The organism is Brockia lithotrophica, from assembly GCF_003633725.1.
GTDB classification, from domain to species: domain Bacteria; phylum Bacillota; class Bacilli; order Thermicanales; family DSM-22653; genus Brockia; species Brockia lithotrophica.
Genome location: NZ_RBIJ01000004.1, coordinates 115343 through 173013 on the forward strand (window position 1 = coordinate 115343; position 57671 = coordinate 173013).

The following is a 57671-nucleotide window of genomic DNA, read 5'->3' on the forward strand; positions in this document are numbered from 1 at the left end:
ACCAAGATCCCGATCATCGTCTTCAACCTCCTCACGCCGGGCAACATCCGCCGCATCCTCCTCGGCGAGGAGATCGGAACGTTCATCGGAGGGGACGGAGATGTCCGAAGAAGTTCTTAAAGACGCCGAAGCGCGCATGGAAAAGGCGATCGAGGTCCTCCGTTCGGAGCTGAGCACCGTCCGCGCGGGACGCGCGACGCCGGCCCTCCTGGAAAAGGTGACCGTTGACTACTACGGCGTACCCACGCCAATCCAGCAGCTCGCGACGATCACCGTCGCGGATGCCCGCCTCCTCGTCGTCCAGCCGTGGGACCGTTCCACCCTCGCGGCCATCGAGCGGGCGATTCAGAAGGCGGAGCTCGGCTTGAACCCGCAAAACGACGGCCAGGTGATCCGCATCGTCGTCCCCCCGCTCACGGAAGAGCGGCGCAGAGAGCTCACGAAGCTCGTTCGCCGCTTTGGCGAAGATGCCCGCGTGGCCATCCGCAACGTGCGTCGCGACGCCATCGAAGAGCTCCGCCGGCGCGAGAAGGAAGGGCTTCTCTCCGAAGACGAATCGCGCCGCCTGCAGGAACGCGTGCAGAAGCTCACGGACCAGATGGTAGGGCGCGTGGACGCCCTCTTGGAGCAAAAGGAAAAAGAACTCCTCGAGATCTGACTTGGGATTGGTGCCGCGGGACCCACTCGGCCCGCCCCCCGGCCGAACCGGGTCGGGGGGTGTCCTCTATTTGGGCGCGGTTTGGGTAGAGCTCGTGCGGGACGGAGGCGACGGAGATGTGGCCGTTCGGGCGTGGGCGTGCGCGCAAGCGGGAAGAGCTCCCTTCGGTCGATCGCCTGCCGCAGCACGTGGCGATCATCATGGACGGGAACGGGCGCTGGGCACAGGCACGCGGACTCCCGCGGATTGCGGGGCACGAGGCGGGCATGCGTGCCGTTCGCCGAACGGTGCGCGCCGCCGACGAATTCGGCATCCGCGTGCTCACCCTTTACGCCTTTTCTACGGAAAACTGGCGCCGTCCGCGGGAAGAGGTCGAATTCCTCCTCTCCCTCCCCACGCGGTTTCTCGAAAGCGACCTTCCGGAACTCAAAGAACGCAACGTCTCCGTTCGCGTGATGGGCTTTCTCGACGAACTTCCGCCCCACACGCGCGCAGCAGTGGAGCAGGCTGTGGCGGAAACCGAGGGCAATACGGGGCTTGTGCTGAACTTCGCCCTGAACTACGGCTCCCGCCGCGAGATCGTGTACGCGCTGCAAAGGATTCTGTACGCCGTGCGAGACGGAACGCTCGCGTGGTCGGACGTGGAAGCGCTTCGCGAGGAAGACATCTCTCGCTTTTTGTTGAGCGCCGACTTGCCCGATCCCGACCTCATCATTCGCACGGGCGGTGAGATGCGGCTTTCGAACTTTCTCCTCTGGCAGGCGGCCTACGCAGAACTCTGGTTTACCCCGCGGTTTTGGCCGGATTTCACGCGGGAGGACTTCCTCGAGGGGCTCCGCGCGTACGCGGAGCGGGAGCGGCGCTTCGGAGCGTTGGGAGACGGGGGTAGGCGGTAGCGGCTTTCGGTGTAGGGAGGGGAGCGCATGGCTTCGCGGGTTGTCACCGCGCTCGTGGGCGGGTTCCTCGTCGTTTCGCTCATCGTCTTGGGTGGGCCTGCCTTCTCATTTCTCTTGCTCGTGATTTCGACGGCGGTCTTTCTCGAGTTCGCCGCTATGTACGAACGACGTTTCCTGACTCCTTTGAACGTCCTCGGGGTCCTCTTTACCTGGGGGCTCGTCTTCGGCTACGCGTTTTCGACGAGGTTTTCCCTCCACACCCGCGACCTCAAAGACCTCCTCTGGCTCGCCGCCTTCCTCCTTCTCTTCTTTTACGTCCTCTACCGCGAGGAGGTTTCCCTCCAAAGGCTCACCTACGTCTTCTTGGGCGTCGTGTACATCGGCCTCGGGTTCCACTACTTTTACCTCTTGCGCGTGCTTCCCGGAACGGCCGCCTACACCCTGTTCGTCGCCTTCGTCGTCTGGGCCACGGACATCGGTGCCTTTCTCGCCGGGCGGCTCTTCGGGCGCCACAAACTCCTCCCCAACGTGAGCCCGAAAAAGACGTGGGAGGGTTCCTTGGGTGGCTTCCTCCTCGGCGTTCTCGCCGCCCTCCTTTCCGCCGGCGGCTTCCGCCTGCCGCTCTCCTTCGGGCAGGTCTTTCTCCTGGGGGGGATCCTTTCGTTTGCCGGGCAGGTCGGGGACCTCATCGAATCGGCGATCAAGCGGGCCTTTCAGGTCAAAGACTCTGGCCACCTCCTCCCGGGACACGGGGGGTTCTTCGACCGCTTCGACAGCATGATCGTCGCCTACCCGATTGCGTACTTCTTTTTCCGCTTTCTCGGCCTCCTCTGAGCCGTTCGCTCCGCTCGAATCGTCCCCGTGCCCTCGTGAGAGGAGATCCCGTCCGCCGGAACAAGGGCACACCTGCGGCGGAGTTCCCCATGCCTTTTGCTTTCGGAGGGAAGTTTCCGCCCACTGGGGAACGAACGAAAGGGAGATGGAGATGCGACGCGTGGTCATCCTCGGCTCCACGGGGTCTATCGGCGTGCAGACGCTCCAAGTCCTGGCGGAGTTTCCGGAATCGTTCGAAGTCGTCGGATTGGCTGCGGCGCGAAGCGCGGGTCGGCTTGCCGAACAGGTGTGCGCGTTTGGTCCGCGGGCGGTGGCCGTGCTCGACGGGGAGACGGCGGAGGCGCTCGCCGCGGAGCTCGCGGCCCGGAGGTGTTCTCCCCGGCCGGAAATCCTCGTAGGGGAAGAGGGGTACGTGTCCCTGGCCGAGCACCCGGATGCGGACGTCGTCGTCTCCGCCCTCGTGGGGTTTTCTGGTGCCATCCCGACGCTTGCCGCGGCGGAGGCCGGGAAGACGATCGCCCTCGCCAACAAGGAGGCCCTCGTCGCCACGGGGGAACTCCTCCTCGCAGCGCTTTCCCGCGGCGGGGGGCGGATCGTACCCGTGGACAGCGAGCACTCCGCCGTGTACCAGGCCCTCGCGGGCGAACCGCGCGCGGGCATCCGGCGCCTCATCCTCACCGCTTCCGGCGGCGCCTTTCGCCACCTCTCGCGCGAAGAGCTCGTCCGTGTCACGGCGGCCGACGCCTTGCGCCACCCGAACTGGGCCATGGGCCCTAAGGTGACGATCGACTCGGCGACGATGATGAACAAGGCGCTCGAGGTGATCGAGGCGCACTTCCTCTTCGACGTGCCCTACGAGGCGATCGACGTCCTCCTCCACGATGAAAGCATCGTGCACGCTATGGTAGAATTTCAAGACGGGAACGTGAAGGCCGTCCTGAGCGTCCCCGACATGCGCTTTCCCATTCAGTACGCCCTCTTTGCCCCGGAGCGCCCCGCAAACTCCTTCCCCCGCCTCGACCTCGCGCGCGTGGGCACCCTGCACTTCCGGGCGGCGAGCTGCGAACGCTACCCCGCCCTGTGCCTGGGGTACCGTGCGGGCAAGGCGGGTGGGACGTACCCGGCGGTGTTGAGCGCGGCAAACGAGGTGGCCGTGCAGGCGCTTCTCGAAGGGCGGCTTGGGTTTCACGCCGTCGAAGACCTCCTCGCCGCCGTGCTCGACGCCCACGTTCCCGTTGCGCATCCGACCCTTACCGAACTCCGGGAGGCGGACCGCTGGGCGCGGGAGGAGGCGGCGCGGCGCATCGCGCGGGCGTACTCGGGGTGATCGCAGGGAAAACGATCGAACGGGAGTGAACTCGGTGCCCGAACCGTTGTCCGGGATTTACGTAGCGCTGGCGATCGCCGGCGTGTTCACGCTTCTCGTCTTCGTGCACGAGTTCGGCCACTACACGTTTGCGAAGCGGGCGGGGATCTTGATCCGCGAGTTCGCCATCGGCTTTGGCCCGCGGCTCATTTCGTGGAAGCGGGGAGAAACCACGTGGAGCATCCGCCTCTTCCCCCTCGGGGGCTACGTCCGCATGGCCGGCGAAGAGGCCGAAGAGGGCGAAATCCCCGAAGGAACGCGCATCTACCTCGTCGAGGGATCCGACGGCCGCATCGCCCGCATCGTCCTCCCCGAGGCCCTCGAACGCCGGAAGGAGGCGGAGACCTGGATCCGCGGCGCGAGGGAGGCGGAGGTGCGTGCCTCCCGCCTCGTAGACCGCTTAGAGCTCGTGGTTGCCGATCCTTCCGGCGGAGTGGAAGTTCTGTATGCCCGCCCCGACTTGGAAATCGTCACCGCAGAGGGTCCCGTGCAGTTTGCCCCCCGGGATCGCCTCTTCGGGAGCAAGACGATCGGCCAGCGGCTTGCCGTGCTGGCCGCCGGCCCCGTCTTTAACATCCTCTTGGCCCTCCTCCTCTTCTTCGTGTACTTTCTCGTGCGCGGCGTGCCCAGCGAAGACCCTGTCGTAGGTGGGGTACTTCCCGATTCCCCCGCCCAACAGGCGGGCATCGTTCCCGGGGAGCGCATCGTCGCCGTGGGGGACGTACCCGTGCGTACGTGGGACGAACTCGGCCCGGCCGTCTCCCTGTACGCCGGAAAACCGGTGGAGGTCACGCTGGAGAAGGACGGCGTGCGCCGTACGGTCACGCTTACGCCGGAAGTGAGGTTCATCGTCGAGCGTGTACCGGCGGGAAAGGAGCTCAAACCGGGGGACAGAATCCTGGCGATCGACGGCAGGCGCTTTGCGAGCCTTTCGGAGCTCGACGCCTACCTCCAGGCGCACCGAGGGGAACGGATCGTCGTCACCGTTGAACGTCCAGAAGGCGAAGAGCTTCGCCCTGTGGACGTACCTTACGACCTCGCCGCGGGCGAGCTCGGAGTTACCGTCAAGGGTCAGCTGGGCGTCCAGCAGGCGATCCTCCACACTCCCGTCCTCGCGCTCATCCGCGCACCGGAAGAACTTTGGCGGTGGACGGCGATGATCTTCGGCGCCCTGGGGCACCTCTTCGTCGCCCAGAACCCGCTTGCGGAAATCGGGGGACCTGTGCTCATCATGTCCACTACGGGGGAGATGGCGAAGCGCGGGGTAGAGGCGCTCCTCTTTTGGACCGCCCTCCTCAGCCTCAACCTCGGGATCTTCAACCTGATCCCCATCCCCGCCCTCGACGGGGCCCGGATCCTCTTTCTCGGGGTGGAATGGGTGCGGGGACGTCCCCTCGATCCGGCCAAGGAAAACCTCATCCACCTCATCGGCTTTGCCTTTCTCCTCCTCTTCATCCTCGTCGTCACGTGGAAGGACGTCCAGATGCTCTTGGGCGGTTGATCGGGAGCTATACTTTTTCGGCCGGATCTTGCGCGTTTGGGATCGGTCGCCGCACTGCGGAAAGGGGGAGGACGGAGTGTACCGCCGGACGGAGACCAAACCCGTATGGGTAGGAGGCGTGCGCATCGGCGGGCAAGACCGCGTCGTGATTCAGTCCATGACGACGACGGATACGCGGGACGTTCGCGCCACCTTGGCACAGATTCGCCGCCTTGCGGACGCGGGTTGTGAACTCGTGCGCCTTGCCGTCCTCGACGAGGCGGCCGCGGAAGCGCTTCGGGAGATCGTTCGCGAATCGCCTCTCCCCGTCGTCGCCGACATCCACTTCGACTACCGCCTGGCCCTCAAGGCGATCGACGCAGGGGTGCACAAGATCCGCCTCAACCCGGGGAACATCGGCGGGCGCGAGCGCGTGCGTGTCGTCGTCGCCGCAGCCCGCGAGCGGCGCGTTCCCATTCGCATCGGGGTGAACTCGGGTTCCGTAGAGCGCGAGTTGCTCGAAAAGTACGGCTCGCCCACCGCCGAGGCGATGGTGGAGAGCGCCCTGCGGCACGTGGAGATCCTCGAAGAGGAAGGGTTTACGGACATCGTGATTTCCCTGAAGTCTTCGGACGTCCCGACGATGGTCGCCGCCTACCGGAAGATGGCCGAACTTCGGCCGTATCCCCTTCACGTGGGGGTGACCGAGGCGGGGACGTTCTTTGCCGGGGGCATAAAGAGCGCCGTCGGAATCGGCGCCGTCCTTTTGGAAGGTCTGGGGGATACGATTCGCGTCTCTCTCGCGGCTCCTCCGGAAGAGGAAATTCGGGTGGCCAAGGCGATCCTCAAAAGCGTTGGCCTTCCCGCGGGAGAACCCGTCGTCATCGCCTGTCCGGCGTGCGGCCGGGCGCAGATCGACCAGATCTCCCTCGCGAACCGCGTCGAGGAAGCTGTACGCCACCTCAAGGTGCCGATCAAAATCGCCGTGATGGGCTGTGCGGTAAACGGTCCGGGGGAAGCGCGGGAGGCCGACGTCGGCGTGGCGGGCGGACGAGGGGAAGGGCTCATCTTCCGTAAGGGCCGCGTGATCCGCAAAGTTCCCGAGGCGCAACTCTTTGACGCCCTGATGGAAGAAGTCGAGCGCCTGGCGGCCGAGTGGGAGCGCGAAAATGCGCCCGCGTCCCGGCCGCTGCCGTAAGGCGCAAGGACGTTCTCCGAAGGGGGACGAAGCACCCGGATTCCCGCGGAAGAAGAGGTGAAAGCATGCGCCAATCTGCGCTTTACGCCCCGACGCTGCGCGAAGATCCCAAAGAAGCCGAAGTCACGAGCCACCGACTCCTCCTTCGGGGCGGGTATGTGCGGCAGGTGGCAAGCGGGGTGTACGCCTACCTTCCCCTCGCCTACCGCGTACTGCAAAAGATCTCGCGGATCATCGAGGAAGAAATGGATCGTGCCGGAGCCCAGGAGATCCTCCTCCCCGTGATTCAGCCGAAAGAGGTGTGGGAGGCCTCCGGACGTTGGGAGACGTTCGGGCCACTCATGTTTCGCGCCGAGGACCGCCACGGCCGTCCGTTCGCCCTCGGCCCCACGCACGAAGAGCTCATCACCGCCCTCGTGCGCGACGAGGTGCGAAGTTACAAGCGCCTCCCGCTTAGGCTCTACCAGATCCAGACCAAGTTTCGCGACGAGTACCGGCCGCGCTTCGGGCTTTTGCGCGGGCGGGAATTCCTCATGAAGGACGCCTATTCCTTCGACCGCGACGAGGAGGGGCTCGAGGAGAGCTACTGGGCGATGTACCGCGCGTACGAGCGCATCTTTCGCCGCCTCGGCGTGGAGGCGCGGGCGGTGCTCGCGGACACGGGGGCCATGGGCGGCTCCGAGAGCCACGAGTTCATGATCCTCGCGGACATCGGCGAGGACACGATCGCCTACTGCCCGCAGTGTGACTACGCCGCCAACGTCGAGCGGGCGGAGGTCGTCGTCCGCGAAGAGGCGCCGCCGGAAGAACCTATGGAACCCCTCCGGCGCGTCCGCACGCCGGGGGCGCGGACGGTGGCCGAGCAGGCGGCGGCCCTCGGCCTGCCTCCGGAAAAGATCATCAAAAACGTGGTCTACGTCGCCGACGGGGAGGTCGTCGTCGTCCTCGTGCGGGGCGACCACGAGGCAAACGAGGCTAAGGTGCGCCGCGTCCTCGGGGCAGAGACGCTCGAAATGGCCGACGAGGAGACGATCCGCCGCACGTTCGGGGCGGGCCCCGGCTTCGTGGGGCCCATCGGGGTGGTCGGCGTTCGGTTCTTCGCGGATCACGCCGTACGCGCGTTGCGCAACGCCTCTACGGGAGCGAACCGCGACGACGAACACTTCCTCGGCGTAAACCCCGGCCGCGACTTCGAACCCGAGGGGTACTACGACCTCAGGACCGTGCGGGAGGGCGACGTCTGCCCCAAGTGCGGTGCCCCCCTCCGTTTCGCCCGCGGAATCGAGGTCGGGCATGTGTTCAAGCTCGGGACGAAGTACAGCGAGGCCCTGGGGGCTACGTACCTCGACGAGGAGGGGCGCGAGCGCCCGATCGTCATGGGAAGCTACGGGATCGGCGTTTCCCGCCTCGTTCAGGCGATCGTCGAACAGAGCCACGACGAAGACGGGATCATCTGGCCGCTGAGCGTCGCTCCCTATGAAGTACACCTCCTCGTGACGAACATGGCCGAGCCGGAGCTTCGGGAGGCGGGGGAACGCCTCTACGAGGAGCTCACGCGCCGGGGCGTCGAGGTTCTCTACGACGACCGTCCGGACCGCGCCGGCGTGAAGTTCAAGGACGCCGACCTCTTGGGCATCCCCTACCACGTCGTCGTAGGAGCGCGCACGCGGGAAGAAGGCCTCGTAGAGTGGAAGGAGCGCCGGACGCGCGCCGTCGACCCCATTCCCCTCGCGGAGGCGGCGGAGGTGATCGCCGCCCGCATCGCCGAAGCGCGGCGCGCCTTTTCCGCCTAGGACTCGGGTGAGCGTGCGGCGCGCGGCGCAGCTGCGTTTCCGCGGAGGGGATGAACGGAATGGACGAGCGGTTGTTTCGCCTTCTCCGGGAGTTCACCCCGGAATTCGCAGACGAAGGGCCTTCGGAAGACCTCCTACGCCTCTTGGCGCAGGCGGAGCTCAGGCGCCTCGAAGTCGTACGCCGCAAACGGCTTTGGCGTCTGCGCCTCGTCGTGCCCGCCTTTCCGCCCGTGGCCCCCTACCTCACGTGGGGCCGGACGTTTGCCGCACGCCTTCGGGATCGGGCCGGGCTTCGCCTCGACCTGCACCCCGAGTACCTGAAGCCCTTCGATCCCGCGTCCTTCGTCGCGGAGGTCGCCCGCGAGCTTCGGGAATGGGCGGCGGCTACCGAAGACCTCGCGGCGTACGCCGACGGGTTTCGCCTCGCGTTCGACGGGCGTGCGGGCGTGCTCGTCGTGCACTTTTCCACGGCGGCAGGTCTCCCTTCGGAAGCCGGGATCGAAGAACTCGCCGCCTACGTCCGCTGGCTCTTCGGCCTTCCCGTCCGCAAAGTCCTCCCTGTAGACGACGGGTCGCAGGCGGGAGACGCTCCAACGCACGGAGGGGGCGACCTCTTCTCGGCGGGTGGCGAGGGAGGGGAGCGCTGTGTGCGCCCTGTCCGCAAGCGCCCTTCGGAAGCAAACCACGGCGTGCCCCTCTTGGCTATCGAAGAGCTGACGGAGGACATGCCGCGCGTGGCCGTGGAGGGCACGATCTTTGCCGTGGAGACGCGGCCCGTGAAGTCCGGCGGGACGCGCTACGTCTTTAAGATCACGGACGGAACGGACAGCATTGCCGTGAAGGTCTTTCCCCGGGACGAGGCGGAGGAAGAGCGCTTCCAAAACCTCGGTCCAGGAGCCGCCATCCGCGCCGAAGGCAACGTCCACTACGACACGTACGACCAGGACTTCGTCCTGAGCGCGCGTAAGGTCGAGGCGATCGAACGTCCCAAACGCCTGGACCTCGCCCCCGTCCGCCGCGTGGAACTCCACCTGCACACGGCGATGAGCGCCATGGACGCGCCGCTCAAGGTCGCCGACGCCGTCCGCCGCGCCGCCGAGTGGGGGCACGGCGCCCTGGCGATCACAGATCACGCCGTCGTACAGGCTTTCCCTGAAGCGTACGAGCTGGGAAAGGCCCTAGGCGTAAAGGTGATCTACGGCCTGGAGGCCTACCTCGTAGACGACGCCGTGCCGATCGTCCACGATCCCGAGCCGCGGGATCTCCTCGAGGACACGTACGTCGTCTTTGACGTAGAGACCACGGGGCTTTCCAGCGAGTTCGACGCGCTCATCGAGATCGCCGCCGTGAAGTTTCGAGGCGGGGAAGTCGTGGAGACCTTTCGGACCTTCGTCGATCCGAAACGCCCCCTTCCTCCGAAGATCGTCGCCCTTACGGGAATCCGGGATGAAGACCTCGTGGGGGCACCTTCGGAACGGGAGGCCGTACACGCCTTTCTGGAGTTCGCACAAGACGCGACGCTCGTCGCCCACAACGCCCGCTTCGACGTGGGTTTCCTCCAGGCGGCCCTCAGGCGCATGGGACTCCCGCCGCTCAAGCGCCCCGTCGTCGACTCCCTCGAGCTCGCCCGCCTCCTTTTGCCCAACCACCGCAACCACCGCTTGGACACGCTCGCCGAAACCTACGGCGTCGCCCTCGAGCGGCACCACCGCGCACTCGACGATGCGGCGGCTACGGCGCAGGTCTTTTGGCGGCTCGTCGAGCAGGTCGTAGAGGAACGGGGGGTTCGGACGCAGGACGCCCTGGCCCGCCTGGCCAACGCCCGCGGTGCCGGAGCTTCGCGCGCCCGGCCGTACCACGCCACGCTCCTTGCGACGAGCGAAGAGGGCTTGCGCAACCTCTACCGGCTCGTCACCTTGAGCCATACGGAGTACTTCTACCGGGTGCCGCGCATTCCCAAGAGCGTCTTAGAGGCGCATCGCGAAGGCCTCCTCGTGGGAAGTGGCTGCGAGGAAGGCGAGGTGTTCGAAGCGGCGCTGAACAAAGGGCCCGACGTCCTCCGCGGGATTCTCGAGTTTTACGACTACGTGGAGCTCTTGCCGCCCGACCTCTACCTCGCGCAGGTGGAAGACCTCACGGAGGATCGCCTGCGGGAAGTATTCTCTAAACTCCTCACCCTCGCCCGGGAGCTCGGGAAACCGGTCGTCGCCGTGGGGAACGTCCACCATTTGGAGCCGGAGGACATCGTCTTCCGCAAGGTCCTCCTCGTAAACCAAAACGGGATCCCCACCAAAGATCCGGAGAGGATCGGTTCCGCGTACTACCGCACGACCGAGGAGATGCTGGACGCCTTTCGCCCGTACGTGGGGGAGCTCGCGGAGGAAATCGTCATCCACGCCCCGCGCCGCATCGCCGAATCGATCCCCGAGCTTCGTCCGTACCCGGAAGGGCTTCACACTCCGGATCTCCCTGGTGCGGAAGAAGAGCTTCGGGAACTTGCCTACCGCGAGGCGCGCCGCCGCTACGGGGACCCGTTGCCCGAACTCGTCGCCGCCCGCCTCGAACGCGAGCTTACGAGCATCGTCCGCGGCGGGTATGCCGTCGTGTACATGAGCGCCCAACGCGTGGTCCAGAAGTCCCTTGCCGACGGCTACCTCGTCGGATCGCGGGGCTCCGTGGGCTCGTCCCTCGTCGCCCACCTCATCGGAATTACGGAGGTCAACCCCCTTCCCCCACACAAGGTCTGCCCGCGCTGCCACTACTTCGAACTCGTACCGCCGGGGAAGGTGGGTTCCGGCTTCGACCTCCCGCCGGAGGCTTGTCCGCGCTGCGGAGCGCCGCTTCACCGGGACGGGCACGATATCCCGTTTGAAACCTTCATGGGGTTCGAAGGAGACAAGGTCCCGGACATCGACCTGAACTTTTCTGGAGAGTACCAGGCCCAAGCCCACCGCTATGTGGAAGAACTCTTCGGTCCCGCGTACGTCTTTCGCGCGGGGACGATTTCCACCGTCGCCGAGCGTACGGCCTTTTCCTTTGCCCGCACGTACGGGGAAAAGACGGGGCGCAGGTTGCGCAAGGCGGAGCTCGAGCGCCTCGCCCAAGGAATCATCGGCGTGAAACGCACGACCGGACAACACCCCGGGGGCCTCATCATCGTGCCGCGCACGCGGGACGTCCACGAGTTCACCCCGGTGCAGCACCCGGCCGACGACCCGAGTTCCGGAGTGCGGACGACGCACTTCGACTACAACGCGCTGAGCGATCACCTCCTCAAACTGGACATCCTCGGCCACGACGACCCGACGATCCTCCGGATGCTCCAGGACTTCACGGGCGTCGATCCCCGAAGTGTCCCTGTCACGGATCCGGAGGTCCTCGCCCTCTTTCGCGGGACCGAAGTCCTCGGGCCGGACGTGGCCCTCGAGGTGATCGACGTCCGCACGGGGACGCTGGGAATTCCCGAGTTCGGTACGCCGTTCGTCCGGCAAATGCTCGAGGAAACCCGGCCTGCGAGCTTCGCGGAACTCGTACAGATCTCTGGGTTGAGCCACGGGACGGACGTCTGGCTCGGCAACGCTCGCGACGTGATTCAGAGCGGGGAAGCGACACTGCGGGACGTCATCGGCTGCCGCGACGACGTCCTCGTCGACCTCACCCACAAGGGCATCCTGCCCCAGCGCGCCTTCAAGATCATGGAACAGGTGCGCAAGGGGAAGGGCCTCACGCCCGACGACGAGGCGCTCATGCGCGAGCACGGGGTTCCCGAGTGGTACATTCGCTCCTGCAACAAGATCAAGTACCTCTTCCCCAAGGCCCACGCCGTGGCGTACGTCCTCATGGCCTTGCGCATCGCCTACTTCAAGGTCTACTACCCTGCGGCCTTCTACGCCGCAATCCTCACGACGCACGCCGCCGACCTCGATCTTCCCCTGGCCTTGCAAGGGCGCGACGTCGTCCGCCAGAGGATTCTCGACCTCAAGGCCAAGGGGAACGACCTCACGGCGAAAGAGCGAAGCGCCCTCACTGCCCTCGAGCTCGTCTACGAGATGCTCGGGCGGGGAATCGGCCTTTTGCCGGTCGACCTCGAGCATTCCGACGCCCGCAGGTTTCTCCCCCTGGAAGACAAGCTCCTTCCTCCCCTTACGGCGGTCCCCGGGCTCGGCCTCGCCCAAGCGGAAAAGGTCGTCCGCGCCCGCTCGGAGCGGCCGTTTTCCTCGCTCGCCGACCTCAAGGAACGGACGGGGCTCTCCCGGAACGTCGTCGACGCCCTCGCGCAGCTCGGCTCGCTCGATTTACTTCCGGAGACGGATCAGCTCACCCTCTTCTGACGCTTGTCTTCCGACCTCCTCCCGTCGCGCTCCCGTGCTTCCCCCTCGCGGACAGGCGTGGTACACTGAGGGTGAAGTGTGTGAAATCGCTTTCCGGGAGGGAGAGGCGGGTTGACACGCAATGCCACGACCATTCACTTTACGGACGAACTCGTGAAGGAGGTCGACGAACGCGGCCCGCGCAACCTCGTCGTCGACCGCGACCTGAGCCGACTGTACATGCTCTACAAGCGGGCTCTCGCGAACCTCAAGCTCACCTTAAACGACGCCCGCTTCATCTACGAGGCGATACGGGGGATGTCCTTCGAAGTTCCGCGCGTGCACACGTCCGCCCTCCTCGCCGCAAGCATTAAGGGGGCGATCCTCGAGCGCGGGCTCGACAAGGCCTTCGGCATCGACGGGAATGCCTTCGTCGAGCGGGTGCGCCGCTGGGACGAAATCGCCTCCCTCGCGGTCATCGACGCCGTAGAGCGCCTGTCGTACGGGAAGGCCTTCGAAGGGGTAGACGAAGAGGAAGCTTTGCGCGAGGCCTTTCAGATTCGCGGGTAAGCGCAGGCCGAACGTGAAGGGATTTCGCGGCGGAGGCCCTATCCCGAGCGGGCGGATGGACGGGGGACGGGGGAGCCTTTTTCGGGCTTTCCCCTTGTTTCCCTGCCTTTCCTTCGCGTACAATATACAACCAATAAGGCCCCGGACCAAAGCGGGGGCGCGTTTACACTCGGGGAAAACGGGATAGGGAGGTATACGTCCGTGAGCGGTCTCGCCCTCGTCATCCTAGCTGCCGGAATTTTCGCCCTCGCCTACCGCTTTTACGGCGCCTTTCTCGCGGCAAAGGTGCTCGCCTTCGACGAGAACCGCACGACGCCGGCGTACCGCTTCGAAAACGGCGTGGACTACGTGCCGACGAACAAGTGGATCGTCTTCGGGCACCACTTCGCCGCCATTGCCGGTGCCGGTCCCCTCATTGGGCCCGTTCTTGCCGCCCAGTTCGGATACCTCCCCGGGTTTCTCTGGATCGTCATGGGATCGGTCCTCGCGGGCGGTGTCCACGACCTCGTCGTCCTCTTCGCCTCCATGCGGCACGACGCGAAGTCCATCATCGACATCACGCACAAGGAAGTCGGCCGCCTCTCCGGCGTGACGACGGCCATCGCCGTCCTCCTCATCCTCGTGATTGCCATGGCGGGCCTTGCGCTCGTCGTCGTGAACTCCCTCTACCACAGCGTCTGGGGGACGTTCACCGTTGGCATGACGATCCCCATCGCCCTCCTTATGGGGGCCTACGTGCGCTGGCTTCGTCCGGGCAAGATCTGGGAGATGACCGTCCTCGGCGTAATCCTCCTCGTCCTCGCCGTGTGGGCAGGTCCTTACGTGGCCAACTCCTCCATTGCCCACTGGTTCAACTTCACCCGCGAGCAGCTCACCGTCATCCTCGCGACCTACGGATTCGTTGCGGCGGTGCTGCCCGTCTGGCTTCTCCTCGTCCCGCGGGACTACCTGAGCACGTTTATGAAGCTCGGCGTGATGGTGGCCCTCGCCGTGGGCGTGATCCTCGTGAACCCGACGATCCACATGCCCGCGGTGACGGAGTTCGTGAACGGCGGCGGGCCCATCGTCCCCGGAAAGGTTTGGCCCTACCTCTTTATCACGATCGCCTGCGGCGCTCTTTCCGGCTTCCACGCCCTCATCGCCTCCGGAACGACGCCCAAGATGATCCGCAACGAAAAGGACATGTTGCCTATCGCCTACGGCGCCATGCTCGCCGAGGGATTCGTGGCGGTCATGGCCCTCATCGCCGCGACGAGCCTCCTTCCCGAGGACTACTTCGCGATCAACGTCCCCCCGCAGGTTTTTGAAAAGCTGGGCATGCACGTCCAGGAACTCCCCGTCCTCTCCCAGATGGTCGGTGAAGAGCTCGCCGGACGCACGGGCGGTGGGGTCTCTCTCGCCGTAGGGATGGCCTACATCTTCGAAAAGATCCCCTTCCTGAGCGGGCTTATGTCCTACCTCTACCACTTCATCATCATGTTCGAGGCGCTCTTCATCCTCACGACGATCGACGCCGGTACGCGCGTCGGCCGCTACCTCCTCCAGGAAGCGGGCGGACTCATTTGGAAGCCGCTCCGGGACCACAACTGGTGGCCGGGGATCCTCCTTACGAGCTTCCTCATCTCCTTCTCCTGGGGCTACCTGGTGTACGGCGGGAGCATCACGACGATCTGGCCGCTCTTCGGCACGTCCAACCAGCTCCTCGGCGCCATCGCCCTCGCCTTGGGGACGACGGTGCTCATCAAGAAGCGAAAGCTCCAGTACCTGTGGATCACCTTTGTGCCCTTCGTCTTTGTCGCCACCACCACGCTGTACGCCGCATACCTCAACATCGTCACGAACTTCCTGCCCAAGGGAAACTACCTCCTCGTGGGGTTGTCGCTCCTCATCATCCTCCTCGCCGTGACGATTCTCGTGGATTCCTTTATCAAGTGGATTCGTTGGATTCGCGGGATCTTGCGGCGGGAGCCGGCGCTCATGCAGGCGACCGTGTTCGACTGATCTCGGCCGCCGGTGTGTTTTTCGGCTTACCCTCGAGGGCCAGGCGACGGGGATAAGGGGGGATGCGCGGTGCGCGTGAGCGAAGCGGCCCAACGCCTCATCCGCGAAAAGGGCGGGAGCGTCTACGTGCGCAAGTACGAAATCTTGAATGGGTGCGTCGTCCCCAACTACGAACCCGTTCTGGCTTTCGGAGAGCCGCCGGCGGAGGAACGGGAGCACTACACCCTCTACACCGTCGGCGACGTCAAGGTATACGTGCACCAAAACGTGCTCCTCACCCCGGAGCTTCTCTTGGACACGCGGCGGATTCTCGGGAGAGATCGCCTCGTGCTCCGCGGGTGGAAGGTGTTTTAGCCGTTCGCGGCCGGGACGCATCTGAGCGGCGACGGCGGCGGTTCCACCTTGCGGGGCATCGGGGGATGTGGTATAGTGACGCTGGAGTCGTCGGAGAGAACGCGGAAGAGTGGGGCTTCCCACTCTTCTTTTTTGCGAGGGGAAGGCCTTGCGCGACGATCGACTGCGGAGTTCCGAAGAACGTGAACGGGAATTGGAGCACCTCGTGGAATCCATCGTCGGAGATATGGGGTACGTCCTCGTGGACGTGGCCGAAGTGCGCGAACGCGCCAACCTCGTCGTGCGCGTCGCCGTTGACCGGCCGGAGGGCGGCATCACCCTGGGAGAAATCGAACGCATAAGCCTCGCTTTGGGCGACGCCTTGGACGTTGCTTCCCTGTACGACCACCCGTACCTCTTGGACGTCACCTCTCCCGGACTCGACCGCGAACTGCGCACGGACCGCGAGTTTCGTTGGGCGGAAGGCAAGCCGATACGCCTGATCACGCGGGAACCGCTGGAAGGCGCAAACGTCTGGGAGGGAATCCTTCGCGTGGGGGCCGACCCCCTCGTGGTCGAGGTGGAGGGTCGGCAGGTGGAGATCCCGAGGCGGCTCGTGAAGCGGGCGCGTCTGAACATCCCGTTGTGACGTGGGTCCGGGGTAAGCCGGGATTGGCGAAGCTCTCGGCCCACGTTTGGTTCACGGACGGACTTCGTCTACACGGTAGGGCGTGTACAAGAGGGGGATTGGGGATGCCCGGGATCAACGTGGACTTTTTAGAAGCGCTGGATATGCTCGAGCGGGAGAAGGGGATTTCGCGCGAGGCCCTGCTCGACGCCGTCCGTCAGGCGCTCGTCGCCGCGTACAAAAAGCACTACCACGGGAACCCCAACGTACGCGTGGACATCGACGAACGGTCGGGCACCTTGCGCGTCGTGGCGCTCAAGCGCGTCGTAGAAACCGTCGAGGACCCGTCGACGGAAATCTCCCTCGAAGAGGCGCGGCGCATCGATCCTTCGGTTTCGCCGGAGGATATGCTCGAAGTGGAGGTCACGCCGCAGAACTTCGGGCGCGTGGCGGCCCAGACGGCGAAGCACGTGGTGACCCAACGCCTTCGGGAGGCGGAGCGCGAGATCCTCTACGAGATGTACGCACCGCGGGTGGGGGAACTCTTCACGGGTACGGTGCGCCGGGAGGACGCCAGGTACGTCTACGTCGACCTCGGCCGCGGAGAGGGCCTTCTGCCGCGAAACGAAGTCCTCCCCGGGGAGTCCTTCCGTCCGGGGGACCGCGTAAAGGCCGTCCTCGTCAAGGTAGAACGCACCTCTAAGGGTCCCCTCCTCTTCCTGTCTCGGACTGCGCCGGAGATGCTCAAGCGCCTTTTGGAGCGCGAGGTTCCGGAGATCGCAAGCGGGATCGTGGAAATTCGCGCCGTAAGCCGCGAACCCGGCGAGCGTTCCAAGGTCGCCGTGTATTCCCGCCACCCCCACGTCGACCCGATCGGGACGTGCGTCGGCCCCAAGGGCGCCCGCATCCTCGCCGTATCCGAGGAGCTCGGGGGCGAGCGGATCGACGTCATCCGCTATTCCCCCGATCCTGCGGAGTTCATCCGCAACGCCTTGAGCCCGGCGCGCGTTTCCGACGTGCGCTTCCTCGGGGAGCGCGTGGCGCGGGTGATCGTTCCCGACGACCAGTTTTCCCTCGCCATCGGCCGCCGGGGACAAAACGCCCGCCTCGCCGCCCGACTCACGGGATACAAGATCGACATCCGCAGCGAGAGCGATGCCAACGAATACGACGGACGGGGAGACGAAGCGGCGGCCTTCGCCCCTTCGGACGACGGGGCGGCCGAGCCCTCCGCGCAAGGGGATACCGCGGGCGCCGACCGGGGCGTACAGGCGTAACCTTACGGAGGGGATGTCCGTGAAGCACGTTCCCATGCGGACCTGCATCGGATGTGGGGAAGAGCGCCCCAAGGCCTCCCTCGTCCGCCTCGTGCGCACGCCGGAGGGGGATATCGCCGTCGATCCGACCGGCAGGCGCCCGGGGCGCGGCGCGTACCTCTGCCCTTCGCGCGAATGCTTTCAGCGTGCGCGCAAACGTCGGGCGTTCTCCCGAGCCTTCCGTATGGAGGTTTCGGAGGAGACGCTCGTGAAACTCGAAGCAGAGTGGGAGGCGTATCTCCGTGCCCGGGAAGCGGAGGCGACATCCGACCCATCCGGGAAAATCTACGCCGCGGACGCCGCACGGGGGAGCGCGGAACGCGGCGAACGCTCCGCGCCCGTGGGCGAAGAAACCTGAGCGCCCCGGTGCGGGTCCGGCGGGAGGGCGGCCGAACGCACAGCCTCTTTCTGCGGCAAAGACGAGAAGGCCGCGCGGCGGAACGGTGCGCGAGCTCGAACGCGTCCCGATCTCCGTGTACCGGCTGTTGGGGTTGGCGCACCGCGCCGGACGCCTCCTGGCGGGGGAGGAGGCGGTACGCGCGGCCTTGCGGTCCGGGAAGGCCCGCCTCATCTTCCTTGCGGGCGACGCCTCTCCACACACGCGGGCGCGCTTCACGGGACCCGCTGCATCCGGCGTCGTGGTCCTCGTCGGCGGCAACCGCCGGGACCTCGGAATGGCAATCGGAAAGGGCGAAAGGGTGGTGGTGGCCCTCACGGATCCGGGATTTGCTCGACGCATCCTCCGGGAAGTGGAACTCAAGGAGGTGGGTGAATGAAGAAACTTCGCGTGTACGAGTACGCCCGCGAGCTCGGGATGACGAGCAAGGAAGTCATCACGATGATGCGGCGGCTCGGGATTTCCGTGCAAAACCACATGAGCCTCGTGGACGAAGAGGCGCGCGCAAAGGTCGAGGCCTTCTTCGCCGAGGTGCGAAAGAAGGCCGCCTTGGAAAAGCTACGGGAGGAAAAGCGGCAGGCCGCCCAGGTACAGGCGTCCACGGCGACGGCGACTTTGCCGCCCGAGGAGCCTTCGGCTGAAGGGGCGAAGTCGGCAGAGCGCGTGCAAGAGGAGCGGGCGAAAGTTTCGCAGATCGAGCGCAAGACGCAGCCCCCCGTGCGTGAGGACGAGGAAGAAGCGGCGGTTCGCGCGACGAAGGCCGTCCCTCCCGAGGAGGCGGCCGAACCCTCGGGTGCAGAACTCGAGGGGTCTGAAGAAGTCGGGGAGACGGTACCACCGGGGGGAGCGCGCGTGGAAGGAACGACGACGCAGACGGAACGCGTGGCGAGCGGCAAATCCGCCGCCGAATCGGAGATCGACCTGAGCCACCTCAAGCGCAAGCGCCGGCGGAGCCGGGGGAAGCGGAAGGCCGAACGCCCCGCCGCACCACCCGCGCCGGAAGGACAGACGCCCGCTGCCCCTCGCGAAGAGCGGGAGGCAACTCGGCCCGCCGCCGCGGCGGAGCAGAAGACCGCAGAGGTTCCGGAAGAGCCCGCCGCTGTTCCGTCGGCACCTGCGGCGTCCGCACCGGCGAAGCCTGAACTTCCTGCGCCGCGTAAGCGCGTGATCGAGCCGCGCAAGCGCGAAGCGCGTCCCGCGCGCGAAGCGCGGCCCGAATCCCCCGGGGCTGCGGCCGAAGGCCGGCCAAGCCGGGAAGCCCGCCCTGCGGGGCGTAGGCCGGCGGCGCGTAAGCTCGTCGTTCCCAAGCCGCCCGCAGAGGCGCAGGAGGAAAAGGTAGAACGCCGCCGGCCGCACACGGCCAAGAAGGAAAAGGCGCCCGAGGCCGAAGTCTCCAAGAAGGAGCGGAAGCCCGGCAAGAAGGGGGTCATCCGCGAACGACTCACGGAAATCTTGGACGACTTCACGGGTGCCGAGACGGACGTCGTAGAAGCCGCTCCCGCACGCCGCCGTCGTTCCAAGCCCAAGCGTCGGGCGGCGCAAGGTGAGGCAGAGCGCGCCCAGGCGCGGCCGGATAAGGTCACTCTAGGCGACCGGATTACGGTCGCCGAGCTCGCGGAGCGCGCGGGCCTGGAGGCGTCGGAGATCATCAAGAAGCTCTTCCTCCTGGGTACCGTGGTGACGATCAACCAGGAGATCGACTTCGACACGGCGGCCCTCGTCCTGTCCGACTTCGGCATCGAGGCCGAACGCGAGACGCGCGTAGACGTCACGGAGTTCGAGGCGTACGAGGACGAAGACGCGCCGGAGGACCTCGTTCCCCGCCCGCCCGTGGTCACGGTCATGGGCCACGTCGACCACGGCAAGACGACCCTCTTGGACGCCATTCGCCAGACGCGCGTTGCGGCCCAGGAGGCGGGTGGGATCACCCAGCACATCGGCGCCTACCAGGTGGAGATCGGCGACCGCAAGATCACCTTCCTCGACACGCCGGGGCACGAGGCCTTTACCGCCATGCGCGCCCGCGGGGCCAAGGTCACGGACGTCGTCGTCCTCGTCGTCGCTGCGGACGACGGGGTGATGCCGCAGACGGTGGAGGCGATCGACCACGCGAAGGCGGCAGGCGTTCCGATCATCGTGGCGATCAACAAGATCGACAAACCCGACGCCCGTCCCGAGCGCGTCAAGCAGGAGCTCACGGAGTACGGACTCATCCCCGAAGAGTGGGGCGGGGACACGGTCTTCGTTCCCGTTTCCGCGCTCAAGCGCCAGGGGATCGACGAACTGCTCGAGATGATCCTCCTCGTCGCAGAACTGCGCGAGCTCAAGGCAAACCCCAACCGGCGCGCCCGCGGCGTGGTGCTCGAGGCCCGTCTCGACCGCGGACGCGGACCCGTCGCCACGCTTCTCGTGCAAAACGGGACGCTTCGCCAGGGCGATGCCCTCGTCGCGGGGACGATGTTCGGACGCGTGCGCACGATGACCGACGATCGCGGCCGACCGCTCAAGGAGGCTCCGCCGTCGACTCCGGTGGAGGTCACGGGGCTCGAAGGGGTACCCGAAGCCGGCGACGCCTTCATGGTCTTCGAAGAAGAAGAGGCGCGCGCGATCGCCAAGGCGCGTGCAGAGCGCCGCCGCGAGCGCGAGCTCGCCCGCACGCGCATCGATCTGGAAAACGTCTTCGACCGACTCCAGGCCGGGGAACTCAAGGAGATCAACGTGATCCTCAAGGCCGACGTCCACGGGTCCGTGGAGGCGCTGCGTTCCGCCTTGGAGCGTATCCAGGTGGACGGGGTTCGGGTCAACGTCGTCCACGCCGGTGTGGGGGCGATCACGGAGTCGGACGTCAACCTCGCCCTCGCATCCCATGCGGTCATCATCGGCTTCAACGTCCGTCCGGACGCAAACGCCCGCCAACTGGCGGAGCGGGAAAAGGTGGACATCCGCCTCTACCGCGTGATCTACGAGGCGATCGAAGAAATCGAGCGCGCGCTCAAGGGAATGCTCGAACCCGTCTACGAGGAACGCGTGATCGGTACCCTCGAAGTCCGCGAGATCTTCCGCATTTCGCGCGTGGGTACGGTTGCCGGCTGTTACGTCCGCGAAGGAAAGGTGACGCGCGACGCGACGATCCGCGTGATCCGCGACGGCGTCCTCATCCACACGGGCAAGATCGCCTCCCTCAAACGCTTCAAGGACGACGTGCGCGAGGTGGCCGCGGGGTACGAGTGCGGCATCCTGCTCGACGGCTTCAACGACGTAAAGCCGGGGGACGTCTTCGAAGCCTACGTCCTCGAAGCGGTACAGCGGGTTTGAGGCGGGGGCGGCGCCCATGCGGCCTTCGCGGGAGGTGAAACCATGGGGAAGATGCGGGCAATGCGTGTCGCCGAGGAGATCCGCCGAGAAGTCGGCGAACTCCTCTTGCGCGACGTGAAGGATCCGCGCCTCAAGCACTTCCACGTCACGCGCGTCGAGGTTTCCCAAGATCTCTCCGTCGCCCGCGTGCACGTGGGCTTCCTCGGGCCGGAAGACGAGGAAGCGGCGGCATTTGCCGCCCTCGAACGGGCGGCTGGCTTTTTCCGGAGTGAAGTCGGGAAGGTGCTCGGCCTCAGGCACGCGCCGGAAATTCGCTTTCAGCTCGACCCTTCTGCCAAGCACAGCCAGCGGATTCAGGAACTCCTGCGCGAGGTGCGGGGAGAGTCGGGTTCCCCACAAACCCTGGACGAACCTGAGGGCGGAACTCCCTAGGGCTCCGCAGGTGACGTACGTACGTTTCATCGGAGACGTACCGCGCCCTCGCGTTTCCCACGCCGACGCGAAAGGAAGGTTTTCATGCAACCGTGGAAGGAGCGCGACCTCGAGGAGTTTCGGTCCTTCCTCGCGGGATCCGGCCCCGTCCTCGTGGCCACGCACGTCGACCCCGACGGGGACGCCCTGGGCTCCCAAGGGGCGATCGTCCTCTGGCTCCGGCGCAGGGGGATTTCCGCCGAGGCCTACTTGGAGGCCCCTCTTCCGCGCCGATTCTCTTATCTCCCGCACGTTTCCGACCTCAAGGTGTACGCCCGGACGGACGCCGCCCCGTTCCCTCCTTCGGACGAGGGTGTGCCGCGCTTTTCCCGCGCGATCTTCGTCGACGCCGCCTCCTTCGACCGCGTGGGGCGCATCGCCGAACTCCTCGCGGACGGCGCTGCCGTCGTGAACATCGACCACCACGTCACGAATACACGGTTCGGGAAGCTCAATTTCGTAAACCCTGAGGCCTCTTCGTCGGCAGAGGTCGTGTACGACCTCCTTCGCTCCTTAGGGGAGGAGATCGATGCGGACGTCGCCGTGAGCTTGTATACGGGGTACCTCACGGATACGGGGGGCTTCCGCTTCCGCAATACCTCTGCCAAGGTGTTTCGCGACGTGTCGGAGCTCATCGCCCGGGGCGTCTCCCCCGCAGACGTGGCGGAGTACGCCTTGGACACCTTGACCCTTCCGCACCTCCGCCTCCTCCGCCTCGCCCTCGGGACCCTCCGTCTGCACGCCGAGGGACTCGTGGCGACGCTCACCGTGACCCAGGCCATGCTCCGCGAGGCGGACGCCGCCTACGAGGACGCGGAGGGGCTCGTCGGTTACGCGCGGGCGATCGAAGGCGTCGAGGTGGGGATCCTCTTTCGGGAGACGACAGAAGGGGCCATCCGCGTGAGCCTCCGCTCGCGGCGGAACGTGGACGTAAGCCGTATCGCCGCCCGCTTCGGCGGAGGAGGGCACGCCCGGGCCGCAGGGGCGACCTTGGCGCCGCCGCTCGCCCAGGCGGAGGCAAACGTGCTCTCCGCCGTGGAGGAGGCCCTGCGCGAACTCCGCCGCGATTCGGCGGCGGGAGAGGGGTACGGGACGTGAACACGCGAAAGCGGGGCGCTCCACGCACGGCGGAGGTTCCCGCCGCCGTCCTTGCGGTGTACAAGCCGCAAGGGATGACCTCCCACGACGTCGTCGACCGCGTCCGCCGCATCCTCGGAATCCGCCGCGTAGGCCACGGTGGGACGCTCGATCCCGCGGCCGAAGGGGTCCTCGTCCTCGGCGTGGGCGCCGCGACGCGCGTGCTCCGTTTCCTCGGATCCTTTCCCAAGGACTACGTCGGCCTCTGGGTCGGGGGGGAGGCGACAGACACCTACGACGCCGAAGGTCGCGTGGTGGAACGCCGGGAGGTCGTAGAGCTCGCCGACCGCGATCTCTACGCCGCTTTCGCCGCCCTCGTCGGGCCGGTACGCCAGCGACCTCCCCGCTACGCCGCCGTGCGCGTCGGCGGCCGCCGCCTGTACGATCTGGCCCGTGCGGGCGTCGACGTGGAGCCGCCGGAGCGCGAGGTGTACGTGTATGCCGTCAAAGTCTGCCCTCCCGCGGTCTTAGGGGGAAAGGCCAAGGCGGGATTTGCCGTTCGCGTCTCTTCCGGCACCTACGTACGCTCCCTCGCTGTAGATGTGGGGACGAGCCTGGGGATTCCCGCGCACCTGGGGGCGCTCGTGCGCCTGCGGTCCGGAGGCTTTACGCTTGCGGAGGCTTGGACGCTCGCCGAGCTCGAGGCGCAGGCGCAGGACGTGCGCCTTGCGTTGCGCGGGGCAGACTCTGGTGCGAGCAAAGGGAAGCTCCTGGCATATCCCCTTCGGGTGGTCGTTCGCCTCTTTCCTCGCGTTCGCCTCGTCCCGGAAGCCGAAAGGGCCGTGCGCCACGGCCGGGCCTTTGCCCCAAAGGACATCCGCGCGTGGGAGCCGCCCGAACCTGTTCTCCGGCCGGCCGCGACGACGCTCCTCGGAGAACCCGAGGAGCGGGAGATCTTCGGGAGGTTCTGCGGTTCGGAATCCTCTGCATCTGCTTCCGGAAACGGGCCGGTTCCCGCCTTTGCCGCCTTTGCCCCTTCGGTTCCGCCGCCGGACCTCGTCGACCTCGTCGCCGCCGTCGACGCCGCAGGGGAGCCTCTTGGCCTCTACCGCAGGAGGCGGGACGGTTCCGGAGAACGCTTCCTTCCCGAGGTCGTGTTTCCGCGCCCGTGACGGACGTCCGGCGGGACGGGTAACCCGGGCTTTGCGAGCCCCGCAAAGGAGGACGGGTGGGTGCACGTTCACTTCGTCGACGCGCGCTTTCCGTACCGGTCGTCCACACTTCACGTTCTCACGCTCGGCATGTTCGACGGCGTGCACGTCGGCCACGCCGCCCTCCTTCGGCGTGCCGTGCGCGCCGCCGAAGAGCGGGGCCTCGAGCCGGCGGTCGTGACCTTCACCCCACATCCCCGGGCCGTTCTCGGAGATCCCGCCTTTTTGCGCATGCTCACGCCGCTTCGCGAACGGCTCGCCCTTTTTCATTCTTTGGGCCTGCGCCGCGCCTACGTCCTTCACTACACGCCGGAGTTTTCGCGCATCTCTGCGGACGAGTTTCGCGACGTCTGGCTTCCCGCCCTTGGGGCAAAGCACGTCGTCTTGGGAGAAGACTTCCGGTACGGGGCGGAGCGCCAGGGAGACGTGGGGCACCTGCGCGCCGCCACCGCCTTTACCGTCGAGGTCGTCCCTTCCGTTCCCGAGGCAGGCATAGGCGTGCGCGCGGGAGAGGGTAGTGCCTCGGCTTCCTCTGCCGCTCCTTTGGTGGCGACAGAGGTTCCCAAGGTCTCATCGCGCCGGGTGCGCGCCCTTCTCGCCGCCGGGGAGGCAGCTGAGGCGGCACGCCTTTTGGGGAGGCCGTACGCCCTCGAGGGCGTAGTCGTCCCGGGAGACGGCCGCGGCCGAAGGCTCGGCTTTCCCACCGCCAACCTGCTCGTCGTCGAGCCTTACGTCTTCCCCCGCCGCGGCGTCTACGCCGCCTGGGCCGAGCTTCGGGAGGTACAGGCGAGGGCCCGAGAAGGTGCGCCCGCGGGGCGGGACGCGCGGGAAGTTCGCCGCATCCCCGCCGTCGTAAACGTCGGTGTTCGCCCTACGGTGGACGGAGGCCGCGAGCGGGTCGAAGCGCACCTCTTGGACTTTTCCGGGGAGCTTTACGGCGCGCGCCTTCGCCTCGAATTCGTCGCCTACCTGCGGGAAGAAAGGCGCTTTCCCAACCTTAGCGCCCTGGCGGAGCAGATCGCGCGGGATGTGGCTTTTGCCCGCAAGCACTTCGTGTGATATACTATCGCCGGGTTTTCTCAAGGCGCGGCCGGCCGAGGAGGTAGGGAACCGAGATCTCCCCACCCCGAGGCGCGCGGCCCGCGCGGAACCATTCCCCCGTCTCGGCGGTGCGCTGCGCCCGGCGGCCGGTTGAGAGGGCGGAACAAACGGGAGGAGAACGGACATGGGCCTCACACCGGATCGCAAGCGGGAGATCATCGAGTCGTTTCGCCAGCACGAAGGGGACACGGGGTCTCCGGAGGTGCAGATCGCGCTCCTCACCGAGCGGATCAACGCGCTAAACGAGCACCTCAAGGTACACCGCAAGGACTTCCACTCGCGCCGCGGCCTCCTCATGATGGTGGGGAAGAGGCGGCGGCTCCTCAACTACCTGAAGCGGGAAAGCCCCGAACGCTACCAGGCCCTCATCGAGAGGCTCGGACTGCGCCGGTAAGCCGGCCCGGCCCTCGGGGCCGTTTTCTTTATCGGGGCCCGAAGCGCAACGTCCGGGCTCCGCGTTTCCCGCACGTCCGCACGGCTCAGAGCGGGGTGGAGAGATTGCGCGAAGGTAGAGTGTTTGAACTCACCGTTCACGGAAAGACCTTTTCCTTCGAAGTGGGCCGCTACGCCCAGCAGGCGAACGGGTCCGTCCTCGTGCGCTTCGGGGATACGGTCGTCCTTTCCACGGCGACCGCTTCCCGCGAACCCAAGGACGTCGACTTCTTCCCCCTCACGGTGAACTACGAAGAGCGCTTTTACGCCGTGGGCAAGATCCCGGGCGGCTTTTTCAAGCGGGAAGGGAAGCCGAGCGAACACGCCGTCCTCACGTCGCGGCTCATCGACCGCCCTCTGAGGCCCCTCTTCCCCAAGGGGTTTCGCAATGAGGTTCAGGTAATCAGCCTCGTGATGTCCGTCGACCAGGACTACAGCTCGGAGATCGCCGCCCTCAACGGGTCTTCCCTCGCCCTCATGATCTCGGACATCCCCTTTGAGGGCCCCGTAGGCGGGGTGCTCGTAGGCCGCGTAAACGGGAAGTTCGTGATCAACCCGAGCGTGGCGGAACAAGAGGCGAGCGACCTCCACCTCGTCGTCGCCGGGACGAAGGACGCCGTGAACATGGTGGAGGCGGGGGCGAAGTTCATTTCCGAGGACGACCTCGTGGAGGCCATCGCCTTCGCCCACGAGGCCATCCGCGAGATCTGCCTCTTTCAGGAAGAGGTCGCCCGCGAGGTGGGGAAGCCCAAGATGGACGTTCCCCTCTTCGTCGTAGACCCGGAGGTGGAGGCGGCGGCGCGGGAAGTCGCCGAGGCGCGCTTCCGCGAGGCGGCCTTCCACCCGGACAAGAAGACGCGGGAGCGACAGATGGAGGCGGCTAAGGAGGAGGCCCTCGCCCTCCTCAAAGAGCGCTTCCCCGAAGAGGAAAAAGAGCCTATGCTCCGCCAGGCGCTCGACGACCTCCTCAAGGAAGTCGTGCGCAAGATGATCCTCTACGAGGGCGTCCGCCCCGACGGGCGAGGCTTTCGGGAGATCCGCCCCCTCACGATCGACGTCGGGATCCTCCCCCGGGCGCACGGGTCGGGCCTCTTCGTGCGCGGGCAGACGCAGGTCATCTCCGCGTGCACGTTGGGCGTACCGAGCGAAGTGCAGATCCTGGACGACCTCGGCCTCGAAGAGGAAAAGCGCTTCATGCACCACTACAACTTCCCGCCTTTCTCCACGGGCGAGGTCCGTCCGATCCGTTCTCCCGGACGGCGGGAAATCGGGCACGGGGCGCTCGTGGAGCGGGCTCTGGAACCGGTGATCCCCCCGGAAGAGGAGTTTCCGTACACGATCCGCGTCGTGAGCGACGTCCTCGAATCCAACGGATCCACCTCGCAGGCGAGCGTCTGCGCCTCGAGCCTCGCCCTCATGGACGCCGGCGTGCCCATCCGCACCCCCGTGGCCGGGATCGCCATGGGTCTCGTCTCCGACGGCGAACGCTACGCCATACTCACGGACATCCAGGGAGTCGAGGACGCCCTGGGGGACATGGACTTCAAGGTCGCCGGGACGCGGGAGGGCGTGACGGCGCTCCAGATGGACATCAAGGTCAAGGGGATTACGACGGAAATCCTGCGCGAGGCCCTCGCCCAAGCGCGAGAAGCCCGACTCGCGATCCTCGACGCGATGGCCCAGGTGCTCCCGGCACCCCGGCCCACGCTTTCTCCCTACGCGCCCAAGATCGCGACGATGCGCATCGATCCCGACAAGATCCGCGAGGTCATCGGCCCAGGTGGCCGAACGATCAACCGGATCATCGCGGAGACGGGCTGCACGATCGACATCGAACAAGACGGGACGATCTTCATCGCCCATACGGACCTCGCCCAGGTGGAGCGCGCCCGCTCCGTGATCGCCGAGCTCACCCGCGACGTACACGTGGGCGAGATCTACACGGGCAAGGTCACGCGCCTCGAGCGCTTCGGCGCCTTCGTGGAGATCCTCCCCGGCAAGGAAGGGCTCGTCCACGTCTCCGAACTCGCGCCGACGCGGGTTGGTCGCGTGGAAGACGTGGTCAAGGTCGGCGACGAAATCGTCGTCAAGGTGATCGAGATCGACCCGTACGGCCGGATCAACCTCTCCCGCCGTGCCGCCCTGCAGGAGCTCGGGGAGGCGGCAGAGACGCGGGAGCGGCGCAGCGTCGCGGTCCACCTCCCCGAGGCCGAACGTCCCGGACGCCGGGAGGAGGAAGGCCGAGAACGGCGCGAACCCGGCAAGAGGGGACTTCCTCCCGGAGCTTCCGCCCCGACGGGAGGCGGACCCGGGAGAAGGGGCACCCCCACCCGCGGGCGCGGCCCCGGAATCTCGCCGAAGTCGCCCTTAGGGATCGACCTCGCCACCTTTAAGCGCAGCCGCCCCGGTGGGAAGTCGCCTTCGGGACCGTAACGTTGGGCGGCGGCGCCGGAGCCGCCGGAAACCCCGATCCTCCGACCAAAACCCCGGGAGCGGGGTTTTGTTGTTTTGGGCGGAAAGTCGCCTTTGCCCGGCGAACCGCAAACCCAAACCGAGACCCGCGATGCCGGACGGCGCCCTGCGTCCGGCAAAACCGAACCGAGGCGCGCGCTGGATGCGAAATCCCACAAACCGAGCCGCGCGCTCTCGTTTGCGACGTACGAGGGGGCAGACGTCGTTGGCCGAAGTTCGCGACCTTCCCGGGGGCGCACGCCTCCTCTTCGCACCCCAGCCCGGCCGCCTGAGCACCGCCCTCGGGATCTACGTCACCGTGGGTTCGCGCCACGAACCGCGAGAGGCCCAGGGGCTTGCGCACTTCGTAGAGCACGTCCTCTTTAAGGGCAGCGAATTTCGGAGCGCCCGCGAACTCGCCCGCTCCATGGACCGCCTGGGCGGCGAATTCGACGCGCACACGACCAAGGACTTTACGGCGTACACCGCCCGCGTCCTCGCCGAAGATCTCGGCGCGGCTCTCGACCTTATGGAGGAGCTCGTCTTTTCCCCTGCCTTTCCCGCCGAAGCGGTAGAGGCGGAACGCCGCGTGATCTTGGAGGAGATCGCGGAAGCCTCCGACGACCCTGAAGACGTCGTCTGGGAAGAACTCGCTGCGCTCCTCTTCGGTCCGGAGCACCCGCTCGGATGGCCGATCCTCGGCCGCCCCGAGACGATTCGCCGTATCGACCGCCGCCTCCTTCGCGACTTCTTTTCCGAGACGTACACAAGCCCCAACCTCGTGTTTGCCGTCGTCGGAGCCCTCTCCCCGGAGGCAGAGGAAAAGGTGTGGCGCCGCCTGGCAGATTTGGCCGCCGCCCGCTTTGCCCCCACGCGACGTTCCTTTGGAAACGTGGAGGCGGCGCCCGTTGTCCCTCCCTTCCCCTCGGGAGCCTGGCGGGAACTCTGCCGCGAGACGGCGCAGACGCACGTAGTCCTCGCGTGGCCCGCGGTCCCCTACGGCGATCCTCGACTTCCCGTCCTCTTCGTCCTCGAGGCCCTCTTCGGCGGAAGCGCGAGTTCGCGCCTCTTCCAGCGCGTGCGCGAAGAAGACGGCCTCGCCTACAGCGTCTACTCTTCCTTAGGCCTTCATCCGGACGCAGGCTACCTCGGCGCCTACGCGGCGAGCGGCAATGCGGAAGGTGGGCGCGTCGAGGAGGCGATCCTCCGCGAAGCCAAGGCGCTCGTCCGCGGAGAATTCACCGCGGAGGAGGTCGAGGAGGCGCGCGACTTCGTACGCCGGAGCTACCTGCTAGGCCGGGAAAGCCTCAGTTCCCTCCGCGACCGCCTGGCGCAAGAACTCATCTTCACCGGACGAATTCTCTCCGAGGAAGCGTTTCTCACCCGCCTTGCGGACGTGACGTTTGCCGACGTCCGTGAGTTGGCGCGGGAGATTTTTTCCGTAGAACCGGCCGTCGTCCGCCTCGCACCGTGCCCGCGCGGGCGGAGGAGTCGAAGAAAGCCGGAGAGGAGGCACTAGACCGATGGACGTCCTCGTGCGTTGGCTCTGCCCCCACAAGCCTCCGCGCATTCCCTACCTTGCGACGCCGGGAGCGGCAGGCTACGACCTGGCCGCCTGCCTCGACCACGACGTCGTTCTGTCTCCTGGAGAACGCGCGCTCATTCCCACGGGCCTTGCGGTCGCCCTACCCGGACCGGAGGTGGCGCTTCTCGTGCTCCCGCGGAGCGGGACCGCGCTTCGCCTCGGACTGAGCCTGGCGAACGCCGCGGGCGTGATCGACTCGGACTACCGCGGCGAGATCAAGCTCATTGCGGTAAACCTCGACCCCCGCGAACCCGTGACGATCCGCGACGGCGACCGCGTCGCCCAGATGCTCTTTGTGCCCGTGCTCCGCCCCGAACTTCGCCTCGTGGAGGAGCTTCCCGAGAGCGAGCGAGGCGCTCAGGGTTTTGGATCTATGGGGATTTGATCGGAAACGGATTTCTAAATGGATATGTGCGAAACTCGAAAGGCGAGTACGGGCGTTCGTACTCGCCTTTCCTTTACCTATGCAGTTTTCTCCTGCGAAACCCTATTGCGCAAAAGCCAATGACGTGCTAAGATATGACCAGGTAGGGAGATCGGCCCGGCCATCCGCAGTCGTATGGCGAAATGCTCTTTCTCCGATCTCTTGACTTTTTCCTGGTCATCAAGTAGAATAGTATCAAGATCTAGGCGAGGAGACGGAGGGGAGGTGTTCTGGAGAAATGGCAAAACGGTCTCAAACTCCGTCGTTCACTCTCGAACTTCCTCTTCGTGTAGAACTCTGGCAGGAGCACATCCTCGAAAAGCGTTTTGAGGCCGCTCGTTTTATGTACAACGCACTCCTTCACAAAGGGATGAAGCGTCTCCGCAGGATGTGGGCAGATCCGAGGTATGAACTCGCAAAGCAAGTAAGCGGCCCCGAAGGTAAAAAGTGAGAAGTTCAAGGAACTCAAGCAAGAATATGGGTTTACAGAACCACCCGGCTAAAGCCTCAGAATTCATTCCGAGGATGAAGTTGGTTGCACGTCTTTGATGTTGACGGTAAAATATTTATAAGAAACAGAGACATAAAGGAGGAATTCGATTGCAAACTATCACCCTTAGCCTTCGTCTCCATCGCCCGACGAAAGCAAAGATCAAACGTTATCAGGAACTCGTCGAACGCACGACAGCGTTTGCCAACAACCTCGTCGCCGCCGGAAGGCCGAAGGGTCTCACCAGTCGGACGGCGCGGGTGTACCTCACCGGCGACCTCCCCTCAGTCGTAATCAACCAGGCATTGCGGGACGTGGCGACGCATCGGGACGTTCGGACGTTCCGGGTCCTCTGGCCATCGTTCAACAACCAAAATTTGCGCCTAAAAAAGGTCGGGGACTTCTGGACGGCCTCGTTTCCGACGCAAGCCGGTCGAGTTCGGGTACCGCTCGCGGTTACTTCTAGGCAGGCCGCCATCCTCGAACGCCTCGGCCGAGACGTGAAGCAAGGGGCGGCAAAATTGTACAAAAAGCGCGGACGGTGGTACATTGCCCTTTCGGTCACGCTACCCGTCGAAGAGAAGAAAATCCTTTCTGCAGACAAAGTCGCTGGAATCGACATGGGCCTTCGCTATCTGGCCGTTGTGTACGCGGGCGGGGAAACGCTCTTTTTCCCCGGCGATCAAGCGGCCTACGTCCGCCGTCGGTATCACGCTCTTCGCCGGCGGATGGGAAAAGCGAAAGCACTAAAGGCAATCCGCCAAATGAAGGACAAAGAAGCCCGGTGGATGAAAGACCAGGACCACAAGATCAGCCGGGCCATTGTCGATTGGTGCCTCGCCCGTGGCGTGGGCACCATCCGAATGGAGAAGTTGGAAGACATTCGCCGGAGGAAAACCCGGAAGCGCGACTTAGGAAGGTCTCTTCATTCGTGGTCGTTCTACCGGCTTCAGCAGTTTATCGCCTACAAGGCGCGTCTTTCCGGGATTCGCGTCGAGTGGGTTAACCCTAAGGATACTAGCCGGACGTGCCCGCGGTGCGGGCACTGCGCTTCGGAGAACCGAAGCGGAATTCAGTTCCGGTGCCGAAATTGCGGCTTTGAAGCCCACGCGGATGTTGTCGGTGCCTGGAACATCAGTTTTGCGATTAGCGGCCTGGCCGAGGCGGAATAAGCCGCCGTTCGAGGGTCGCCGCCTGGTGCGGTAACGCCGAACTCAGGCGGAACGCAGCCAGGGCGGGCCGATGACCCGGCCCTAATGGCGCTGCGATGAGGCCGAAGCTGAAAGGCATGAGGCTGAGCAAGCGCTAACCTCCCCGTGGGAATCCCCGGAATTCCATTCCGGGGAGGAGGTCAAATTTCCTCGGCAGGGAGAGTTTCCGCCGACACGGTTCGCCGGTACATCGAAGGACAAAAGCAAAAGGGGAGGAAAAAACGGCGAGGGCGTGGCAAAGGCATTCGCTCGGTCTAATCCCCTTCGCGCACGCGTACCTTTTCCGAAGAGGCCGATTCGGCGGCTTTCGGGATCGCGTAGGGTGGGGAGGGGGAGGGACGTGCGCCTGAGCGAGCTTCGGGGAAAAGAGGTCATCGACATCGTGAGTGGGGAGCGCCTCGGGCTCTTGGAGGACGCCGATCTCCTCGTCGATCCGCGGAGCGGACGCATCGGGGCGGTGATCCTTCCGGCGGGAGGTGGGCTGCGGCGAAAACGAGAGGAGGTCGTCATCCCCTGGCACCTCATCCGCCGCATCGGGAGCGACATGGTCCTCGTCGAGCTCGTCCCTGGCCGAGCGTACCTACCGGGCTGAATGTTAGGCCCGAAGTGCGGGGAGTTTGTCCGGCGTTTTTCTGGAAGGGTGTACGCCTACTTTGTGTCGCAGAAAAAGGCGACCGCCCGGCACGACGCGCCGTGCCGGGTATTTTGTGTTGGAACCTCCCAGGCCGTTGGCCCATAGGCTGAGGTGGCCGAAGGGAGGGACTCCGATGCTCTTGAGCGGCATCCGCGTGCTCGTGGCCGGCGGCGACGCCCGACATCTCGTCGTGATTTCCCGTCTCCTCGAGCGGGATGCCCAAGTAGACCTCGTAGGCTACGACAACCTCAAGCCGCCTCCTCCGGGTGCCACGCACGTCCCCTTTACCCCGGAGCGGTTCGCGCGCTACGACGCGGTCCTCCTCCCCGTCAAGGGTCTGGGGGAAGGGGGGGAAGCCGAGACGGTGTTTTCCTCGGAGGCTCCCGTGTTTACCGAAGCACATCTCGAAGCGCTGGCGGGAGCCACGCTCTACAGCGGCATCTCCACTCCCTTTCTCACCCGAGCTGCGGAACGCCACGGGCTGCGCGTCGTCACCCTCCTCGACCGCGACGACGTGGCCATCCTGAACGCCATCCCCACGGCGGAAGGCGCCCTCCTCCTCGCGATTCAGAATTCCGAGATCACGCTTCACGGAAGCACCTCCGTCGTCATCGGCCTCGGGCGCGTAGGGATGACGCTCGCCCGCGTCCTTCTCGGGATCGGTGCGCGGGTGCGCGCTGTCGTCCGCGAAGCCCGCGACTACGCCCGTGCCTATGAAATGGGAATCGAACCGTACTACGTCCGCGACATCGGGAAGGCGCTTCGCGGGGCGGACTTCGTCTTCAATACCGCCCCTGCACCCGTGCTCACGGCCGAGGTCCTCCTCGAACTCAAGCCCGACGCCTTTGTCCTCGACCTCGCCTCGGCCCCCGGGGGTACGGACTTCCGCTTTGCCGAAAAGCGTGGGATCCGCGCGATGCTCGCCCCGAGCCTTCCCGGACTCGTAGCCCCCCGCACCGCGGGAGAGATCCTCGCCGACGCCCTTGTCCGGCTCCTCTGGGAAAACCACGTAGCGAGGTGAGCGCCGTGCATTTTGAAGGATCCGCCGGAGCGCTCGACGTCCTCCACGGCAAAGTCGTTGGATTTGGCGTGACGGGCAGCCACTGCACCTTTTCCCAAATCCTCGATCCCCTGCGCCGACTTGTGGCAGCGGGCGCACGGGTCATCCCTGTGGTCACGCCGACCGTAGCCCATACGGACACCCGCTTTTTCGCCGCAGAAGACTTCCTCCGCGAGCTTCGGGAGATCACGGGCGAAGAGCCGTATACGCGCATCCCGGACGTAGAACCCTTCGGGCCGCGGCGGTTTCTCGACGTCATGGTCGTCGCTCCCCTCACGGGGAACTCACTCGCCCGCTTTGCCAACGGCATCACGGACAACGCCGTGCTCATGGCGGCGAAGTCCACCTTGCGCAACGGGCGCCCCGTTGTCCTCGCCGTGTCTACGAACGACGCCCTCGGCCTCAACGCGCCAAATCTCGCCCGCCTCCTCACCGCCAAGTACGTGTACTTCGTGCCCTTTGGTCAAGACGACCCTTACGGGAAGCCCACTTCCCTCGTGGCGCACATGGACCTCCTCCCGGAGACGGTGGCGGCGGCCCTTGAGGGACGCCAGCTGCAGCCCGTGCTCCGACCGTTCGTTGCGAGGGAGGCGCCAAGGCGATAGAATAAGAGCCGTAGAACGTACGGAACGTTCGGACACAGGAGCTCGTGAGCGACCGGAGGAGGCAGCGGATGAGCCGAGGTTTGCGTGTAGCCGTCGTTGGTGCCACGGGGGCGGTCGGCACGGAGATGGTCCGCCAGCTCGAGATCTCTCCCCTTCCCGTGGCAGAGTTTCGCCCGTTGGCCTCCGCGCGGTCTGCGGGGAGTCAGGTACAGTTTCGCGGTCAGGCGTACAAAGTACGGGAACTCGTTCCGGAAGCCTTGGACGGTTTGGACCTTGCCTTTTTCAGCGCCGGCGGCGAGGTGAGTCGAACCTTCGTTCCCGAGGCGGTTCGCCGCGGCGTCCTCGTGATCGACAACTCCAGCGCCTTTCGCCTGGAGGACGGGGTTCCCCTCGTCGTCCCCGAAGTGAACTTTTCCGCTGCCCGCGAACATCGGGGGCTCATCGCCAACCCGAACTGCTCCACCATTCAGATGGTCGTGGCGCTCAAGCCCATCCGCGACCGTTTTGGCTTGAAAAGGATCACCGTGGCGACCTACCAGGCCGTATCGGGGGCGGGATACCGCGCCTTGCAGTCCCTCTACCGCGAGCTCGAAGCGGCGCTGCGCGGAGAGGAAATCGCGCCGGAGGTCCTTCCGGTGGCCTCGCAGCCGGTGAAGTACCCCATCGCCCTGAACGTAATCCCTCAGATCGACGTGTTCGTCGAGGAAGCCTACACGCGCGAAGAGATGAAGATGGTCCTCGAGACGCAAAAGATCTTTGCTGACTCGCACATCGAGGTCGGTGCGACCTGCGTCCGCGTACCCGTGGGCATCGGCCACAGCGAGGTCGTGTACGTGGAGACAGAGGAGGAACTCCCCTCCCTGGAGGAAATTCGCGCGATCCTGCGTGGCGGGGAGGGGATCGTCGTCCTCGACGATCCTGCGGGGGCCGTGTACCCCACGCCGCGCCACGTGAGCGGGCGGCGTGAGGTGTTTGTCGGGCGGATCCGCAAGGACCTCTTCCGCCCCAACGGACTTCACCTCTTCGTCGTCGCCGACAACCTTGTCAAAGGTGCGGCGGGCAACGCCGTGCAGATCGCCGAACGCCTCTACGCCGAAGGACTGCTCCCGCAGGCATAGGTGGGCGTACGTGCAGGTTTCCAAATGCTTTTGCGGGCGTACCCCGGGGGAAGTAGGCCGGTTCCGCTTGCTCTAAGACGTACGCCGCTTTTGGGAAAGCAAGCCGAGGGGCGGGCGAGTGGGGAAGGGAGACGCGAATGGAGATCATCGTGCAGAAGTTCGGCGGCACATCCGTACGAGACGAGAGGCTGCGCGAGCGCGTGCTTCAGCACATCGCCGAAGCGCGTCGGACGTACGACGGCGTGGTCGTCGTCGTCTCCGCCATGGGCCGGAAGGGAGAGCCCTACGCTACGGACAGCCTTCTCGACTTGCTCGAGGGCCGGGGGAAGTACCTGCCCGCGCGGGAGCGCGACCTCCTCCTCACGACGGGAGAGATCATCTCCGCCGTCGTCCTCGCCGACCTCCTGTGGCGGCAGGACATTCCGGCCACGGTCTTTACCGGAGCGCAGGCGGGGATCGTTACGGACGCCCGTTTCGGCGAGGCGCAGATCCTCGACGTGCGTCCCGACCGCCTCCGTGCCGCCCTCGAACGCGGGCGGGTTGCCGTGGTGGCCGGTTTCCAGGGGTCCACGGAAGACGGGGAACTCACGACCCTCGGGCGCGGAGGCAGCGACATCACGGCCGTCGCCTTGGCGGCGGCCTTGGGGGCGCGCCGACTCGACATCTTTACGGACGTAAACGGCGTGTTTACCGCCGATCCCCGAATCGTCGAGGAAGCCCGCCCGCTCAAGTACCTCACGTACGCCGAGGTGGCCAACCTCGCCCACCTGGGTGCACGCGTCCTGCACCCGCGGGCGGTGGAGATCGCCATGCAGTACAACATCCCCGTGCGCGTGCGTTCGACGACGTCCGACGACGAGGGGACGCTCATCGCCTCCCTCTCCGAGCTCAGGGCGCGGGCGCCGTTTCGCGAGCGCGTCGTTACGGGTATCGCCCATGTCTTCGGCGTGACGCAGATCAAGGTCGTGCGCGAAACCGTCGACCCCGAACTTCAGCTCGTCGTCTTTCGCGCCATGGCCGAACACGGGATCAGCGTAGACTTCATCAACGTGTCTCCCAACTCCGTCGCCTACACCGTGCGCGACGAAGAGGGGGAGCGCGTCGCGGAAATCCTTCGCGGACTCGGTTTCGAGCCCATCGTCACGCCCGGATGCGCCAAGGTATCCGTCGTGGGGGCGGGAATGGCCGGAAGGCCCGGGGTGATGTCCCGCATCGTCGAAGCCCTCGTCGGCCACGACATCCCCATCCTCCAGGCCGCAGACTCGCACACGACGATTTGGGTGCTCGTCCCCGGCGAACGGGCACAGGACGCCATTCGTCTCCTACACCGCCACTTCGAGCTCGAGCGCGAGTAAGGCGCTCGCGCATGCGCGATAGAAAGGGGCGAACGCCGTGGAGTATCCCTTTGGACGCCTCGTCACCGCCATGATCACCCCTTTTACTGCCGATGGGGAGATCGACTGGGAGGCGGTCGACCGCCTCGTGGAGCACCTCCTCGCGCAGGGAAGCGAGGGGATCCTCGTCGCTGGGACTACGGGCGAATCTCCGACCTTGAGCGACGAGGAAAAGATCGCCCTCTTCCGCCGCGTGAAGGAACGGCTGCGCGGCCGCGGGTTTCTCCTCGCCGGTACGGGATCAAACGACACGGCCCATACCGTAGAGCTTTCGCGGGCTGCAGAGGAGGCGGGTGCGGACGGACTGCTCGTCGTCACCCCCTACTACAACCGTCCGAGCCAGGAAGGCCTCTACCGCCACTTTCGCGCCGTTGCGGAATCTACGCGCCTTCCCGTCATCGTGTACAACATCCCGGGGCGCACGGGCGTATACATGGAAGTGGATACCCTCCTCCGCCTCGCCGAACTTCCTAACGTCGTCGGCGTCAAGGATTCGAGCGGTCGCCTTGCCGACCTCGCTCGCCTCATCGCCCGCGCCCCCGCCCACTTCCGCGTCTACGGCGGCGACGACGCCATGTTCCTTCCCCTCCTCGCCGTCGGCGGCTACGGCCTTATCAGCGTGGCCTCCCACCTCGTGGGCCGCGAGATCCGCAAGATGCTCGACGCCTTCCTCGAGGGCCGCGTCGTAGAGGCCGCCGCGATTCACCGCAGGTACCTCCCCCTCTTCGAAGGGCTCCTCAGCCTGTCCACCAACCCGGTGCCGCTCAAGGCCGCCCTCGCCTTGCGGGGAATCGCCCTCGAACACTTGCGCCTTCCCCTCGTCCCCCTGAACGAAGACGGGAAGCGTCGCCTCGCCTTTCTCCTCGAAGAGGTGGGCGCGTAGCGCGGGCGTCTTGGAAGGCCTTCTTGAGGTTCAGGTTTTTATCGAAAAGACAGAAGGTTACCATACAATTCTCTCCTCTTGCCTTCCTTGCGCGCGCTTTGCGCGGGAGGGTATAATACCTACACGTGTGAGTGGTCGGTTTTTCTTGCGCGGTCGGCGCCGTCCGGACCCAGGGCAGGAGGAACGAAGTTGTCGCGCAACCAACCTAAGCTCAGCATCTTTGCGTTGGGCGGACTCGGCGAGATCGGCAAGAACATGTACGTCGTTCGCTACGGCGACGACATCGTCGTCATCGACGCGGGGCTCACCTTTCCCGAAGAGGAGATGCTCGGGGTCGACATCGTGATTCCGGACATCTCCTACCTCGAGGAGAACCGCCGCTTCGTGCGGGGAATCCTCCTCACCCATGGACACGAGGACCACATCGGCGCGCTCCCCTACATCCTCAAAAAGCTCAACGTACCCGTGTACGGTACGCGCCTCACGCTCGGCCTCGTGGACCTCAAGCTCAAGGAGGCGGGGCTCAGGGGGACGGTCAAGCTGAGCGAGGTGCATCCCTCCCCCAACTTCGAGCTCCACCTGGGCGCCATCCGCGCGACGTTCTTCCGCGTCACGCACAGCATCCCCGACTCCGTGGGGATCGCCCTGGAGACACCCGAAGGCGTCGTCGTGCACACGGGAGACTTCAAGTTCGACCAGACCCCCGTCGGGCACCCGGCGGACTTTCAGCGCATGGCCGAGATCGGTCGGCGGGGGGTTTTGGCGCTCCTTTCGGACAGCACGAACGCCGAACGGCCGGGATTTACGGGATCGGAGCGCTCGGTGGGCAAGAACCTCGCCAAGATCTTCGAGCTCCACCGCACCCGCATCATCGTCGCCACCTTTGCGACGAACGTGGCGCGTGTGCAGCAGGTGCTCACCGCGGCCCACGCCGCAGGGCGCAAGGTCGCCCTTGCCGGGCGGAGCCTTGTCAACGTCGTGAACCTCGCCCGCGAGCTCGGGTACCTCGAGGTACCCGAAGGCCTCTTCATCGAGCACGGGGATGCCGCCACGCTCCCGCCAGACAAGGTGGTCGTCCTCCTCACGGGAAGCCAGGGAGAACCCATGAGCGCCCTTTCCCTCATGGCGCGGAGCTCCCACCGCACCCTGGAAATCCAAAAGGGAGACCTCGTGATCTTTTCCGCGACGCCGATCCCCGGCAACGAGCGCGCCGTCGGTCGGGTCGTCGACCAGCTCTACCGCCTGGGGGCGGAGGTGATCTACGGACCGGGGTCGGAGACCGGGGTCCACGTTTCCGGGCACGGGAGCCAGGAAGAGCTCAAGCTCATGCTCAACCTCATGCGTCCCCGCTACTTCATCCCCGTCCACGGCGAATACCGGATGCTCGCGAAGCACGCCCAGCTCGCCGAGGAAATGGGCATACCGCGGGAGCGGATTTTCGTCCTGGACAACGGAGACGTCGTGGAGTTTCAAAATGGTCGGGGGAGACTCGCCGGGAAGGTTCCTGTGGGCAATGTCCTCATCGACGGCCTCGGCGTAGGAGACGTGGGGAACATCGTCCTGCGCGACCGCAAGCTCCTCTCCCAGGACGGGATCCTCGTCGTCGTCGTGACGATAAGCCGCGCCAACCGTACGATCCTCTCGGGGCCGGACATCGTCACCCGCGGGTTCGTGTACATGCGCGAGTCGGAGACGCTCATCGACGAGGCCAACCGCCTCGTGCACACTGTGCTCAGCAAGCTCTTAGAAGAAAACGTGAGCGACTGGACGACGCTCAAAAACAACGTTCGAGACGCCTTAAGCCGCTTTCTCTACGAACGGACGCGTCGCCGTCCGATGATTCTCCCGATCATCATGGAGGTCTGAGCGCCACCGCAGAAAGACCACCGCACACGTGCCGCGGCAAGAGCCGCGGTTTTTTTCTTGCTCGCCCGCGGCCGTCGACGCCCGTCCCTTGCCGGCGGCGCTCCCGCGAAAGCCTACGGCGACAGGAGGTCCTCAAGTGCGACTTCGAGGTTTGGAAAACGAAACGCATATCCGCGGGCAAGGGCTTCTTCCGGAAAAACGCGGTTGCCTCGGATGAGGAGGTCGCCCATTTCCCCGAGGACGAGCTTGATCGCGAAAGCCGGCACAGGGAGCCAATACGGCCTCTGGAGTCGCGCCGCAATGGCACGACCGATTTCGTCCATAGTGGCCGGGTTAGGAGCGGTGATGTGGAGCGGGCCCCTTACGCTTTCGTCCTCCATGGCGAGACGGAAGAGGCCGACGACGTCTGCGATATGGACCCACGAAACCCACGCCCGCCCGCCGGCGATCGGTCCACCGAGGAACAGGCGATGCGGAAGGACGAGGTGAGGGAAAGCACCTCCTTCCTTGGCAAAGACGACGCCGAAGCGGGCAAAAACGGTGCGCATTCCCAAGGTTTCGGCGCGTCTTGCCACTGCCTCCCAGCGGCGGGTTACGGCAGCAAGAAAGTCGATCCCGCGCTTCCGGAGGACGGCCTCGATAGGGCCCGTTTCGCCGTCCGAGGCTACGGGAAGCCGTGCTTCGATAGCGGAGGCGCTGACGAAAACGTGAGGTCGCGCTTCGGTGGGGAGGTGCTCCACGACTTCGAGAAGCTCGGTGGTCGCCCGAAGTCGACTTTCGAGAATTCGCCTCTTGTGGTTCGGCGTCCAGTGACCGGCGATTGAGGTTCCGGAAAGGTTAACGACGACGTCGAGGGGAACGTGGCGCTTGAGTTCGTCTATCGGGCGGGCGTTGCCCGTAAGCCAGGGGATAAGGATCGGGCCAGGGCGAAGGGAGTCTGATTCCGGAGAAGGGAAGTTTGTCGGTTCGGATGAAGAGGGGTTCGTCCGCTTGGTTGCCGGTAGGCTCACGACCGTTTCCCGACGGAAAAGGTGCGGATTTCGCGTAAGCCATAAGACGGTATGGCCGTCTGTCAAAAGGGAGCGGGTGAGATGGAGGCCGATGAGACCGCTTCCCCCAGCGATGACGATGCGCATTTCCGCCTTCCCTCCTCTTTTTTTCTTTTCTCTTCGCTAGACTCCAACGTATCATGTTTTGTGGGTGCTCACGGGGCTTTGTACCTTCATTTCAACACGGACTTGGGATTTCGAGGGAGGGAGAAGCGTGCTCAAGGGATTTCAGGAGTTCGTGATGCGGGGAAACGTGGTGGAGCTGGCGGTGGCCGTGGTGATAGGAGGGGCTTTCGGTCGGGTGGTAAATTCTCTGGTGGCCGACGTGATCACGCCCTTGATTGGGTTTATCGGCGGAACCCCAAACTTCTCCGGCCTCATGCTCGGCCCCATTGCCTTGGGGAGGTTTGTCAACGCCGTATTGGACTTCCTCCTCGTTGCCGCGGCCGTATACTACATCGTGGTTGTCCCCATGAACGAAATTTCCAAGCGGCGGACAAGAGAATCAGAAGTCAAAGCTTCGGCGGAGCCTTCCGAAGAGGTCAAGCTTCTCCGGCAGATTCTCGCGGAACTCAGGAAGTCCTGATCCCTCTGTTTGGCCTTTACGGCGGGTACGGAATGCTTGACAGGCAGGGACCGTTGTGGTACCGTTGGCTTAGAGGTGAAAATTAGATTCATTTTAAGGAGGAACACTCCCTATGGAAACACGCAACGTACTGCCTGCAGACGTTCGGCGGGAACTCGCCGCCGCCCTTCAGCCGATCCTCGCCGAGGCGATCGACCTCGAGCGCCAAGCCAAGCAGGCGCACTGGAACGTCAAGGGACCCGGGTTTTACGGACGGCACAAGGTATTCGACGAACTTCACGAGCTTGCGGAGGACTGGATCGACCTCGTCGCCGAGCGCATCGCCCAGCTCGGACACCTCACGGAGGGAACGCTCCAACGGGCAGCCGAACTCACGCGCCTTCCGGAGTTCCCCCTTGGGCTTACGTCCGAGCGGGACAACCTCGAGCAGCTCGCCAAGGCGCTCTCCGCCTTTACGGCACACACGCGCGAGGTCCTGAAGAAATCCGAAGAACTCGGAGATCCGATCACGGCGGACATCCTCACGGAAGTCACCCGCGGCGCCGAAAAGTACCTGTGGTTTGTCGAGGCGCACCTTGGCTGAGGTCGGGGCCATGTTTCTCCAGATGGCTAAAGCTCGGGCGATTCGCGCGACGTCCTCAGCTTTGCCAACGGTCGACCCAGCGCCTCTGCGTGCGAGGTAGAGCGACGGGAGAACCGAGCGCGTCTCCGTCGGCCCCGTCGTTTCGGGCACCTCTGCAGTACGGATGACTGGTGCGGGTACGCGCCACCGACCGCGTGTCGCGGGCCCCTTCCCGGACGGGAAGGGGCCCTCTGTGCGGTGCGAGGGATCTTTTGGCGTGGCTCATGGTATCATGGGGATGAGTTTTCGAGCGAGGAGGTACGTCCATGGAACGCTTTGTCTACCGAAACCCCACCGAACTCGTCTTTGGACGCGGAAGCGTCGACCTCCTCTCCGAATACCTCCCCCGCCTAGGAAGGAAGGTCCTTTTCGTCTACGGCAAGGGGAGCATCCGCAAGATCGGCCTCTATGACCGCGTTCTCGTAGCTGCCAGGACCGCGGGAGTAGAACTCGTGGAGTTTCCCGGCATCGAGCCCAACCCGCGCGTTTCCACTGTCCGCAGGGCGCGGGAGGAGGCGCGGCGCGCAGGCGTAGAGGGAATTCTCGCCGTAGGCGGAGGAAGCGTAATTGATGCCGCCAAGCTCATCGCCGTATCTCATTCGTATCCCGGGGATCCGTGGGAGATCGTCCGCGAACCTTTGCGCGTCACGAGTGCTCTGCCCCTCGGCGTCGTCCTCACGCATGCCGCCACGGGTTCGGAGATGAACGCGAACTCCGTGATCACGAACGAAGAAACCGACGAAAAACTCGGCTGGGCACATCCCCTTGCCTATCCGCTCTTTTCTATTCTCGATCCCCACATCACGCGGAGCGCCCCGCGCGATCAGACGGTGTACGGCGTCGTCGACATGATGGCCCACGTCCTCGAGCAGTACTTTCACGACGCGCGCAACACGCCGATCCAAGACGCGTGGCAGGTCTCCCTCCTCAAGGAGATCCTCGCCGCAGGGCGAAAGGTCGTGGAAAACCTCGACGACCTCGACGCCCGTGAGACACTCCTTCTCGCGGGGACGCTCGCCCTCAACGGCACCCTTTCCTTGGGCCTTCGCGGCGACTGGGGCGTTCACGCCATCGAGCACGCCCTATCGGCGGTCTACGACATCCCCCACGGGGCGGGACTCTCCGTCGTCTACCCTGCCTGGATGCGGTACGTCGCTCCACGCAAGCCCGAGCGCTTCCGCCGCCTCTTTTTGGAGCTCTTCGGTACGGAGGACCTTGAGGCCGGGATTCGCGCCTTGGAGAAGGCTTGGAGGGAACTCGGGGCCCCCGTACGCCTTTGGCAGCTTGGGATTGCGGACGAGGCGCGCTTTCCCTATCTGGCACAAAAGGCGGTTGCGAAGGAGGGGGCCACGACGGGGCGCTTTGCCGTCCTCACCGCCGAGGACGTAGAGGCGATCTATCGTCTGGCGGCGATGCCGCTCGAGTAAACTAAGAAGGAGCGGATGCTTCGGCATGTGCAACGATCCGCCCCGTCATCCGCTCTGACGAGCTTTGCAACGGGCAGGTGCTCGCGCGGGCGGTGATCCGCCGAATACCGTCGGAGGTGAGGGACGTGGCGGGCTTTCCCGAAGATTTCCTCTGGGGTGTGGCTACCTCGGCGTACCAGATCGAAGGCGCGGTAACGGAGGACGGGCGTGGGCCTTCTATCTGGGACATCTTCGTCCACATTCCCGGTAAGATTGCCGACGGCACCGTCGGCGACGTGGCCTGCGACCACTACCACCGTTGGGAAGAGGACGTAAACCTCCTCGCCGAGCTCGGGGTGCGCGCGTACCGCTTTTCCGTCTCCTGGCCGCGCGTTTTGCCAGAGGGCAAGGGAGCGGTCAACGAGCGAGGACTTGATTTCTATCGCCACCTCGTCGAGGCACTTCACTCCCGCGGGATCGCGCCCGTCGTCACCATATACCACTGGGATCTCCCCTTTGCCTTGTACGAAAAGGGAGGGTGGGCGGAGCGGGATACGGCGAAGTACTTCGCCGAATATGCACACCTCCTCTACCGCCGCCTCGAGGGCGTCCCCTACTGGATCACCTTGAACGAGCCGTTCGTCGCCACCGTCTTGGGGTACGTAACTGGCGAACACGCCCCCGGTGAGCAAGATCCGCGCAAGGCCGTGCGCGTCGCCCACCACTTTCTCTTGGGCCACACGCTTGCCGTTCAGGCCTTTCGCGACGAGCACCTCCCGGGTTCCAAGATCGGAATTACGAACCTCATGACGCGCGTACTTCCCGCAAGCGAAGACCGGGAGGTCGTCGAGTTTGCCTACGCCTTCGAACGCCTGCACAACGGGCTTTTCGTCGATCCCCTTTTCACCGGGCACTACCCGCGCGAGGCGCTCCTCGCCTTTGCCCGTATTCTCTGGGGAGAGGAGGGCGCTCGGGACGGCGATCTCGAAGCCTACCTCTACGCCCAACTCGACCTCCCTTTGGAGGACCTCGAGTCCTTCCGTCAGCCCGTAGACTTCCTCGGCGTGAACTACTATTCGCCGACCCGCGTCGCCTTTAATCCAGAGAGCCCCTTTGGGGGTCTTGAGTTTCTCCCGCCCGCGGGAGAGGCGACAGCCATGGGTTGGGAGGTGTACCCCGAGGGACTCACGGAGGTCCTTCTCGACGTCCACAGCCGCTACCCAGGAGTTCCGATCCTGGTTACGGAAAACGGGGCTGCATACGACGACGTAGTGGAAGTGCTCCCCGACGGGACAAAGCGCATCGCGGACGAGGCACGGGCGAACTACATTCAGGCGCACGTGCAGGCCGTACGACGGGCCGTCGAGCAGGGGGCGGACGTGCGCGGCTACTTCGTCTGGTCCCTCCTCGACAACTTCGAGTGGGCCCACGGCCTCTCCAAACGTTTCGGCCTCGTGTACGTGGACTATGCGACGCTCGAGCGCATACCCAAGGCGAGCTTTTTTGCCTACCGGGAGATCGTGCGAACCAACGGCGGGTGACACCTTTGTCCTTCCGGCAAACGAAGGCCTGCAATAGAACAACCGGTGAACGAAGACCGATCCGAGACGAGGAGGTGAGGCGTCCGGGGAGCCGGACCGGGGCGCCGCACGTCCGGCGGCTTTGCCTGCGGTTGCGGCGCCTCCCCGGACCACGGCCGTGTGGAAGGGATTGGGACGAGCCTTTGTATTTTCCTTCCTCTGGGTTTTCCTCGTGGTGGGGATAGGCCATCCCGTTTACGCAGACGCGGCTCCGGGTGACGTCGTTGTCGCTGTGGGCGCCGACCTCACCCCTGAACAGCGCGAACAGGTCCTCCGAACCTTCGGCGTCCAAAACATTCCCCAGGACAAGCTCGTCGTCGTGACGAACGCGGAAGAGCACGCCCTCCTCGGGAAGTACCTCCCTAAGGCGGTGATCGGTACGCGCGCGATTTCCTCCGTCAAGGTGACGCTCCTCGAACCGGGGAAAGGGCTGCACGTGCGCACGGAGGGCATCACCTACCTCACGCCCGCGCAGTACCAGAGCGCCGCGGCTACGGCTGGGGTCAAGGACGCCGAAATCTACGTCTACGCTCCCGTTCCCGTATCGGGGACCGCCGCCCTTACGGGCATCGTAAAGGCCTTTGAAGGGTTGGAGGGCAAGACTTTAGATCCTACGGCCAAGGACGTGGCGGCCGAAGAGTTCTCCACGAACTACCTCCTGAGCGAAAAGATCGGCAAGGAGCAGGCCACCGCCCTCATCCAGCGCCTCAAGGAAGAAATTGCTTCTGGAAAGCTCCGCGACCCAAAGGAAATCCAAGATGCGATCGACCGCGCGGCGCGCGAGCTCGGCGTGACTTTGAGTCCTGAAGATCGCGCCCGCCTCGAGGAGCTCGTCCGCCACCTGCGCGAGGCAAACATCGATTGGAACGCCCTCGCGCGGGAGACGGCCAAGATCAAGCAGGAAGTGGAGAAGTTCCTTCAAGATCCGGCCACGCAAAGCTTCCTGCAAAAGGCGTGGTCCTTTCTTCAGAACCTCTTCATCCGGGTGTGGGAGTGGCTTTCGCAGGTGTTCGGCGGAGGATCGGGGTCCTAAAGTCGTCGTTTTCGCCGGGATCTCGGGAGCAAAGGAACTCTCCTCCGCCGCCTACTCCTCGGGACGAAGTAGGGCCGCGTAGGAAGAGAGTTCCATCCGTCGGGCGAAATGCGCACCGGCGGGCGAACAGCAAAAACCCCCTCGTTCGGCAACCCGAACGAGGGGGTTACGTCCATAGGAATGGCTGCGGGACTAGGACTCGAACCTAGATTACCAGATCCAGAGTCTGGCGTGCTACCATTGCACCATCCCGCAATGCGCGTGCAGAATACATTGTACCCCGCTTCCCGCGGGAAATGCAAGGGGGAGAAAGTACCGTGTCGGCTTCTGCTCTCTCGCTCTTGGCCACGCTTGTAGCCTTGGCATTTGCTTTTGACGTGACGCGCCGGGCCTGGGCGAAACGACGCCCGAGCGACGCCCTCTTCGCCGTTTCTCTGTACATGTTTTCCCTCGCCGCCTTCGGGGAGTTCGTTGGCGGATCGTTCGGCTGGAGCGTCGGCCTCTACAAGCTCTACTACTTTACTGCCGTCGCCCTCGTCGCCTACATGGCCGCGGGTACTCTCTACGCCCGCGACTCCGGGTGGGCGGCGCACGCCTTCCTTGCCTTCACCCTCCTCGCGAGCGTTGCCTTTTTGATCGCCCTCTTGCGCGCTCCGGTCGATCCCGCCCTCGTCGGTACGAAAGGCGCCGTAGGCGGCAGCTACATGCCGCGGGAGGTGCGAATGTTTAGTCCTGTTCTCTCCGGAATAGGTGCGCTGGTGCTCCTCGTCTCCGCCCTCGCGAACTTTTTGCGCACGCGCCGCCGGGGGTTTCTCGCGATCTTTTCGGCGGCTCTCGTTCTCAGCGCAGCGGGCGCCCTCGCCAAATACGTGGACTTGCCCTTGGTGCTCCCCGCTTCTCAGCTCGTGGGTATCGCCCTCTACTATTGGGGCGTTGTAAGTCTTTCCGTCCCCGGGAGGGATCGCCCAGAAAAGGAGCGCGCGTGACGAGAGGGTTCATCGGGTTTCCGGGAAAAATTTGCTCCCGACTCCGGGCATGTCTTTAGTTGACAGGGAAGATGTGGTACAAGAGGCGTAGGGGGACGGGGAAGTCGATTCCCCACCTCCCTCCGGGGCTCTTCTCGGGCGCAGAGCCCTCTCTTTTTCGACTTTATTGAATATAAATCGAGGGAGGTACCCTTTTTCTATGTCGTTAACCGCGAACGATGATGTATATATGAAATGTTTTTTCTGGGGGAAGCTCAAGCGCGATCCCAACGATCCTCGTGATGTCCGCTGTTTGCCTCTAGCCGCACACAGCCTTGACGTAGCCTGTGTGCTGAGAAATCTGGTAGAGCTACCCGGGTTTCGCCGCGCACTGGAAAGGGCGGCCGGTAGGCGGCTCGACGCCGTCGACTTTGATCGGTTGGCGGTTTTGGCGATGCTTCACGACATGGGGAAAGCAAATCTCGATTTTCAAAGGCAAATTTATCCAAACTTTAAAAATAAAGTCGGACACATTCGGGCTATGGCCGCGATCCTCGATCCAGAACTTGGACAAGGCTCACTGTTTGATCAATGGCTTGAAACTTTGCCGCCTGAATTGGAATATTGGTTTTCTGATGAAGATACGGCATTCGGGTACTTTTCTGCGGTATTGTCCCATCACGGTCGTCCGGTGCAGTTCAAAGGGCGGGACGAAGACCGTCGTTTCTCCCTCCCCGGTTGGCAGAAAAGCGTTGAGGGAAATCCTTTCGATGCACTGCGGGAGATTGTCGATTGGTCCCGCAAGACGTTTCCCAACGCGTTCCAAGATGGCCCTGAACTTCCGGCCTCCCCGGAGTTTGTCCACCGGTTTGCCGGCCTCCTCATGTTGGCCGATTGGTTGGGTTCTCATGAACACTGGTTTCCGATTCAATCGGTAACTTGGGAAGAAAGGCGAGAACATAATCAGAGAAAAATTCCGGAAATGCTCAAGGCCGTGGGTCTCGACGTTCGTCCCCTTCGTCCGCATCTCACCGGGATTCGGAGTTTTGAGGAGCGCTTTGGGTTTTCTCCTAACTCCATGCAAGAACGCATCGAGTATCTTGATCCGGATGACGACAGGACAAGACTTCTTATCCTCGAATCCGAAACGGGATCTGGTAAGACCGAAGCGGCGTTGAACTGGTTTTTCAAACTATTTGCCGCAGGCAAGGTGGACGGGCTGTACTTCGCCCTTCCAACCCGTGTCGCCGCGCGAGAACTTTATACCCGTGTACACCGGACGATTCAGCGGTGGTTTCCGGATCCCAAGGTTCGACCCGTAACCGTCCTTGCCGTACCAGGATATGCTCAGGTCGACGGCCTTCCGGTTGAAAAAATTCTTCCCGCCGAAGATGAGGGGAACCGTTGGCAGGAAGATGAACAGATCCGCCTGTACGACCGCCTATGGGCGGCCGAACGGCCAAAGCGTTTTTTGGCGGCAACGGTTGCGGTAGGAACCGTAGACCAGGCACTTCTCTCGGTGGTCAAAGCGGCTCATGCGCATCTTCGTTCGGCGAGCTTGGACCGGAGCCTTTTGGTCGTCGACGAGGTTCACGCTTCGGATGCATACATGACCCATTTGCTCGAGGCGCTCGTACGCCATCACTACCGGATCGGCGGCTATGCGCTCCTCATGTCAGCGACTTTGGGTTCTGCGGCACGACAACGTTACCTTGCGGCGATCGGAGGAAAAAAGGAAAACATCGAGTGGTCAGCTGCGGTGAACACGCCTTTCCCTCGGATCACGTTTGCCGACGGTACGGGAACGGACGTACCGCCGAGGGGAGGAAAACGAGTTCGCCTTACCCTCCTTCCGTTGGCCGAAAAACTCGAGGGTATCGCCCACGAGGTCATCCAGCACTTGCGTTCCGGTGCGCGGGTTCTCGTTGTTTTGAACACCGTAAATCGAGCCGTTTCCTTACAAAAGGCGATTGAAACGCGGATCGAAACCCAACACGACTTGGACGAGCGTTGGCTCTTTCGTTGTCCCGGCTATAAGGGCCAAGAGGTAGTGACGCTTCATCACGGGCGTTTTGCCCCCGAGGATCGCGTGGTCCTCGATGCTTGCGTTTCGAAGCGGCTTGGCCGAGGAAGTGGGAAAGGGCCGATCCTCCTCATCGGTACGCAGACTCTGGAACAAAGCCTTGACCTCGACGCTGACGTGCTCATCACCGACCTTGCTCCGGCAGACGTTCTCCTGCAACGTATTGGCCGACTCCATCGCCACAAGCGGGACGATCGGCCGCCTGCATACCGAGAACCGGCACCTTGCTTTGTTCTTGTTCCCGAGGATGAGCTTCTAAAGTCCTTAAACGAAAAAGGCGAAGTTCGAGATACGTACAAACGCATGGGATACGGGAGCGTCTACGAGGATCTACGAATGCTCGAGCTCACCCGACGGGCAATTGCCGAGCGTCCGGACATCGTGATCCCCCGAGACAATCGCCTCCTTGTGGAATCCGCAACCCATCCGGAGCGTTTGGAGTGCCTCACAGCGGAAAATGTCGCGTGGCGGCTGCACATGGAAAACCGAGAAGGGGCCAAGATTGCCAAAGAAGTTACCGCCAGTTACCAGGTGGTAAGGTACGACGAACCCTTCGGAGAAGTGGAGTTCGACGTCGACGGTGTAAAGGTCACGACCCGTCTAGGCGCCGATACATACCAAGTGCCGCTCGATAAACCGGTGGTTTCTCCTTTCGGTCAAATCCTTCGCGAGGTCCTCATCCCGTCCCATTGGTCTCCCAAAGACCGTCCAGAGATAGCGACCGTCGAGGATGTCCGGGAGGGAGATGAGGTTGTCCTCCGGTACGGGAGCCATCGGTACCGGTACAGCCGTTTCGGCTTGGAGTTAATATCCGACGAGAGAGGAGGTTGACCCGAGCAAGATCACTTGATTTTCCTCGCGTGTGTATGGTTCAATAATACTACGGATTCTAAGCGAGGTGAAAACCTTGAGGTTATTTAATCTTCTTGAAGACCCGATATTTCGTGTCCAGGTGCAGCAGGGCATGGAGCGCTTGAGCCTTCCCGAGGTTTTGGAGTCTCTCGGCCGAGATGAAATCGAGCACTTTGTAGGTCTTCAAAAGCATCAGGAAGACGCGTTCCACGTCTTTCTCTCTTACCTTGGAGCGGCCGTTCTGGCCCGGAATAACGTGAACGATCCAGTTCGCTCAAAAGATTACTGGCGGGACAAGCTCCGCGGATTAGCAGGGCCTGCCGGCGATGATGCGTGGACCCTCGTCGTAGACGATCTGGACAAGCCCGCCTTTTTGCAGCCGCCAATCCCCGAGGGAGATCAAAGACGCCTTGAGGCAACTGCGTTTACGCCGGATGAATTGGATCTTTTGCCTACGTCCAAAAACCACGACCTCAAGAAAGCGCGGGCTTCCTCCGCCGAAGTCGACGTATGGGCGTACGCCCTCATCAGCTTGCAGACGATGAGCGGTTACTACGGCCGAGGGAACCGCGGGATTTCCCGTATGAACAGCGGCTACGGGAACCGGCCAATCGCAGAGGTGGTGCGGAGTTTCCGGCCTGGGCGTAGGTGGCAGGATGCTGTGGAACGTTTGCTTTTGCATCGCCGAGAAGTGCTCGAAGGATCGTTCGGATATGACCCCCATGGGTTGGTCCTCGTGTGGACGGTTCCGTGGGACGGGAAAACAAGCCTTCTCCTACGTCAGCTCGATCCGTTCTACCTCGAGATCTGCCGGCGGATAAGGCTTCGTTCTGACGGGGTGTCCATCGTCCGGGCGGACAGCGTTCCGGCGGACAACGACAGAATTGCCGCCAAGGAGTTCAAGGGGGTGGTCGGCGACGCCTGGTTGCCGGTGGTGACGGACGATTTGAAGGCCTATACCGTTCCGCCGGATGGGTTGAGCGTCGACACGCTACGCCGACTCATCTTTGAAGACGGCTTCAAGCTTGGGGCACTTCAGAAACCATTGGATCACTGGCAGGGAGATGTATACTTTTCCGTGTCCGTGCTCGTACGGGGAGAGGGGAAGACGAACGGCTTTTACCACCGGATCGTCCCCATTCCCGAACGCGTTCACCCCCGGCTTTGGAAGAGGCAGGAGCAGCGCACGACATATGCGCAGTTGAGCAAAAACGCCGTAGAACGGGCAGGGGAGGTACAACACCGCGTTCTAAAGCCGGCGATCTACGCCCTGCTCGGCGGTCTAGAACGCAATGGGCGGGAGAGCGTGACATTTAAGGCGTGGTGGGAGCGGGCGGCCGGGGAGTATACGGCGGCTTGGGAGAACGAGTTTTTCCCGTGGTTGTGGTCCATTCCGGAGGACGAGTCGCGCGACGAGGCGCTTCGGGAATGGACTCGCAAGCTGTACTCCATCGCCCTCGAAGTGCTGCGGGAGACGGAACACCGACTTCCGCGCAAGGAAGGGACGAGGTACCAGACGGTTGCTGCGGCAGAGCGCATCTTTTTCGGCGCTTTCTACAATCGCTTTCCTGAACTCTTTCCGGCGAAAAAAGAGGAGGTGCTCTCGTGAGTACCACGCTGAGGAATTACGTCGAGCGGCTAGAGCAGTACATCGGAGACGATGCATTCCCTACGGGAGAGCGTGCCGCCCTTCGGCGGATGACGCCGACGCAACCGCCGCCAACCGCTCTATATCGTCTGGCCATTCAGATCCTGCCCGAGGATTGGGACGTCGATCTCGGGCGGCGAAAAGACTGGCAGACGTTGGTTGCGGGGATGGCGCTTATGTACCCGTACATTCACGATCCGGGGCGAAGTTTTGGCACTGCGCTAGGCGAAGCTCGCTTCTCGGATTTGCGGCTCGAACGTCTCCTCGCTTCTCGGGGTGACGGCCGAAGGTTGCTGTTTCTTCGCTCCGTTCGCTTTCTCGCTGCGAAGGGGAAGGCGTTCGACTGGACGCAAGCAGCCCGATTTCTATTTGCACGAGATAGCGAACAACTAGAAGAAGTTCACCGTCAGATTGCCAAAGATTATTATCGAGCTGCAAGTGAATATCAAGCTAAAAGCGAAATAAATATTTAGTATAAATTAAAGGAGGAATGAATAATGTTTCTTCAAGTTCACTACCTCACGAGCTATCACGCCAGCTTACTCAACCGGGATGATACGGGGTTGGCGAAGCGAATTCGGTTTGGCGGGGTAGAACGGCTTCGCGTTTCAAGTCAGGCTCAGAAAAAGCATTGGCGCGACTGGATGATGCAGGAAACCTCTTTGCCCTCGGCCATTCGGTCCCGCCACTTCTTTTCCCGCGTAGTCAAAGACGAACTCGTTCGAGAAGGTATGAACGATGCGCTTGCACACGAACTGACTCGCCACCTGGCTCAGGAAGTTTTGCGCGCATCTGGAGAAAAAGATGCTCTGGACAAAACCACATTGGCGATGAAGCAGCCTGTCTTGTTCGGACGGCCGGAGGCTGAGTACTTCAAAAAATTGATCCGTGAAGCAGCAGCCCAAGGAGATACGGAAAATGCTAAAAAATACTTGACTGACATTATTAAAGAGAGCAAAAGCAACATCCAATCCATGCTCCGCCAGGCTGGTTTAGGCAATCCGGCGGTCGGGTTTGAAGGTGCGCTCTTCGGACGTTTCGTCACATCGGATGTTCTGGCGCGCGTGGATGCTCCGGTTCATGTCGCCCACGCCTTTACTACCCACGAACTTCGGACCGAGATCGACTTCTTTACGGTGGTGGACGACCTCGCCGCCGATGAGGAAACGGGTGCGGCCCACGCAGGGGACATGGAGCTTGGCGCTGGGATCTTTTATGGGTATGTTGCCGTAGACGTACCGCTCCTCGTGTCCAACTTGGGCGGTCGTGATCGGAAGGAATGGAAGGCGGATCCGGAAGGGCAGGCGATGGCCCGGGAACTCCTGGAACTTCTCATTCAGGCGATCGCCACGGTTTCGCCAGGAGCCAAACTTGGGGCGACTGCGCCGTATGCCCGAGCGGAGTTTGTGATGTTGGAAGCCGGAGAGGCTCTTCCTCGGAGTTTGGCAAATGCCTTTTTGGAGCCGGTGTCTTTGAACGGAGGCGGAAACGTGCTTGCGAAGTCCGTCGGGCGAGTTGCCGAGTACCTTTCGCAGCTCGAAGGGATGTACGGCGATACGGGTGAAAAGCGGTACGTCGCTTCGCTTCACCCTTGGCCGCGGGAACGGGAGCAAAAAACCAATCTTCCCACCGCAATTCGGGGCACGCTCGACGCGATTTTCGGAGCCGTTGAAGGGTAGGCGAGGGCGGATGAAAGCCTTGGTACTTCGCCTTGACGCTCCCATGCTTTCCTTTGGTACGACTGCCATTGACCATCTAGGATTCACGGATTACTTTCCGGGGACGGCGCTTTTGACCGGATTGATTGGAAACGCGCTGGGCTGGGAGCACCGGGATTTCGATAAACTTCAACGCTTGCAAGAACGCCTCCGGTATGCAGCTCGTTGGGATATCCGGCCCGTGCGAATGGTGGACTATCAGACGGTAGATTTAGGCCAACCCAAAATGGCCGAAGCCGGCTGGACCACCCGCGGAAAGCCCGAGCATCGAACCGGAGGTTCTGCAAAAAAGGAAACCCATCAGAGATATCGCCACTACTGGACGGACGGCCTCATGACCGTTGTACTGACCCTACTTGATGAAGAGGAACCCGATCTCAATCAGATCGCACAGGCTCTTAGACGGCCGTCCCGCCCCCTTTTTCTTGGGCGCAAAAGTTGCCTTCCCTCTCGTCCCCTCCTGGATCCCCATACTCCGATTGTTGAGGGTGAGGACTTGCTTGAAATCCTTCGGCGAGTCCCACGTTGGGTTCGCTCCGTCGGGAAGGATTCTCGACGTCATACGGGTTCAGAAGATCTTCTGCCTGCCTGTTGGCCGGATGAGATCGGGACCCCCTCGGAAATACGCGGCGAATTGAAGCGCGTTTTCGATCTCAGGGACTGGAAGAACCAACTCCCCGCCGGGAGTCGTTGGCGAATGGAAGGTGTGATCGATGTGAAGGAATCCATCGAGGTGAACTGAGATGGGCGTATATGACGTGCATCTAGTGGAGATCACGCTGGATTTTGGAGCCTTGATGCGGTTTTTAAGGGACAAGGGAATGATACCGCGATGGGACGATGAAGACCTAGGATACGGGATCCACACATGGCTCGTATCGGCATTTGGGTCCCTTTCGCCAAAACCGTGGCGCCTCTTTACGACGCGCGGGCGTCCCCCTAAGATCCTGGGGTATGCCCTGCATGACGCGAAGGATCTGCGGGAGCACCTCTTGGCCTATGCCGCCCCGGGGACAATGCGCGTGCTTCTCCAATCGGATCCGGAAACTAGCATCCTGAGCAAACCTATGCCCAGGTTTTTACCCGGGAAATCGCTTGCGTACGAAGTGCTCACGGTTCCCGTGGTCCGAAAGACGACGGTCGACGAAGACGGGGAAGAACGGGGGAAGACGGTCGAGAAAGACCTCTTCCTCCACCATGTCGAAAAACACGGCGGAAGGGCCCAAGAGTCCAGGGCAGAGGTTTACGGGAAGTGGGTCAGGGACCTCCTCGAGAGGGAGTTTCCGGAGACGAAAAAGAGGGCTGTGGACGTTCACGACGCTCGCTTGGAGGGGTTCCGCCTCGTTCGGCAGGTTCGGTATACTCACGGAGAAATGCGGAACCGTAGCCGAATCCTGCGCCCTCAGGCCCTGATTCGCGGTGAACTTACCGTACGCGATCCGGACACGTTTTCCCTGTTGCTCGAGAAGGGTGTCGGACGTCACAAGGCTTTTGGGTACGGAATGCTCTTGTTGAGGCCGGCGCGATGAGCCAGGGGTCGTTTTTGTCGGGGCGCCTTGGTTTGGCTGGTGCGAGGATTCCCCATGCGGATCGACATGGATTGCTTTGGCTTTCGCGCGGCCAACTTTATGTTCAGGACGGGACGTTGATCTTTTCGACGGCAGGGAGCGAGGAATTCGATCCCGGGGTGTATCAGATTCCTTATCAGATGGTGTCCATCATTCTTTTAGGTCCCGGCACCAGCATTACCCATGACGTGCTGAGAATTCTCGCGCGCCACGGAACCCTTCTTGCCGCCGTCGGGGAAGGAGGTGTGAAATTTTACACGGCCCCGCCTATGGGGCAAGGGCGCTCGGACGTAGCCCGCGCGCACGCTCGGCTTTGGGCAGATGAAAAAGAACGGAATCGAATAGCGAGGAAAATGTATTCGATTCGCTTTCAGGAGGACTTTCCGGAAAGAGATATTAGTACATTGAGAGGAATGGAGGGAGGCAGGTTACGAGAATCGTACCGGATAGTTGCTCAGAAGTACGGTATAGAATGGAAAGGGAGGAGGTACGACAGAGAAAATCCTGAAACTAATGACATACCCAATCAATCTATTAACCATGCATCTACATTCGTAGAAGCTGCGGCAGATGTCGCCGTTGCCGCGGTTGGGGCTTTGCCGCCTCTAGGGTTCATCCACGAGGATTCCAGCAATGCCTTTACTTTGGACATTGCCGACTTATGGCGTGTAGAGGTGACCCTGCCCCTTGCGTTTTCTGTCGCCGCTCGCGCACTTAAAGACCCTGGTGTTATTTTAGAAAAAGAAATTCGTTACGAAGCAGCAAAAATTTTTAAGAAAAAGAACTTAATACCAAAAATGATCGACCAAATTAAGGGGTTACTTCATGTCGATGACAATTCTGGTGACTCGTAACGTTTCCGATCGTATGCGAGGATTTCTGGCTTCGTCTATGCTCGAACTTGCTCCGGGAGTATACGTCGGGGTTCGCTTTTCCCCGGCAGTTCGTGAACGCGTCTGGGAGACCGTCGAAGAGTGGTTTATCAGAGAGAGCGGGGCCAGTGTTGTCATGGTATGGCGTGACCCCACGCAACCGGGAGAAATGTCCGTAAAGTTTCTCGGGCTCCCACCCATTGACATTGTCCTGCAGGACGGGTTCCTCCTTGCAAGGCGTCTAAAGGAAATGTAACCTGAAGTAAGTGAGGCGCGAGCTCCGGTCCGTGGTCCTGCGTAAAGCCGAAGACGTCGTGCCGTTGAGCGTCTTCTGGAAGAGGAGTTACCAAGAACCAAAAAAGTAATTGTACCACAGAAAGAGTATTTGTCAAGGGTTTCCCCCGCGCACGCGGGGATGGACCGTGCCCCGGCGCGAGCCTCTAGCCGAAGCGCTGGTTTCCCCCGCGCACGCGGGGATGGACCTTGGCTGAGATGCGCCGCGCTGGTGTAAGCAAAGTTTCCCCCGCGCACGCGGGGATGGACCCAGCGGTGATGGCGCTAGGATATTCGGCACTACGTTTCCCCCGCGCACGCGGGGATGGACCTAGTCAAAAGACTTTGTAATAATTTGCCCAGGTGTTTCCCCCGCGCACGCGGGGATGGACCTGATAGATCGCCAAAAAGACGGGCCATGGCCAGGTTTCCCCCGCGCACGCGGGGATGGACCGATCGCGGTCGCCGACTTCACACCCGACTACTCGTTTCCCCCGCGCACGCGGGGATGGACCTCACAAGCAAGATAGACGACGTAAAGAATGCAGGTTTCCCCCGCGCACGCGGGGATGGACCTTGATGTAGCATCTAAAGAAGACGGCGTTGATTGTTTCCCCCGCGCACGCGGGGATGGACCTTTTCTCACAACGTCGAATCTTAGTTGACTTGGGTTTCCCCCGCGCACGCGGGGATGGACCCGTCGACCACGTGTCCGGGTCGACTGAGCTCGCGTTTCCCCCGCGCACGCGGGGATGGACCTGCTGAAAAAGGCCATCGGGGGAGAAGGCCGAAGTTTCCCCCGCGCACGCGGGGATGGACCTCGAGCTCCGCTCTCTCATCGAATCGGAAACGTGTTTCCCCCGCGCACGCGGGGATGGACCTGAACAGGCAGAAGTTATGGGGATGCCGCTTGTGTTTCCCCCGCGCACGCGGGGATGGACCCGCGCTGTCGTGCTGCAGTGATGAGCGCGGAGAGTTTCCCCCGCGCACGCGGGGATGGACCGCACCTGGCCGTCCAGGTACGGAGATGAGGCGAGTTTCCCCCGCGCACGCGGGGATGGACCTGATGAGTATCCGAGATACATGCCGCCTGTTCGGTTTCCCCCGCGCACGCGGGGATGGACCTGGTATAAGATCTTCCACCAGAAGACCTATAGTGTTTCCCCCGCGCACGCGGGGATGGACCTGATCCGCCCGCCGCGCCGGATAGTGGCACACGGTTTCCCCCGCGCACGCGGGGATGGACCTGACGTGTATCTCCCCGCCCCTCAGAACCCCCGGTTTCCCCCGCGCACGCGGGGATGGACCGGCTTGACAAAGATGCTCCTTAAGGGCAACGTGGTTTCCCCCGCGCACGCGGGGGCGGGGGGATGGATGCCCGGATTTTATTTTTTATACCATCTCCTCAGATAGACAGCCTTCGAATTTTACTCCAAGCGGAGGGAATTCGATGTTCGATGCGCACTTGCACTTTGAGGCAATTGTATCCCGAGAGGACGGTACGATCGATTGGGAACGGGCAAAACGGCTTGTCGAGCGTTGGCGCGCAGGCGGCGTGCGGGGGGTATTGGCGGTGTCTGTGGATCGACCGTCGTCCGAAAGGACGCTTGAACTCAAGGAACGGTTTCCCGACTTTGTTTTTGCCGCTTTAGGCGAACACCCGGAGCGACCTTCCTCTTCGGAACGGGAATTCTGGGCGTTGGAGGAACTCATTCGGACAGAACGGGAACGGATTTCGGCGATTGGGGAGATTGGGCTCCCTTACTACGTCGGGGTCGAACGGAAGTCGGCGGTTTTGGAGCGCCTTCGTATTTTTGCTGCTTTGGGACGGGAGCTTGACCTCCCTCTCGTTCTGCATGCCGTCTACGACGGAGCGGCGGAAGCGCTCTCTACCCTGCGGGAAGCTGCGATAGAAAAGGCACACTTTCACTGGCTCAAGGCATCGGATGCCATCGTAGAGCGGATTTTGGATTCTGGATACCGGGTGTCGGTTACGCCGGAAATCTGTTATCAGGAGCGGGCTCGGGTGTTGGCACGGAAGGTTCGGCGGCGTGGGGAGCCTATTCTATTTGAGACGGACGGACCGTGGATGTACGAAGGCCCTTTTGGCGGACGGCCTGCAGATCCTCTATGGCTTTGGGACGTGCTTCGGTGCACTGCGGAGGTGGTCGGTGAAAAAGAAGAGGACCTTTTGGCGTCTGCGGATGCCGCATTTCTTTCGCTGTTCGGAAGTTCGTAGGTAACCCGCTACTTAGATTAGAAACGGTCGAGGGGGTTACTTTCCGCATCGGATCGGGAAGTCTGTTGG

At 63.5% G+C, this 57671-nt stretch carries 49 protein-coding genes, 1 tRNA gene, 2 pseudogenes and 1 CRISPR repeat array (1 of these 53 cut by a window edge); of the genes and pseudogenes, 50 read left to right on the forward strand and 2 right to left on the reverse strand.

Features of this window, described 5'->3' with window-relative positions:
* The 34 genes and pseudogenes from pyrH to C7438_RS07105 all read left to right on the forward strand — a co-directional run.
* Positions 1-120, forward strand: the end of a protein-coding gene (gene pyrH, locus C7438_RS06940; RefSeq protein WP_121444639.1) for a UMP kinase. The gene continues 642 nt to the left of window position 1, outside the view; 120 of the gene's 762 nt are visible here — the last part of the coding sequence; its start codon lies off the left edge, out of view; it ends in the stop codon at positions 118-120.
* Entirely contained in the window at positions 101-658 is a 558-nt protein-coding gene (gene frr / locus C7438_RS06945) for a ribosome recycling factor (protein WP_121444640.1), read from the forward strand. Before pyrH ends, frr begins: the two co-directional genes overlap by 20 nt.
* 116 nt (positions 659-774) lie before the next feature.
* Positions 775-1554 carry an undecaprenyl pyrophosphate synthase gene (gene uppS / locus C7438_RS06950; RefSeq protein ID WP_121444641.1) on the forward strand — a complete coding sequence of 260 codons (780 nt, stop codon included), beginning with the start codon at positions 775-777 and terminating at the stop codon, positions 1552-1554.
* 27 nt (positions 1555-1581) lie between these two features.
* Positions 1582-2388, forward strand: coding sequence for a phosphatidate cytidylyltransferase (locus C7438_RS06955; protein ID WP_121444642.1), 807 nt, complete (start codon positions 1582-1584; stop codon positions 2386-2388).
* 145 nt (positions 2389-2533) lie between these two features.
* Positions 2534-3715 carry a 1-deoxy-D-xylulose-5-phosphate reductoisomerase gene (locus C7438_RS06960; protein ID WP_245956560.1) on the forward strand — a complete coding sequence of 394 codons (1182 nt, stop codon included), beginning with the start codon at positions 2534-2536 and terminating at the stop codon, positions 3713-3715.
* A 34-nt stretch (positions 3716-3749) separates the two neighbouring features.
* The gene (gene rseP / locus C7438_RS06965; protein WP_170143626.1) at positions 3750-5255 is read left to right on the forward strand and encodes an RIP metalloprotease RseP; all 1506 of its coding nucleotides are present in this window, start codon (positions 3750-3752) and stop codon (positions 5253-5255) included.
* Positions 5256-5331: 76 nt separating this feature from the next.
* Positions 5332-6432, forward strand: coding sequence for a flavodoxin-dependent (E)-4-hydroxy-3-methylbut-2-enyl-diphosphate synthase (gene ispG, locus C7438_RS06970; RefSeq protein ID WP_121444644.1), 1101 nt, complete (start codon positions 5332-5334; stop codon positions 6430-6432).
* 65 nt (positions 6433-6497) lie between these two features.
* Positions 6498-8225, forward strand: a complete 1728-nt coding sequence (locus tag C7438_RS06975; protein WP_121444645.1) for a proline--tRNA ligase — start codon at positions 6498-6500, stop codon at positions 8223-8225.
* Positions 8226-8284: 59 nt separating this feature from the next.
* A complete protein-coding gene (locus C7438_RS06980) occupies positions 8285-12556 on the forward strand; it encodes a PolC-type DNA polymerase III (RefSeq protein ID WP_170143627.1) in 4272 nt (1423 codons plus the stop codon).
* 111 nt (positions 12557-12667) lie between these two features.
* Positions 12668-13105, forward strand: coding sequence for a hypothetical protein (locus tag C7438_RS06985; RefSeq protein WP_121444647.1), 438 nt, complete (start codon positions 12668-12670; stop codon positions 13103-13105).
* A gap of 201 nt (positions 13106-13306) precedes the next feature.
* On the forward strand, positions 13307-15106 hold the full coding sequence (locus C7438_RS06990) for a carbon starvation CstA family protein (protein ID WP_121444648.1): 1800 nt from the start codon (positions 13307-13309) through the stop codon (positions 15104-15106).
* 69 nt (positions 15107-15175) lie between these two features.
* On the forward strand, positions 15176-15460 hold the full coding sequence (locus C7438_RS06995; protein ID WP_121444649.1) for a CC/Se motif family (seleno)protein: 285 nt from the start codon (positions 15176-15178) through the stop codon (positions 15458-15460).
* A 148-nt stretch (positions 15461-15608) separates the two neighbouring features.
* Positions 15609-16088, forward strand: a complete 480-nt coding sequence (gene rimP, locus C7438_RS07000; protein ID WP_147402016.1) for a ribosome maturation factor RimP — start codon at positions 15609-15611, stop codon at positions 16086-16088.
* A gap of 113 nt (positions 16089-16201) precedes the next feature.
* Positions 16202-17344 carry a transcription termination factor NusA gene (gene nusA, locus C7438_RS07005; protein ID WP_121444704.1) on the forward strand — a complete coding sequence of 381 codons (1143 nt, stop codon included), beginning with the start codon at positions 16202-16204 and terminating at the stop codon, positions 17342-17344.
* A gap of 19 nt (positions 17345-17363) precedes the next feature.
* A complete protein-coding gene (rnpM, locus tag C7438_RS07010) occupies positions 17364-17741 on the forward strand; it encodes an RNase P modulator RnpM (RefSeq protein ID WP_245956562.1) in 378 nt (125 codons plus the stop codon).
* An 85-nt stretch (positions 17742-17826) separates the two neighbouring features.
* Entirely contained in the window at positions 17827-18159 is a 333-nt protein-coding gene (locus C7438_RS07015) for a L7Ae/L30e/S12e/Gadd45 family ribosomal protein (protein WP_211322126.1), read from the forward strand.
* Positions 18156-21095, forward strand: coding sequence for a translation initiation factor IF-2 (infB, locus tag C7438_RS09720; protein ID WP_121444652.1), 2940 nt, complete (start codon positions 18156-18158; stop codon positions 21093-21095). Before C7438_RS07015 ends, infB begins: the two co-directional genes overlap by 4 nt.
* A 42-nt stretch (positions 21096-21137) precedes the next feature.
* Entirely contained in the window at positions 21138-21527 is a 390-nt protein-coding gene (gene rbfA / locus C7438_RS07025; RefSeq protein WP_121444653.1) for a 30S ribosome-binding factor RbfA, read from the forward strand.
* Between the two features lie 84 nt (positions 21528-21611).
* Complete coding sequence (locus C7438_RS07030; protein WP_121444654.1) at positions 21612-22664, forward strand: DHH family phosphoesterase; 1053 nt, start codon at positions 21612-21614, stop codon at positions 22662-22664.
* Positions 22661-23815: a tRNA pseudouridine(55) synthase TruB gene (gene truB, locus C7438_RS07035; protein ID WP_121444655.1), complete on the forward strand. Its 1155-nt coding sequence runs from the start codon at positions 22661-22663 to the stop codon at positions 23813-23815. Before C7438_RS07030 ends, truB begins: the two co-directional genes overlap by 4 nt.
* A 60-nt stretch (positions 23816-23875) precedes the next feature.
* Positions 23876-24913 carry a bifunctional riboflavin kinase/FMN adenylyltransferase gene (ribF, locus tag C7438_RS07040; protein ID WP_121444656.1) on the forward strand — a complete coding sequence of 346 codons (1038 nt, stop codon included), beginning with the start codon at positions 23876-23878 and terminating at the stop codon, positions 24911-24913.
* A gap of 166 nt (positions 24914-25079) precedes the next feature.
* Positions 25080-25349: a 30S ribosomal protein S15 gene (gene rpsO, locus C7438_RS07045; RefSeq protein WP_121444657.1), complete on the forward strand. Its 270-nt coding sequence runs from the start codon at positions 25080-25082 to the stop codon at positions 25347-25349.
* 104 nt (positions 25350-25453) lie between these two features.
* Positions 25454-27571, forward strand: a pseudogene (locus tag C7438_RS07050) (polyribonucleotide nucleotidyltransferase); the annotation flags it as partial.
* A gap of 493 nt (positions 27572-28064) precedes the next feature.
* Positions 28065-29357: a M16 family metallopeptidase gene (locus C7438_RS07055; RefSeq protein WP_170143628.1), complete on the forward strand. Its 1293-nt coding sequence runs from the start codon at positions 28065-28067 to the stop codon at positions 29355-29357.
* A 4-nt stretch (positions 29358-29361) separates the two neighbouring features.
* Positions 29362-29808, forward strand: coding sequence for a dUTP diphosphatase (gene dut, locus C7438_RS07060; RefSeq protein WP_121444660.1), 447 nt, complete (start codon positions 29362-29364; stop codon positions 29806-29808).
* A gap of 277 nt (positions 29809-30085) precedes the next feature.
* The gene (locus C7438_RS09160) at positions 30086-30298 is read left to right on the forward strand and encodes a hypothetical protein (RefSeq protein ID WP_121444661.1); all 213 of its coding nucleotides are present in this window, start codon (positions 30086-30088) and stop codon (positions 30296-30298) included.
* Positions 30299-30447: 149 nt separating this feature from the next.
* Positions 30448-31509 carry an RNA-guided endonuclease TnpB family protein gene (locus C7438_RS07070; protein ID WP_121444662.1) on the forward strand — a complete coding sequence of 354 codons (1062 nt, stop codon included), beginning with the start codon at positions 30448-30450 and terminating at the stop codon, positions 31507-31509.
* A gap of 379 nt (positions 31510-31888) precedes the next feature.
* Positions 31889-32140 (forward strand): YlmC/YmxH family sporulation protein, encoded by a 252-nt coding sequence (locus C7438_RS07075; protein WP_121444663.1) that lies wholly within the window; start codon positions 31889-31891, stop codon positions 32138-32140.
* 175 nt (positions 32141-32315) lie between these two features.
* Positions 32316-33203, forward strand: coding sequence for a dipicolinate synthase subunit DpsA (gene dpsA, locus C7438_RS07080; protein WP_121444664.1), 888 nt, complete (start codon positions 32316-32318; stop codon positions 33201-33203).
* Positions 33204-33208: 5 nt separating this feature from the next.
* The gene (locus C7438_RS07085) at positions 33209-33847 is read left to right on the forward strand and encodes a dipicolinate synthase subunit B (RefSeq protein WP_121444665.1); all 639 of its coding nucleotides are present in this window, start codon (positions 33209-33211) and stop codon (positions 33845-33847) included.
* Positions 33848-33915: 68 nt separating this feature from the next.
* On the forward strand, positions 33916-34965 hold the full coding sequence (locus C7438_RS07090; RefSeq protein ID WP_121444666.1) for an aspartate-semialdehyde dehydrogenase: 1050 nt from the start codon (positions 33916-33918) through the stop codon (positions 34963-34965).
* Positions 34966-35102: 137 nt separating this feature from the next.
* On the forward strand, positions 35103-36320 hold the full coding sequence (gene dapG, locus C7438_RS07095; RefSeq protein ID WP_121444667.1) for an aspartate kinase: 1218 nt from the start codon (positions 35103-35105) through the stop codon (positions 36318-36320).
* A 37-nt stretch (positions 36321-36357) separates the two neighbouring features.
* A complete protein-coding gene (gene dapA, locus C7438_RS07100; protein ID WP_211322127.1) occupies positions 36358-37242 on the forward strand; it encodes a 4-hydroxy-tetrahydrodipicolinate synthase in 885 nt (294 codons plus the stop codon).
* 189 nt (positions 37243-37431) lie between these two features.
* Positions 37432-39108: a ribonuclease J gene (locus C7438_RS07105; RefSeq protein WP_121444668.1), complete on the forward strand. Its 1677-nt coding sequence runs from the start codon at positions 37432-37434 to the stop codon at positions 39106-39108.
* A 113-nt stretch (positions 39109-39221) separates the two neighbouring features.
* Here the strand turns inward: C7438_RS07105 and C7438_RS07110 are convergent, their stop codons facing one another.
* On the reverse strand, positions 39222-40244 hold the full coding sequence (locus C7438_RS07110) for a TIGR01777 family oxidoreductase (protein ID WP_121444669.1): 1023 nt from the start codon (positions 40242-40244) through the stop codon (positions 39222-39224).
* Between the two features lie 127 nt (positions 40245-40371).
* Here C7438_RS07110 and mscL point away from each other — a divergent pair, with 127 nt between their 5' ends.
* From mscL to C7438_RS07135, 5 genes are all read left to right on the forward strand, one after another.
* Positions 40372-40743, forward strand: coding sequence for a large conductance mechanosensitive channel protein MscL (gene mscL / locus C7438_RS07115; RefSeq protein WP_121444670.1), 372 nt, complete (start codon positions 40372-40374; stop codon positions 40741-40743).
* Between the two features lie 112 nt (positions 40744-40855).
* The gene (gene dps, locus C7438_RS07120; protein ID WP_121444671.1) at positions 40856-41326 is read left to right on the forward strand and encodes a DNA starvation/stationary phase protection protein Dps; all 471 of its coding nucleotides are present in this window, start codon (positions 40856-40858) and stop codon (positions 41324-41326) included.
* A gap of 305 nt (positions 41327-41631) precedes the next feature.
* A complete protein-coding gene (locus C7438_RS07125) occupies positions 41632-42792 on the forward strand; it encodes an iron-containing alcohol dehydrogenase (protein WP_121444672.1) in 1161 nt (386 codons plus the stop codon).
* A 125-nt stretch (positions 42793-42917) separates the two neighbouring features.
* Complete coding sequence (locus tag C7438_RS07130; RefSeq protein ID WP_121444673.1) at positions 42918-44312, forward strand: GH1 family beta-glucosidase; 1395 nt, start codon at positions 42918-42920, stop codon at positions 44310-44312.
* Positions 44313-44481: 169 nt separating this feature from the next.
* The gene (locus C7438_RS07135; protein WP_170143629.1) at positions 44482-45384 is read left to right on the forward strand and encodes a DUF1002 domain-containing protein; all 903 of its coding nucleotides are present in this window, start codon (positions 44482-44484) and stop codon (positions 45382-45384) included.
* Positions 45385-45565: 181 nt separating this feature from the next.
* Here C7438_RS07135 and C7438_RS07140 read toward each other — a convergent pair.
* A tRNA-Gln gene (locus C7438_RS07140) sits at positions 45566-45639 on the reverse strand.
* Positions 45640-45701: 62 nt separating this feature from the next.
* Between C7438_RS07140 and C7438_RS07145 the strand changes: the two genes are divergently transcribed.
* From C7438_RS07145 to C7438_RS07190, 11 genes and pseudogenes are all read left to right on the forward strand, one after another.
* Positions 45702-46370, forward strand: a complete 669-nt coding sequence (locus tag C7438_RS07145; protein WP_121444675.1) for a hypothetical protein — start codon at positions 45702-45704, stop codon at positions 46368-46370.
* A 229-nt stretch (positions 46371-46599) separates the two neighbouring features.
* Positions 46600-47211: pseudogene (locus C7438_RS09645) on the forward strand (CRISPR-associated endonuclease Cas3''); the annotation flags it as partial.
* A 120-nt stretch (positions 47212-47331) separates the two neighbouring features.
* Positions 47332-49263, forward strand: coding sequence for a CRISPR-associated helicase Cas3' (gene cas3 / locus C7438_RS07150; protein WP_245956569.1), 1932 nt, complete (start codon positions 47332-47334; stop codon positions 49261-49263).
* Between the two features lie 67 nt (positions 49264-49330).
* Positions 49331-50893: a type I-E CRISPR-associated protein Cse1/CasA gene (casA, locus tag C7438_RS07155; protein ID WP_289626239.1), complete on the forward strand. Its 1563-nt coding sequence runs from the start codon at positions 49331-49333 to the stop codon at positions 50891-50893.
* Positions 50890-51405, forward strand: coding sequence for a type I-E CRISPR-associated protein Cse2/CasB (gene casB / locus C7438_RS07160; RefSeq protein ID WP_121444678.1), 516 nt, complete (start codon positions 50890-50892; stop codon positions 51403-51405). The genes casA and casB overlap by 4 nt, the downstream gene beginning before the upstream one ends.
* Positions 51406-51429: 24 nt before the next feature.
* Positions 51430-52611 (forward strand): type I-E CRISPR-associated protein Cas7/Cse4/CasC, encoded by a 1182-nt coding sequence (gene cas7e / locus C7438_RS07165; protein WP_121444679.1) that lies wholly within the window; start codon positions 51430-51432, stop codon positions 52609-52611.
* Between the two features lie 10 nt (positions 52612-52621).
* Positions 52622-53392 (forward strand): type I-E CRISPR-associated protein Cas5/CasD, encoded by a 771-nt coding sequence (cas5e, locus tag C7438_RS07170; RefSeq protein ID WP_121444680.1) that lies wholly within the window; start codon positions 52622-52624, stop codon positions 53390-53392.
* 79 nt (positions 53393-53471) lie between these two features.
* Positions 53472-54179, forward strand: a complete 708-nt coding sequence (locus C7438_RS07175) for a type I-E CRISPR-associated protein Cas6/Cse3/CasE (protein WP_170143632.1) — start codon at positions 53472-53474, stop codon at positions 54177-54179.
* The gene (gene cas1e, locus C7438_RS07180) at positions 54176-55072 is read left to right on the forward strand and encodes a type I-E CRISPR-associated endonuclease Cas1e (protein ID WP_121444682.1); all 897 of its coding nucleotides are present in this window, start codon (positions 54176-54178) and stop codon (positions 55070-55072) included. The genes C7438_RS07175 and cas1e overlap by 4 nt, the downstream gene beginning before the upstream one ends.
* A gap of 37 nt (positions 55073-55109) precedes the next feature.
* Entirely contained in the window at positions 55110-55346 is a 237-nt protein-coding gene (cas2e, locus tag C7438_RS09650) for a type I-E CRISPR-associated endoribonuclease Cas2e (protein ID WP_353653314.1), read from the forward strand.
* 138 nt (positions 55347-55484) lie between these two features.
* A CRISPR array of direct repeats spans positions 55485-56732; the repeat unit is 28 nt; unit sequence GTTTCCCCCGCGCACGCGGGGATGGACC.
* Positions 56733-56813: 81 nt separating this feature from the next.
* On the forward strand, positions 56814-57602 hold the full coding sequence (locus tag C7438_RS07190) for a TatD family hydrolase (RefSeq protein ID WP_121444684.1): 789 nt from the start codon (positions 56814-56816) through the stop codon (positions 57600-57602).
* Positions 57603-57671 lie beyond the last annotated feature (69 nt).

Coding starts and splice junctions, on each gene's coding strand:
- frr (WP_121444640.1), top strand. CDS start 101: ATGTCCGAAGAAGTTCTTAAAGACGCCGAAGCGCGCATGGAAAAGGCG.
- uppS (WP_121444641.1), top strand. CDS start 775: ATGTGGCCGTTCGGGCGTGGGCGTGCGCGCAAGCGGGAAGAGCTCCCT.
- C7438_RS06955 (WP_121444642.1), top strand. CDS start 1,582: ATGGCTTCGCGGGTTGTCACCGCGCTCGTGGGCGGGTTCCTCGTCGTT.
- C7438_RS06960 (WP_245956560.1), top strand. CDS start 2,534: ATGGAGATGCGACGCGTGGTCATCCTCGGCTCCACGGGGTCTATCGGC.
- C7438_RS06975 (WP_121444645.1), top strand. CDS start 6,498: ATGCGCCAATCTGCGCTTTACGCCCCGACGCTGCGCGAAGATCCCAAA.
- C7438_RS06980 (WP_170143627.1), top strand. CDS start 8,285: ATGGACGAGCGGTTGTTTCGCCTTCTCCGGGAGTTCACCCCGGAATTC.
- infB (WP_121444652.1), top strand. CDS start 18,156: ATGAAGAAACTTCGCGTGTACGAGTACGCCCGCGAGCTCGGGATGACG.
- rbfA (WP_121444653.1), top strand. CDS start 21,138: ATGGGGAAGATGCGGGCAATGCGTGTCGCCGAGGAGATCCGCCGAGAA.
- C7438_RS07030 (WP_121444654.1), top strand. CDS start 21,612: ATGCAACCGTGGAAGGAGCGCGACCTCGAGGAGTTTCGGTCCTTCCTC.
- rpsO (WP_121444657.1), top strand. CDS start 25,080: ATGGGCCTCACACCGGATCGCAAGCGGGAGATCATCGAGTCGTTTCGC.
- dut (WP_121444660.1), top strand. CDS start 29,362: ATGGACGTCCTCGTGCGTTGGCTCTGCCCCCACAAGCCTCCGCGCATT.
- C7438_RS09160 (WP_121444661.1), top strand. CDS start 30,086: ATGGCAAAACGGTCTCAAACTCCGTCGTTCACTCTCGAACTTCCTCTT.
- dpsA (WP_121444664.1), top strand. CDS start 32,316: ATGCTCTTGAGCGGCATCCGCGTGCTCGTGGCCGGCGGCGACGCCCGA.
- C7438_RS07090 (WP_121444666.1), top strand. CDS start 33,916: ATGAGCCGAGGTTTGCGTGTAGCCGTCGTTGGTGCCACGGGGGCGGTC.
- dapG (WP_121444667.1), top strand. CDS start 35,103: ATGGAGATCATCGTGCAGAAGTTCGGCGGCACATCCGTACGAGACGAG.
- C7438_RS07110 (WP_121444669.1), bottom strand. CDS start 40,244: ATGCGCATCGTCATCGCTGGGGGAAGCGGTCTCATCGGCCTCCATCTC.
- dps (WP_121444671.1), top strand. CDS start 40,856: ATGGAAACACGCAACGTACTGCCTGCAGACGTTCGGCGGGAACTCGCC.
- C7438_RS07125 (WP_121444672.1), top strand. CDS start 41,632: ATGGAACGCTTTGTCTACCGAAACCCCACCGAACTCGTCTTTGGACGC.
- cas3 (WP_245956569.1), top strand. CDS start 47,332: ATGCTCAAGGCCGTGGGTCTCGACGTTCGTCCCCTTCGTCCGCATCTC.
- cas7e (WP_121444679.1), top strand. CDS start 51,430: ATGTTTCTTCAAGTTCACTACCTCACGAGCTATCACGCCAGCTTACTC.
- cas5e (WP_121444680.1), top strand. CDS start 52,622: ATGAAAGCCTTGGTACTTCGCCTTGACGCTCCCATGCTTTCCTTTGGT.
- C7438_RS07175 (WP_170143632.1), top strand. CDS start 53,472: ATGATACCGCGATGGGACGATGAAGACCTAGGATACGGGATCCACACA.
- cas1e (WP_121444682.1), top strand. CDS start 54,176: ATGAGCCAGGGGTCGTTTTTGTCGGGGCGCCTTGGTTTGGCTGGTGCG.
- cas2e (WP_353653314.1), top strand. CDS start 55,110: ATGCTCGAACTTGCTCCGGGAGTATACGTCGGGGTTCGCTTTTCCCCG.
- C7438_RS07190 (WP_121444684.1), top strand. CDS start 56,814: ATGTTCGATGCGCACTTGCACTTTGAGGCAATTGTATCCCGAGAGGAC.